Origin of the sequence: Butyricimonas sp. RTP31003st1_G1_RTP31003_210430 (assembly GCF_040920905.1) — a bacterium.
Lineage (GTDB): Bacteria > Bacteroidota > Bacteroidia > Bacteroidales > Marinifilaceae > Butyricimonas > Butyricimonas paravirosa.
Genome location: NZ_JBCOSQ010000031.1, coordinates 9,101 through 54,849 on the forward strand (window position 1 = coordinate 9,101; position 45,749 = coordinate 54,849).

32 protein-coding genes and 6 riboswitches are annotated in these 45,749 nt (G+C 44.0%); of the genes, 21 read left to right on the forward strand and 11 right to left on the reverse strand.

Annotated features, from left to right (window positions below; genetic code table 11):
• Both AB5542_RS11080 and AB5542_RS11085 read left to right on the forward strand, forming a co-directional pair.
• A partial coding sequence (locus AB5542_RS11080) for a thioredoxin family protein (protein WP_368243058.1) occupies positions 1-1,216 on the forward strand: 1,216 nt, incomplete at its 5' end.
• A gap of 71 nt (positions 1,217-1,287) precedes the next feature.
• On the forward strand, positions 1,288-1,977 hold the full coding sequence (locus AB5542_RS11085; RefSeq protein WP_087419568.1) for a DUF4163 domain-containing protein: 690 nt from the start codon (positions 1,288-1,290) through the stop codon (positions 1,975-1,977).
• Positions 1,978-2,033: 56 nt separating this feature from the next.
• Here AB5542_RS11085 and AB5542_RS11090 read toward each other — a convergent pair whose 3' ends face one another.
• Entirely contained in the window at positions 2,034-3,875 is a 1,842-nt protein-coding gene (locus AB5542_RS11090) for a vWA domain-containing protein (protein ID WP_279038359.1), read from the reverse strand.
• Between the two features lie 114 nt (positions 3,876-3,989).
• Here AB5542_RS11090 and AB5542_RS11095 point away from each other — a divergent pair, with 114 nt between their 5' ends.
• Together AB5542_RS11095 and AB5542_RS11100 are read left to right on the forward strand one after the other, a co-directional pair.
• Positions 3,990-4,568 carry an RNA polymerase sigma factor gene (locus AB5542_RS11095; protein ID WP_229782389.1) on the forward strand — a complete coding sequence of 193 codons (579 nt, stop codon included), beginning with the start codon at positions 3,990-3,992 and terminating at the stop codon, positions 4,566-4,568.
• Positions 4,555-5,823: a carboxypeptidase-like regulatory domain-containing protein gene (locus AB5542_RS11100; RefSeq protein ID WP_279038356.1), complete on the forward strand. Its 1,269-nt coding sequence runs from the start codon at positions 4,555-4,557 to the stop codon at positions 5,821-5,823. The genes AB5542_RS11095 and AB5542_RS11100 overlap by 14 nt, the downstream gene beginning before the upstream one ends.
• Here AB5542_RS11100 and AB5542_RS11105 read toward each other — a convergent pair.
• Entirely contained in the window at positions 5,820-6,776 is a 957-nt protein-coding gene (locus tag AB5542_RS11105) for a DUF4435 domain-containing protein (RefSeq protein ID WP_368243059.1), read from the reverse strand. The genes AB5542_RS11100 and AB5542_RS11105 overlap by 4 nt on opposite strands.
• A 93-nt stretch (positions 6,777-6,869) precedes the next feature.
• Positions 6,870-7,706: an AAA family ATPase gene (locus AB5542_RS11110; RefSeq protein WP_279038352.1), complete on the reverse strand. Its 837-nt coding sequence runs from the start codon at positions 7,704-7,706 to the stop codon at positions 6,870-6,872.
• A gap of 108 nt (positions 7,707-7,814) precedes the next feature.
• On the opposite strand from AB5542_RS11110, the gene AB5542_RS11115 reads away from it, so the two are divergent.
• The 3 genes from AB5542_RS11115 (at position 7,815) to AB5542_RS11125 (ending at position 10,918) form a co-directional block, all read left to right on the forward strand.
• Positions 7,815-8,183 (forward strand): DMT family protein, encoded by a 369-nt coding sequence (locus AB5542_RS11115; protein ID WP_279038350.1) that lies wholly within the window; start codon positions 7,815-7,817, stop codon positions 8,181-8,183.
• A 183-nt stretch (positions 8,184-8,366) separates the two neighbouring features.
• Positions 8,367-10,181, forward strand: a complete 1,815-nt coding sequence (locus tag AB5542_RS11120) for a TrkH family potassium uptake protein (RefSeq protein WP_279038348.1) — start codon at positions 8,367-8,369, stop codon at positions 10,179-10,181.
• A gap of 68 nt (positions 10,182-10,249) precedes the next feature.
• Positions 10,250-10,918: a potassium channel family protein gene (locus tag AB5542_RS11125; protein WP_087419573.1), complete on the forward strand. Its 669-nt coding sequence runs from the start codon at positions 10,250-10,252 to the stop codon at positions 10,916-10,918.
• An 80-nt stretch (positions 10,919-10,998) separates the two neighbouring features.
• On the opposite strand, the gene AB5542_RS11130 is transcribed toward AB5542_RS11125, so the two are convergent.
• The 7 genes from AB5542_RS11130 to AB5542_RS11160 form a co-directional block, all read right to left on the reverse strand.
• Positions 10,999-12,549, reverse strand: a complete 1,551-nt coding sequence (locus tag AB5542_RS11130) for an ATP-binding protein (RefSeq protein WP_087419574.1) — start codon at positions 12,547-12,549, stop codon at positions 10,999-11,001.
• A 91-nt stretch (positions 12,550-12,640) separates the two neighbouring features.
• Positions 12,641-14,191, reverse strand: coding sequence for an ATP-binding protein (locus tag AB5542_RS11135; protein ID WP_279038346.1), 1,551 nt, complete (start codon positions 14,189-14,191; stop codon positions 12,641-12,643).
• A 97-nt stretch (positions 14,192-14,288) separates the two neighbouring features.
• Positions 14,289-15,044 carry an ABC transporter ATP-binding protein gene (locus AB5542_RS11140; protein WP_279038344.1) on the reverse strand — a complete coding sequence of 252 codons (756 nt, stop codon included), beginning with the start codon at positions 15,042-15,044 and terminating at the stop codon, positions 14,289-14,291.
• Positions 15,041-15,994, reverse strand: coding sequence for a FecCD family ABC transporter permease (locus tag AB5542_RS11145; protein ID WP_410518806.1), 954 nt, complete (start codon positions 15,992-15,994; stop codon positions 15,041-15,043). The genes AB5542_RS11140 and AB5542_RS11145 overlap by 4 nt, the downstream gene beginning before the upstream one ends.
• Positions 15,995-16,289: 295 nt before the next feature.
• On the reverse strand, positions 16,290-17,378 hold the full coding sequence (locus tag AB5542_RS11150) for an ABC transporter substrate-binding protein (RefSeq protein ID WP_279038445.1): 1,089 nt from the start codon (positions 17,376-17,378) through the stop codon (positions 16,290-16,292).
• Between the two features lie 166 nt (positions 17,379-17,544).
• Positions 17,545-17,751, reverse strand: a riboswitch (cobalamin riboswitch).
• A gap of 78 nt (positions 17,752-17,829) precedes the next feature.
• Complete coding sequence (cobO, locus tag AB5542_RS11155; RefSeq protein WP_279038340.1) at positions 17,830-18,348, reverse strand: cob(I)yrinic acid a,c-diamide adenosyltransferase; 519 nt, start codon at positions 18,346-18,348, stop codon at positions 17,830-17,832.
• A 47-nt stretch (positions 18,349-18,395) separates the two neighbouring features.
• Complete coding sequence (locus AB5542_RS11160) at positions 18,396-19,049, reverse strand: hypothetical protein (protein WP_229782390.1); 654 nt, start codon at positions 19,047-19,049, stop codon at positions 18,396-18,398.
• A gap of 270 nt (positions 19,050-19,319) precedes the next feature.
• Here AB5542_RS11160 and AB5542_RS11165 point away from each other — a divergent pair, with 270 nt between their 5' ends.
• The 13 genes from AB5542_RS11165 (at position 19,320) to AB5542_RS11225 (ending at position 43,000) form a co-directional block, all read left to right on the forward strand.
• A complete protein-coding gene (locus tag AB5542_RS11165; RefSeq protein WP_279038338.1) occupies positions 19,320-20,006 on the forward strand; it encodes a hypothetical protein in 687 nt (228 codons plus the stop codon).
• Between the two features lie 169 nt (positions 20,007-20,175).
• Positions 20,176-20,378, forward strand: a riboswitch (cobalamin riboswitch).
• Positions 20,379-20,536: 158 nt separating this feature from the next.
• Complete coding sequence (locus AB5542_RS11170) at positions 20,537-22,255, forward strand: PKD-like domain-containing protein (RefSeq protein WP_279038336.1); 1,719 nt, start codon at positions 20,537-20,539, stop codon at positions 22,253-22,255.
• 19 nt (positions 22,256-22,274) lie between these two features.
• Positions 22,275-24,326 carry a hypothetical protein gene (locus AB5542_RS11175; protein ID WP_279038334.1) on the forward strand — a complete coding sequence of 684 codons (2,052 nt, stop codon included), beginning with the start codon at positions 22,275-22,277 and terminating at the stop codon, positions 24,324-24,326.
• A gap of 22 nt (positions 24,327-24,348) precedes the next feature.
• Entirely contained in the window at positions 24,349-26,733 is a 2,385-nt protein-coding gene (locus AB5542_RS11180) for a hypothetical protein (protein WP_279038332.1), read from the forward strand.
• Between the two features lie 183 nt (positions 26,734-26,916).
• A riboswitch (cobalamin riboswitch) is annotated at positions 26,917-27,119 on the forward strand.
• Positions 27,120-27,319: 200 nt separating this feature from the next.
• A complete protein-coding gene (locus AB5542_RS11185) occupies positions 27,320-29,002 on the forward strand; it encodes a PKD-like domain-containing protein (RefSeq protein ID WP_368243060.1) in 1,683 nt (560 codons plus the stop codon).
• Positions 29,003-29,019: 17 nt separating this feature from the next.
• Positions 29,020-31,107, forward strand: coding sequence for a hypothetical protein (locus tag AB5542_RS11190; RefSeq protein ID WP_279038330.1), 2,088 nt, complete (start codon positions 29,020-29,022; stop codon positions 31,105-31,107).
• A 22-nt stretch (positions 31,108-31,129) separates the two neighbouring features.
• Positions 31,130-33,109, forward strand: a complete 1,980-nt coding sequence (locus tag AB5542_RS11195; protein WP_279038329.1) for a leucine-rich repeat protein — start codon at positions 31,130-31,132, stop codon at positions 33,107-33,109.
• A 159-nt stretch (positions 33,110-33,268) separates the two neighbouring features.
• Positions 33,269-33,471: riboswitch (cobalamin riboswitch) on the forward strand.
• 138 nt (positions 33,472-33,609) lie between these two features.
• On the forward strand, positions 33,610-35,616 hold the full coding sequence (locus AB5542_RS11200) for a TonB-dependent receptor (protein WP_279038327.1): 2,007 nt from the start codon (positions 33,610-33,612) through the stop codon (positions 35,614-35,616).
• A 32-nt stretch (positions 35,617-35,648) separates the two neighbouring features.
• Complete coding sequence (locus tag AB5542_RS11205) at positions 35,649-36,821, forward strand: YncE family protein (protein WP_279038444.1); 1,173 nt, start codon at positions 35,649-35,651, stop codon at positions 36,819-36,821.
• A 286-nt stretch (positions 36,822-37,107) separates the two neighbouring features.
• Positions 37,108-37,309: riboswitch (cobalamin riboswitch) on the forward strand.
• A gap of 89 nt (positions 37,310-37,398) precedes the next feature.
• A complete protein-coding gene (locus AB5542_RS11210; protein WP_279038325.1) occupies positions 37,399-38,553 on the forward strand; it encodes a DUF5074 domain-containing protein in 1,155 nt (384 codons plus the stop codon).
• A gap of 10 nt (positions 38,554-38,563) precedes the next feature.
• Complete coding sequence (locus AB5542_RS11215; protein ID WP_279038323.1) at positions 38,564-40,582, forward strand: TonB-dependent receptor plug domain-containing protein; 2,019 nt, start codon at positions 38,564-38,566, stop codon at positions 40,580-40,582.
• 28 nt (positions 40,583-40,610) lie between these two features.
• Positions 40,611-41,987 carry a DUF5074 domain-containing protein gene (locus tag AB5542_RS11220; protein WP_279038321.1) on the forward strand — a complete coding sequence of 459 codons (1,377 nt, stop codon included), beginning with the start codon at positions 40,611-40,613 and terminating at the stop codon, positions 41,985-41,987.
• A gap of 8 nt (positions 41,988-41,995) precedes the next feature.
• On the forward strand, positions 41,996-43,000 hold the full coding sequence (locus AB5542_RS11225) for a PKD domain containing protein (protein ID WP_279038320.1): 1,005 nt from the start codon (positions 41,996-41,998) through the stop codon (positions 42,998-43,000).
• A gap of 70 nt (positions 43,001-43,070) precedes the next feature.
• On the opposite strand, the gene AB5542_RS11230 is transcribed toward AB5542_RS11225, so the two are convergent.
• Positions 43,071-43,889 carry a GIN domain-containing protein gene (locus tag AB5542_RS11230; RefSeq protein WP_279038318.1) on the reverse strand — a complete coding sequence of 273 codons (819 nt, stop codon included), beginning with the start codon at positions 43,887-43,889 and terminating at the stop codon, positions 43,071-43,073.
• Between the two features lie 173 nt (positions 43,890-44,062).
• Positions 44,063-44,246, forward strand: a riboswitch (cobalamin riboswitch).
• Positions 44,247-44,364: 118 nt separating this feature from the next.
• On the opposite strand from AB5542_RS11230, the gene AB5542_RS11235 reads away from it, so the two are divergent.
• Positions 44,365-45,749, forward strand: a 1,385-nt coding sequence (locus AB5542_RS11235) for an acyl-CoA carboxylase subunit beta (protein ID WP_368243061.1), incomplete at its 3' end; no start/stop codon positions are given.

Genomic DNA, 45,749 nt, shown 5'->3' on the forward strand with positions numbered 1-45,749 from the left:
CTCTTTGGATCAGGCTTTGGAAGTTGCTAAGAAAGAAGGTAAACTCGTGTTTGTTGATTTCTATGCGGACTGGTGTGGACCATGTAAACAATTAGCAAAAGAAGTATTTTCGAAAGATGAGGTCGGCGTGTACTATAATGAAAAATTCATTAGTGTTAAAGTGAATACGGAAGACGCTACCAATAAAACTTATGTTCGAAAATACAAAGTAAGTTCATTGCCAACATTGGTATTTATGCAAGCTGATGGAAAATTAATTTCCTCTGTTTCAGGTACAATGGGAGTGGACGATTTTATTGTAGCCGGTAGAGTTGCTGCGGGTGAAGAGATGAGTTTTGAAGCGTTGTATAGTAAATATAAATCTAATTCAAAAGATTTGAATTTATTACAACAGTTGTTGGAGAGAGCCCCGGGATTTGTCGGGATACAGGAGAAAGCCGTGGATAAGCAAAAGTGGATAACTAGAGTGGAGGATTTGTACAAGAAGTACATTGATAAGAAGCCTATAGAAGAAATGGTCAATAAGGATGACTTTAGAATTATTCGTACTTTTCACAAAATAGACGGGCAGGAAGATCCTTTTTTGGAAAAGATGATCGATCATCTGGCAGAATATAAGGAGAAAGTAGGCAATGCTCCGGCTGGTTATTTGTTGGAATACAATAATAAAATAATGTCACGTTTGGCTCGGGCGGGGAAAATGGAATATAAAAAATACTTGGATCGCGTGAATGGTGATCTGAAGTTGGCTTATGATTTGATGCCTGAGCGTGCTGTAAGTCCTTACGATCGAATCAGATATATGTATGAGGGAGAATATTTGATTTATTATAAGAAAGATGTTAAAGCCTATATGGATCTACAAGAGGAATATATTCATGCATTAGGAAAAGAAGCTAATGACGTGGATTATGGTAGTGCCGTACAGACTTTGTATGAAGCTACTGGAGGTAAGATTTCGAATGAATGGCATGAGAAGGCTTCCCAATGGATTGTTGAAGCGTTGAAGACTCCTAATGTTCCGTTGATGAATAAACTAAATTTGATAGTCTTGCTTGGAGATGCTTCGCGGGAGTTAGGGAAATATGATGAGGCGAAAAAGTGTTATAATCAAGCTTTTATGGAGTCTATGCAATTGGAACATCAAATGACTCAAAGGGGTATTCAGATGTCTTTGAAGAGAAAATTGGCGAAGTTGGATTTGTTGAAAAAATAATAAATAGTTCGTACAAGGTCGTGTTTAAATTTTATACATTTGTATAATACACACAAAAAACAAAACACACAATGAAAAGTACACTAATTATGGCTGTTTTTATGGCATTCGTTTTTATAGGATGCCAGCCGAAGGTTCAGGATTTAAACGTGAAGAATGAAAAGGTTACGGCGAATTCTGAGAATTGGGACATTACGGTAAATCGTTCTATGTTCTCGTCTGCTGATGCGAACGTGAATAAAAGTTGCGAGGTATTGAACAAGAAGATTGAGAAGTTCGTGAATGATTTGCAGGATAGCTTGAAGACTGATGCGAATGAATTTTTCCAAGCATGGCAGGGATCGGGAGAAGAACGTCCTGCATGGATATACGAGTTGCAGGTGGGGGATAGCGTGTTTATTGCAAACGACCAATACGTGAGTGTGCGCTTGATTGTTTACACTTTCACGGGCGGTGCGCATGGAATAACGAATTTCTATACCTTCAATTATGACGTGCAGAATCAGAAATTCTTGACGAATCAGGAGATTCTGAATTATACTAACGAGACTCAGATTAATACCCAGTTGAAAGCGAATTTCAAGAATCCGGAAGGTTGTTTCACGACAGATCCCACGTTGAAAGATGTGACGGCCGTTAACTTTAACAAAACCTCGGTTTGTTTCACTTATGGGCAATATGTTCTGGGTGCTTATGCTTGTGGGGTGGCTGAAGTTGCTGTTCCTCGGACGGCATTGAAAAACGATTTGTTGATTAAATAAAGTGATATTGCTTTATAAAAATTGGCCGGAAAGCTTTCCGGCCAATTTTGTTTTGTTCATTTTAGTAAGGCAGCACTTTCAACCAGCCGGATAAATTCTTTTCGATACCCTTCCGGATCATAGCTTGTGGCTTGTTTGGCGAGGTCGATAACGTTATCGAATGTTAAGTTGTTCTTATAATCTGAATTTTGTAATAACATCCCGAATCCGGCAACAGCTGCAGAGAAACGGAAATTCTCGGAACTCTTTTTTATAGGTGTATCTTTGTCGATAACGGCTACTTCCATTTTAGAACTTTTGTGCGAGTTCGGTTGTTTATAGCGAAGTTTTACGGTTAATAATTCCGGACAATCCGTTAGGGTTTGCTTTTCATCTTTTCCTGTTTTCTGGTATTTCAGCGGGTCAATGGTGGGAGCAAAATTACTTTTAACTCCGACCGGGATGATTTCGTACAAGGCAGTAACGCTATGTCCGGCTCCCATTTCTCCGGCATCTTTCGTGTCATCGTTGAAGTCTTTCGCTTCCAGCAGGCGGCTTTCGTAACCGATCAGGCGATAAGCTTGAACTTTAGCCGGATTGAATTCCACTTGAATTTTCACGTCTTTGGCAACCGTGAAAAGAGTTCCTCCGAATTCGTTTACTAATACTTTTTTCGCTTCCGTCAGGTTGTCAATATAAGCATGATTCCCGTTTCCTTTCTCCGCGAGAACCTGCATCCGGTTGTCTTTATAATTTCCCATTCCGAAACCTAAAACCGTCAGGTATATACCGGTAGCCCGTTTTGTTTCAATCATCTTTTCTAATTCTTTGGGTGAAGAAATGCCGATGTTAAAATCTCCGTCAGTGGCTAGGATAATGCGATTATTTCCCCCTTTAATGAAATTGTTTTCGGCAACCCGGTAGGCTCTTTGGATTCCATCCCCACCGGCAGTACCGCCACTGGCATATAATCCATCGATGGCAGCCAGAATTTTGGCTTTATTACTTCCCGGGGTAGAGGTAAGTACTTCTTTTGTTTGGTTCGCGTAAGTAACAATCGCTACTCGATCTTGTGGACGAAGTTGTTTCACGAGTAATTTCAAAGATGATTTCAACAGCGGGAGTTTGTTGGAGAAATCCATGGAACCGGATACGTCAATCAAGAATACAAGATTCGAGGCCGGAAGGTTTTCCGTGGCAATTTCTTTTGCCTTGATCCCGATATGTACCAGTTTGTGCTGCGTGTTCCATGGGGCGTAGGAAACCTCGGTGGTGATACTTACCGGGTCATTTCCTCGTGGGGCGGGGTAATCATAAGCGAAATAATTCAGGAACTCTTCCGTGCGTATGGCATCGACTGGAGGAAGTGTTCCTTGATTAATAAAACGTCGTACATTAGAATAAGCTGCGTTGTCCACATCGATCGAGAACGTGGAAAGAGGTTCATCCAATGCCAACAGGAAGCGATTGGCGGCGAATTCGTTATACTCTTCCGTGTTTTGCTCGGAAGCTAACGTTACGGGCATTCCGGAACGGAGTTTAAGCACGGCATTTGCACGATGTGTGTCACTGTATCCGGTAATAATGGTTTCGCCTACGATTGCCGTTTCGTCATCTGTATTCAGATAAACGTTTAATTTTGTCTCCTTTACCGGGATATAGAGAATTTCTAACCCGATAAAACTGAAACGTAAAGTATCTCCTATATTTGCTTGTATCGTGTAGTTGCCCTGAGAATTGGTGACTACGCCAATATTTGTGTTTTTAATGAGGACGGTTACCCCGGGTAATACTGAACTATCTGCGGCAAGCATCACCTTACCACTCACTTGAATCTTTTGGGCTGAAACGACATTGGAGAATCCAATGAATATAACTAATCCCCATGCTAATTTCTTTAAAACGCTATTTGTTTTCATAAGCTGTTATTTTTAAATTAATTTTATCCTAAGATGACAGACGAAAAGAAATTCCATAAATCTTTAGAGAGAATTTTTTTAATTCTTATATTTGTAAAAATCAATGTATAAATAGTGAAGCGGGGTCAAGAAAATATAACGGATGAGGAACTGCTGAAACGATATTGTGAAAGCGGTGACTTGGCGTATTTCGTGGAGGCTTATAAAAGATACATGCCCTTGGTATACGGGGTAGCCTTAAAGTATCTAAAGCGACCGGAAGATGCGCAGGATGCCGTTATGCAACTATTCGAAGAATTGATTGTGAAGGTAAAAGAGACGGAAATACAATCCTTCAAAGCTTGGCTATATACTTGTATTCGCAATAACTGCTTGATGGAAATTCGGAAACGGAGTAAAAATTTGTCCGTTTCTTTAGACGATTCTTTTATGGAATTTTGCGATGATTTTCATCTTACTGTTGTAAACGAGAGGGAGAATCGAGAGAAATCGTTACGGGAATGTATCGAGGGATTACCTGAAAGACAACGTGTCAGCGTGAAATATTTCTTCCTGAATGAACTTTCGTACAAGGAAGTGGAAGAACGCACGGGTTTTTCTTCGAAAATGGTAAAGAGTTTTATCCAGAATGGGAAACGGAACTTGAAATTGTGTTTGGAACGTAAAGGAATAACATCAAATGAAACGGATTGACGACATAAAAGAATACCTGCATGGCAACCGGAAAGGTAAGGCTGCTAACCGTATGGAGCGGGAGGCTTTGTCCGATCCGTTCTTGTTCGAGGCATTGGAGGGGTTGACTTCGACTCCCGGTGATCCTCTTGATGGCCTGATTCGTCTGGAACGTCAGTTGAATGAGCGCTCCCGTTCATCTCGTAAACAAAAACGGACATGGATGTATATTGCGGCCTCGTTTGCTATTTTGCTAGCTTGCGGGACATGGTGGTTTACCCGGCAAGAGAAAACTTTTGATGTACCCGTGATGGCAGTTGCTCAATTATCTGATTCTGTGAAAACCAAAGAGAGAGCGATACTGACACTTGAAAGTGGAAGCACAATAGATTTGTTTGATAAAACGGATTCTTTGACAGTGCCTCCGAGCGATAAAAAACAGTTGTTACGCTCGGATAACAGGGCGGTAAGAAAAAAGGATTCTGTACGGGAGATGGTGATGGAGGAACTTGCTGATCAGGAAATTTCTTTGGCAAGTGTTCAGATGGAAGATACTTCCTGGCTGGCAACCCGGAAAATGAAAGTAAACGATAATCACGTGTCGGGTATAATAACGGATGGAAAGGGTAATCCTTTAGCGGGAGTGACTGTACTCCTTTCCGGCTCGACGATGGGGGTAGTCTCGGATGCCAACGGCCACTTTAGTTTGGATCTTCCTACACCAGAGGGGTTACTTACCTTTTCTTTTGTCGGGATGAAATCTCAGCATATTTTGGTTAAGGCGGGAGACAAATTGCAAGTGAAGATGGAAGAAGACGCAGAAGAAATGAATGAGGTTGTTGTTACCGGTTATGGTGTTGCAAAAAAGAAAGAGGTGGAAATGTCCAATATAAAGATAAGGGGAGTTTCTGCTATAACCAGTCTACAAGATGTTGTACTTGATACGTTGGTATCTAAAGATGATATTCTCCATTTCAATCAATATATGGAAAAAGCTTTACGCTATCCGAAAGCAGACTTGGATTCGAATAAAATGGGGTCTGTAATACTTTCGTTCGAGTTAAACAAGAAGAAAGTTCCCAGCCGAATCCGCATAGAGGATGGTTTCTCGAAGGAGAGTAATAAAGAGGTTATTCGATTGTTGGCCGAGGGGCCTAAATGGGAGAACACGCCATCCGGTAAGCGAATACAAGCCAGTATTCATTTCACGATTGGACAGAATGGCGAATCCCATAAAGCCATCTTAGTGGTGTTACCTTCCGGGAGGAAACCTTAGAATAGAAGATGAACGTCTTCCTCTATCTTGCGAATGGCGGGATAAGCCCCGAAATGTAAATTCTTTTTCAATTGATCGTCAATACTGTTCCGGTAGCCGAAAAGGTTGACATGAGGCGGTTGTTGTGAACCGGAATACGAATCTTTCGCGATCCTCAGTACCTTTTTACAAACTTCCCGGTTTAGCATATAAACCATATCATAAATATTATGCCCCCGGATAAAGAGATACGTGGTGTCCGGGGTTAGCCCCATCTTTTGGTATTTTTCCTCCAGAATCGAAAGGTTCGCTTTTGGGTAATTCTTCCGGAGTTGGGCAAGTTTTTGTTCGATCCGTCCTTTCAATTTGTTTAACTCGTGGCGTCCGTTCTGGCGGATGTCCGGTCGACGTTGCCATTGAAACGAAATCAGTTCGTTGAAATCGGCGATCGAGAATCGTTTGGGATCTGCCACTAGGAAATATAGATGCCACAGGAATAATTTGTACACGATATTCGAATACTCTTTCAGAAATTGGTGAAAATCGAACACGTTGTTAGGTAGGGTCGTGATCCGGTAGCATAACTCGTTCAACCCCTTGTCATAGCAATGATGGTTCTCGAAAGAGTAGGTATAGGTCTGGAAAATGTAATGTTTTACATCAATCCCTTGTTCTTGCAACAAATAGCGATAGTCACTGTCTATGCAGATAAAAAACTTCGGATTCAAATATTTGACATATTTCAGGCATTGCGTCACGCCTCTGGTTTCATGGCCCCGTTCGTTCCGGGAACCCGCGATAAAATGAAACCGGTCATTCGGGCGGAAATGTTTGAAAATATTGCTCCAGAAAATAATATCGTCTTTATCTTCCACGTGAATAGCTGCCCTACAACGCAAGAGCTGGGCGTCCATCATAAAACGTTTAGCTGCGTGATAATAATATTTTTCTTTAGATACGGGAGGAGAAAACATAACAATTGAGAATTGAAAATGTAAAAAGACCATCAATCTACGATTAAAAAAGCTGGATTGGAATCTAAAATCATAAATTTAAAATTGATCAGGTTAGTGAATCAATAGGTCTTCGATGAATACTAACTTGTCTCCCCAGCCATCACCGAACAGGCTCGGGGAGTGGGTAGAGGTAATGATTTGGCAATGCGGGTTTAGTTTTTGGATTTCTTCAAAAAGGCGGTATTGCCACTCGATATGTAACGAGATTTCCGGTTCATCCATAAGCAGGATGTAAGGTTGCTCGTCCATCAGGAACACGCGGAGTAGAATAATTAATAATTGTTTCTCCCCCGACGATAGCTTGTAAAGATGGATAATTTCATTGCCATCCCGGAAGACCAGTTGATTCGTCATCGGGTCAATCTCGATGGTCTTCCCTGTTCCGGCAAACAGGTGGTTCACCGTGTCGTAAAATTTGCGAATCCTGCGATTGATCTTTTCCGCCTGATCCGGGAAATTCGTGGCCCGAAGGCGGTAATCAGAAAACGAATTGTTATTCTCGCCCACGCTGTACACGATTTCTTTTAACTCGCTGAGCAGGGGACTGTCTTCTTTACCCATTTTTCGACGATCACGGATAGGTACGTCAAATGTACTTATCTTTAAATAGTTCACCCCGGCTAACTTTTGTCTTATAGATGCTAGGGTACTATCTTTCCGGAAACTGATCAAGATGTCATCAATAGTGACCTCTGCCTCGATGTTGTACAATTTCAAGCGTTTAATATCCGCCGAAAGCAAGGCGTCAATAATATTGAAGAATGTGGTTTTCCCGCTTCCGTTGATACCTGTCAGGATATTCACGTCGGGATTGAGATTCTCCCACCGGAAATTATATTTTCCCCATATATTGCGGATCTCTATTTTCTGAATCTTGTTCGGTTTCATGCTACTGCTACTTGATAAAGTTTATCCAAATCGTTATCAACAAAGGTAATAAAATTTATACTTTTGTGTCGGTTTTAAGAATCATTTCATGAATTAATATAAAAGAGTATGCAAGGACTTTACGCGATATTATTACTGATTGTTTCGAACGTGTTCATGACTTTTGCCTGGTACGGCCATCTGAAATTGCAGGAAATGAAATGGATAGATAACTGGCCTCTCTTCGGGGTAATCCTGTTTTCGTGGTGTATTGCCTTGTTTGAATATTGTGCCCAAGTTCCGGCTAACCGCTTGGGATTCATTGGGAACGGGGGACCTTTTTCCATGATGCAGTTGAAAGTGGTTCAGGAAGTAATCACGCTGACCATTTTTATTATCTTCTCCATGCTTTTCTTCAAAGGCGTGACTTTCCAATGGAATCACTTGGCTGCTTGTGTTTGTTTGGTACTGGCAGTTTACTTTGTATTCATGAAATAGTAAATTTGTAAAAATAATCTTTTGGGATATTGGGAATACACGGCGTGTTCCCTGTATCTCCCGTAGCTGAAAATATTGTCAGAAATAAATAGTAAGGTTAGGCGGGAAACGATAAAAAATGTCGGTGATTTATGTAACTTGCGGTAACTGCTTAACGTTATTTATTAAAAAAAAGTTGGTGTTATGTTTTCAGTGGAATTCCGCTATCGGGCGAGAAAGATTTATAAGTCTGTAAAACAGATTGTTGAACTGGTGAGTAATGTGCTATTATTCCTAGCCTCTTTTCTTGCGCTTGTTCTAGTCATTTATCGTTTCGGCTTTGATATGCCGGCTGATTATTCTCATGAGATATACTACACCTATCGAGCGATAGTTCGTCTTTTCGTAGTTCTTGGCTTGTTACGGTTCCTGTTTAATTTCAAGTTGCTGCGGGCGGAAAAAGGATTTTGGATAGAAGTGTTGGTGTTACTTTTCCTGTTTGCCTTGACCTTGTTCTCCAAACATTTTGACCGACCGGATTTCGAGGCAACCAATCCCTTCCTTTTCAAAGTCGAACGGATTCTGACGTATGGTGTCGTCTTGCTATTGAGTATCATACAACTCTCGAAACAGATATTTGTTGTTTTGCGAAGTCGGGTAAAAGCGGAAGTTCTTTTTGCCGCAAGTTTTTTATTTATTATCTTATTCGGGGCTGTCTTATTAGGTTTGCCTAATGCCACGTACGAGGGAATCAGTTTCACAGACGCTTTGTTTACCTCGACAAGTGCCGTGTGTGTGACCGGGTTGACGGTCGTTGACACCGGTACCACTTTCACGTTGACCGGGCAGGTCGTGCTGCTCATGCTGATTCAGGTCGGGGGAATCGGGGTGATGACCTTTACCAGCTTTTTTGCCATGTCATTTTTGAGTGGGACCTCCTTTCACGATCAGTTCATGATGAAAAACCTGTTGAACGAGGCATCTTTGAGCGATATTTTCCGGACGGTCGTGTATATCATTCTGACCACGTTTATCATCGAGGGAATTGGTGTTTATCTCGTCTACATGCAAGTGCAGGATGTTGCGAGAATTGACAATAAACTCTTTTTCGCCTTGTTTCATGGTGTTTCGGCTTTCTGTAATGCCGGGTTCTCCACGTTGCCGGGCAATCTCTATGATCCTTTGATCAGGCATTTGTATGGCTTGCAGGTCATTTTGGCTTTTTTGATTATATTTGGTGGTATCGGATTCCCGATTTTGTTCAATTACGGGCGACTCCTGCATTATGGTATTCGGAATAAGATCAAATGTCTGTTGGGTATGAATTACAAGGTGATCCACGAACCTCGTATCGTGAGTACGACAACGCGAATCGTGTTACCGACCACTTTAATCCTGCTTGTTGTGGGTACAGCCTTGTTCTGGATATTTGAAAATCATAACGTGTTGGACGGAATGTCATTCACTGGAAAATTTGCTACTTCGTTTATGGGAGCTGTAACCCCTCGTACGGCAGGTTTTAACAACGTGGATATGTCCATGTTGCACGTTCCGACAATCTTCCTCACGATTGTCTTGATGTGGATCGGTGCGGCTCCGATGTCCACGGGGGGTGGTATCAAGGTGACAACCTTCGTGATTGCTTTAAAAAATATATGGGCGAATCTCGTGGGGAACGATCGGGTTGTTATCGCACATCGTCAATTGACTCGGGAGAACGTGAACCGGGCGCATTCGATCATCATACTCTCCATCCTGTGGATCATCCTGGCAGTTTTTGTCATCGTGATTCTGGAACCGAAGGCAACACTGACTCAAGCAGTTTTTGAGATCGTTTCAGCCTTGGGGACGGTGGGACTGACTTTGGATTTGACCCCTCATTTATGCGTGGCAAGTAAAATGATCGTGGCCCTCACCATGTTTGTCGGTCGTGTCGGTTTAATCACCCTTTTGGCTTGTTTCATCCGTCATCAGGAAGTGAAACTTTACACGTACCCGGATGAAACTGTAATCGTTTAATCAATTGAAAATCGAAAACTAGGCTCCGTCTCACATTTTCAATTTTCAATTCTCAATTTTCAATTATTATGAAGTGTATCGTATTTGGATTAGGTAATTTTGGGCTTGCATTATCGCAACGTCTGACTAAACGGGGAAACGAGGTGTTGGGAGTGGATTCCGACATCAGTAAGATTAATTTATACAAGGATTCCATCACGAATACCGTGGCATTGGATGTGAAAAATGAACAGGCATTACAAACATTGCCTTTGACCGAAGTGGACGTGGTGTTTGTGGTGTTCGGGAAAGACTTCGGGACCTCCCTGTTCGTGATTGCGCTATTGAAACAATTTGGCGTGAAACGTATCGTTGCCCGGGCTATTTCGCCGGTGCATAAGGTGATTTTAAAGTCTATGGGAATCACGGAGACCATCAATCCGGAATGGGAGTATGCCGATTTCTTCGCGACAAAAGTGGAGTTGGGGACAACTATAGATTCCTATGTCGTTGATGACGATCATTTGATTATCGAGTGGGAAATTCCACCCCGTTTTATCGGGCGAAAATTAGGTGATGCGAAATTCGAGGAAGAATTCGGGTTAAAATTGATAGCCTTAAAACGCTATGATGCCAAAATCGATAAATCATTGGTGATGAATAACCCGTCCGATGATACCGTTTTTATCGAAAAGGACGTGTTTGTACTTTTCGGTCACCCGAAGAGCTTCCGAAAACTTGGAATCCAGATTGCTTGATTCAAGCGAGTCATAGCCAAGAGACAATTTGTGGAATAGATCTATTTTCGAATTGTCTCTTGTCGGGATGAATCCGAGCGTTATGACTCCACGATCCATTTCTCGATATTCCTTGTTTTCGAACTGAAGTTCACGCCAATTTTAAATATCTTGCGCTTGTCTGATTGGAATGGTTGAGCGTAATGCTTGTCATGGATTTGTTGCAAGGCCTCTTCGGCACTGCCATTCAGTTTAAATTCCATGATGTAAATGTAATCGTTGGTTTTCAACACGAGATCCACGCGTCCCTCGGAAGTGTGATACTCGACTTCCGTGTAAAAACCTACCAGTTTGAAGATGATGAAAAGCACGTTTTGATAATGACGTTCCTGTTCGCTGATCAGTTCGTAAGGAGTGTCAGCCAGAAAGCTTTTCAATCTATTGAAAAAGGCATCCAGTTGCCCTGTCTCGATCTCGTGGACAAATTTTTGAATTTCAAATGGAGCCTCAATTTTGTTGAATCGGGTGTAAAAAGGCATCAGAAAATTGATAAAACCCTCTTCCACCTCTTTGTTTGGGAATCCAAGGCGATAAAGTCCAAAACGTTTATCATAGCTTTTTATCGTGAGGTACCCGCTTTGGAAAATCACGGGGATGGGCTGTTCGTCACCGTAAATGCTATTCAATACGTCTGAGTTGGTTTCTTCGGTTGCCATCCGTTCCAGATCATAATGATTGCGTTTCAGTAGCTCCACGAGATAGGTGGGTGTACCCGTTTCAAACCAGTAACTACCGAATTTCATCTTGAAAAATGTATTCAGCACGCTGAATGGATTGTATATACCTTCAGAATTTTCGACAAAATGGTAACCATCGTAATACTTCTTCAATTCAGCTCCCACTTCCTCGTAGGTCATCTTTTGTGCAGCGGCTAACTCGTGCAAATCTTCTTCAAAATTGTCATGAATTTCTTGCTCTGTCATTCCGCACAAGGAAATGAAAGGTTCATCCATCGAAATGTCTATCAGGTTATTCAAATCACTGAACACGCTGACTTTCCCGAATTTGGTTACCCCGGTTAAGATGGCGAATTGGATGCAACCATCCATTGTTTTGAGCACTCCGTAGAAAGGTTTCAACGTGTTACGGTATTCTCGTTGAAGATTCTCGTTTCCAATAGCTTGTAACAAGGGTTTGTCGTACTCGTCAACGAGAATGGCTACTCGTTGGCCGGATTGCTGGCAGGCTCGTTCCACGATTCCTTTGAAACGTAGGGCTAGGGTAGACTCTCCGACTCCGGTGCCGTAAAGTACTTCCCATTTTGATATGGCCTCTTCGAGTATTTTATCCAAGCTATCCGGGGCATCATATTTTCCAATATTGAGATCCAGGTGTAGCACGGGCCGCCGAATCCAATCCTTTTCTAATTTTTCCATGGCCAACCCGTTAAACAACTCCTTTTTTCCGAGAAAATAGGCATCGAGCGTGGAGATTAACAGGCTCTTTCCAAAACGACGCGGGCGACTGAGAAAGTAATAACTTCCTTTTTTCACCAGTCGGTAAATCAAGGCGGTTTTGTCAACGTAAGCATAACCTTCTTTCCGGATTTTCTCGAAATTCTGGATACCTATAGGATAAATTTTCTCACTCATGTGCGTTCGTTTATGGATAATAATAGAACAAAGATATTCAATTTTATATGATTATCGAAGATAGCTATGTTTTAAAAATTAAAGATACTGGTTATGACTCCACGATCCATTTCTCGATATTCCTTGTTTTCGAACTGAAGTTCACGCCAATTTTAAATATCTTGCGTTTATCTGATTGGAATGGTTGAGCGTAATGCTTGTCATGGATTTGTTGCAAGGCCTCTTCTGCACTGCCATTCAGTTTAAATTCCATGATGTAAATGTAATCGTTGGTTTTCAACACGAGATCCACACGTCCCTCGGAAGTGTGATACTCGACTTCCGTGTAAAAACCTACCAGCTTGAAGATGATAAAAAGCACGTTTTGATAATGACGTTCTTGTTCGCTGATCAGCTCGTAAGGAGTATCGGCCAGAAAACTTTTCAATCTATTGAAAAAGGCATCCAGTTGCCCTGTACGTATTTCACGAACGAATTTTTGTATTTCAAATGGAGCCTCAATTTTGTTGAACCGGGTGTAAAAAGGCATCAGGAAATTGATAAAACCTTCCTCCACTTCTTTGTTTGGAAATCCTAGGCGATATAATCCGAATTCTTTGTCATAGCCTTTTATCGTGAGGTACCCGCTCTGGAAGATCACGGGGATAGGCTGTTCGTCCCCGTAAATACTATTCAATACGTCTGAGCTGGTTTCTTCGGATGCCATGCGTTCCAGGTCATAATGATTGCGTTTCAGCAACTCCACGAGATAGGTGGGTGTACCCGTTTCGAACCAGTAATTGCCAAAATCTTTCCGCTTGAATGCGCTTAGCAGACTAAACGGATTGTACATGCCGATAGAATTATGCGTGAAGTGATACCCGTCATACCATTTTTCCAGTTCCGCGTTGACTTCATCGTATGTCATGCTTTGAACTTTGGCAAATTCATGTAATTCTTCTTCTAAATTTTCATGTATTTCTTGATTGCTGACACCGCAAAGAGTGACATATTCGTTCCACATGGAAAGATCTTCCAGGTTGTTCAGGTCACTGAACACGCTTACCTTTCCGAATTTAGTCACGCCCGTGAGCATGGCAAATTGGATACACCCGTCCATGGTTTTAAGTACACCATAGAAAGGCTTTAGGGTGTTACGGTATTCCCGTTGAAGCTCCTCGTCGCCGATAGCTTGTAACAAGGGTTTGTCGTATTCGTCAACAAGGATGGCAACCCGTTGTCCGGATTGCTTGTAGGCTCGTTCCACGACACCTTTGAAACGTAAAGCCAGGGTACTTTCCCCGGCACCCGTGCCAAACACCGTTTCCCACTTCACGAGAGCCTCGTTCAATATCTTGTCCAAGCTGTCGGGGGCATCATATTTCCCGATATTCAGGTCTATATGCAATACCGGGCGTTTCACCCAATCTTTTTCCAGTTTTTCTATTGCCAACCCTTCAAACAAATCCCTTTCTCCCCGGAAATAGGCATCGAGCGTGGAAATCAACAGGCTCTTCCCAAAACGACGCGGGCGACTGAGAAAGTAATAACTACCCGTTTTTACCAGTCGGTAAATCAAGGCAGTCTTGTCAATATAGAAATAACCTTCTTTTCGGATTTTCTCGAAATTCTGGATACCTATGGGATAAATTTTCTCACTCATACGCGTTCGTTTATGGATAATAATAGAACAAAGATACTCAATTTTCTATGATTATCGAAAATGAACGACAAGTTTAACGCCTCTCTTAAGCAGCCTTTCATCGGACACGGATACGCAATTCTTTCGGGTCGAACGTGATGGTTTCGTTCCGGAACAAGCGTTCGATATGACCGCTGTTGATCATCTGTCGCGTGGGCAGGTAATGCAAATGCGGGCGATCGATCAAGGCGATGGAATCGCAGAGCGTGAGGGCAATATCCAGTTCGTGGGTTGAAAAAAGGATACATTTGTTTTGCTCGTGTGCCAGCCTTTGCAATAAAACTCCCAACTCGTAACGGTTCGGTAGGTCCAGAAAAGAGGTGGGTTCATCAAGCAGGATGATGGGGGTGTCTTGTGCGAGAGCTCGGGCGATCATGATTCGCTGGCATTCCCCGTCCGACATCTGGTCCATTGTTCGTTCGGCATAGGCCGACATATCGAGTAATGCCAGGGATTTATCAACGATTTCCCGGTCGCGTGGTTGCAGTCGTCCTACCCAGTTCGTGTAGGGAGCCCGCCCGAGGGCAACTACATCCCGGCATTTCAGGTTAGGAATCCGTACCTTTTCGGTAGTCACGAAACTGACGGTACGAGCCAGTTCCTCCGGTCGCAACCCGGCAAGGTCTTTCCCGGCCAGCAATATTCGCCCGGACTTGATTTTCCCTAACCCCGCCGTGGCCCGTAGCAAGGTACTTTTCCCGCTACCATTACGTCCCAACAAGGCGATCAGCCCGCCCCCGTCCAAGTTGGCCGACACCCGTTCAAGTAGGATTTGTTGCCCGTATCCCAGTGTTAAAGATTCCAGTTCTATCATGCCGGTCGAAGGTTTTTATACACCACCCAAATAATTACCGGGATCCCCAGCAGGGCGGTAATACAATTCACGGGTAGCACGAGTGTTTTAGCAATAATATCACATATCAACATGGCCACGACTCCCAGTAATATACTTCCCGGCAAAAGCGTCCGGTGGTCCGCGTCATTAAACAACATACGGGCCACGTGAGGCACGGCAAGTCCGAGAAAGCCTACCGGGCCGCAAAATGCCGTCACGGTTCCGGTCAACAACGTTGTCGATACGAAAATAAGCGTTCTGGCGCGCCGTATATTCAGTCCCATTGTCTGGGCATAACTCTCCCCGAGTAAAAGAAGATTTAATGCCTTGATACAATAAATCGAGAGAATGACGCCCACGCAAATCACGGGAATCATGATAAATAGTTTCGTGGTCGTGACGTGTCCCAGGGAGCCCATCGACCATAGGAAAAACATTTTCAATTGCTCGGCAGAACTCAAGTACTGTAAAATCTGTATGATAGCTCCCGCGATGTAACCGATCATCACTCCCATGATCAACACCCCAAGGATATTTTTCACGTAACGGCTGATGATGGCAATCAGTAACAGGACCATGACGGCCCCGCCCCATCCGGCCCCGACAATACCTACCGACTGCCAGAAACCGGAATGTGCCAGTCCTAACAGGGGAGCTCCTAGGATAAAGAAAGCAACGCCTAATCCCGATCCGGAACTTACTCCCAGCAGGTAGGGGTCTGCCAGCGGGTTCCGGAAAACGGTCTGCATCTGCAAGCCGCTTATCGAAAGCACCACGCCGATCAGAACGGCCACGATCACCCTCACCAATCGAATCGACAGCACGATATTCCGGGTTGTCATATCCGTCTCGTTACCCGTGAACACGTTCCACACCTGCCCGACGGAAAGTGCCGAATCTCCCGACACCAAATCGAGTGCGAACAGCACGAATACCAGCAGGCTCAGGAAAAGGAATATGATCGAATTGCGTTTCACGATATAATTGAAAATTGAAAATGGACAATTGAAAATGACATCACTGTTGTTAATTTCTTGAGTTATGATTTTAGATTCCAGCCGTACGGGGTGACGCATTAACTACCCCCTCTAACTCCCCCTTACACAGGGGGAGGATACGCTACATTGTAATATCGTAGCGCCTTCTCGCGTTCGTCTCTCCCTCTGTGTAAGGGGGAGCTGGTGGGGGTAGATGCTTTTTTCATTCTAAACTCTAAATTTTAAACTATTCCAAGTGCCTGTAATAATACAAATCCTCCGTCACCAGTTCCGGGTGCAGGATTTTGATCAGGTCCCGGAGTACGATGTCCGGGCGTACAACAGCCGATTCCCAGTAATCATTTCCCCCTTCGGGCGTTAAGCGCAAGTTATTATTATAGACCTTGTTTTCTTGGATGGCTTTCGCGTCCTTGAATTTCGGATTCATGATCTTTAACTCGTCGAGAGTCGTTGCCATACCTACATTCAACCACACGTCAGCCTCGCGAATCAACCCGTAGGCTGTTTCCAGTCCGATGGGTTCGGCCCCGTTAGAGGTGTTTTTCTTGTAAATATAATCCCCTCCCGCGTCCGTGATTAATTGTGCCACGTAGCTTTTCGCGGAAGGCATGGCCCAACTGTCATTCCACGGTGTGTTCAGCATGACGGTAGGACGTTTTTCCACGTTTGCCGTTAACTGTTTCATGTTGTTATAACGTTCGGGAATCTCTCTAAATACTTTTGTACCTGCTTCCCGGCTGTCCGTCAATTCGGAAATGGCAACCAGCCATTCGGCCTTGCCCAGCGGAGATTCTTCCAGGTATTCTCCCACGTACATATAAGGAACATTCAATTCTTTTAGTTTGTCCGTCACGGTTGATTGTGCGTCCCCGATGCCGTATAGTAATACAAGATCCGGGGCCAACCCGACAAGAAGTTCATAATTTATTTCCGCCCCCATGTCTTTTATGGTTTCTTTGTGTGCAAGGACATACGGGTTGGAAACATAATTCATTCCGGAAACTCCTACTACCCGATCCACTTGGTTAATGGCATCCAGCATGGCGATGTAAGTGGATGACATACATACAATTCGTTTCGCTCCTGCGGGAATAATCACACCGTCAAAATCTTTCGGTGCCTGCTCCCCGTTCCGAGCCACGAAGTAGGACATTTCAACGCCTTCCGCTCCCTGCCAGGGGTTACGCACGTGAATAATCGTGCTTTCCGTGTTATCAGCTCCCATGATGTCGAATCCCGTGGCGTATTCCGGTGTGTAAACTTCCTTCGTGAAGGCGCTTGTGGACTTTGTTTTCGTCTGACAACCGGATAGCATCAGAAAAACGATAAACGTGAATAATAATAGTACTTGTTTCATATGTAATAGTTTTTATAAAACTTCGAGAGAGATATTTACGCGAGTGGGAAAAAACTGAAACGGTAAATCAAAAACAGAATGACCTTGCCATCTATACCTGATTACCATCTGAATCCCGCAGATGCAAATCTGTCCCGATCATAGCAGGTCTTCTGACTTATCCCTTTTATCGTGCCTTCCCAGCATTCTAACCAGTGGCAAACGTACGATAAACTTTTCCTTTAAAAGGGGGAAATACAGCAACGGGTATTGTTCCGGATTTCCACCGGATTCCCTTTTTCATTCAACACAACACGAAGTGGTGTATGAAACTATGACGGTGCGAAAATAGGTTGTAATTTTTAATTAGGCAATAAATTGTATAGAAGATTTTTATTTCATTGGTATGAACCGCTGTTAGGCGAGGTTTTCAATGATCAATCCCGTTACGGGACAGGACGCCAAGCGAATAATAGTGTTTCACTTCTTGCATATTTGTTACGAGGTCTGCTATATCGATTAATTCCTGGGGTGCATAACGTCCGGTAATTACGATTTCCGTGTGAGGGGAGCGTTGGCGGAGAACATTTAACACTTCTTCCAGGGAAAGCATGGAGTAATACAGGGCAATTGTCAGTTCGTCCAAGATAACCATATCGAATTTACCTTCCATAAGATGTTGGCGACATATTTCCAGCCCTTCGTGAGCTGCTTGTATATCTGCCGGGGTGGGTTCTTTTTCAATGAAGCAGCCTTCTCCGAATTGCTGGATAACAAGGTGGTCGAACAAGGGTTCTATGGCTGTTTCGTTATATTTCATGCTCTTGACGAATTGCCCGATGAAAACACTTTTCCCGGCACATAAAGCCCGGACGGCCAGTCCGAAGGCTGCGGTTGTTTTCCCTTTCCCGTTTCCCGTGTAGATATGGATGTATCCTCTAAGTGTCATATCCTTTTGATTTTAAGTTTTTTGAGGGTAGGAGAGTTGCATGGACATTACACTCCCGCGTACACGCTTGGAGAGAAACGGGTGGTATCTTTATTGCCGAAAAACAAGTAGAGATGCAGGGGTGTCCCTTCCGGTTGTTTCGCTGCCGGGATGTCCACGGTCACTTTGCCGTCGCCCCGGAACGAGTTAAGGCACGTGATCATTTGCGGGGCGCGGGGTAAGGTCCCGTAAAAATATCCCACGTACACTTGATCTGACACGCTCGCTTTCGGGCAGTCAATGTCATTTTCCCAGTTTAGGGTCACGGACCATCCTTCCCTTGTGACACTCGTGATTACCGGTGCGTCCAGTGTGCCTGTCGAGAATCGGAATGTCGGGAAAGCCCATACCCCTTCTCCCGGGCGAAAACATCCCCCGTTTTGAGAATGGAATAAGGAATCGCTTTTATTTATTCCCATCTCCTTGGCCATGAGTTTCCATATCGGCAAATCCCCGATGGCACGACGGTAGATTCTCCACATTTTACGGGCTTCCGTGAAACGGCTGGAGGATTCCTCTTCCCCCTCGGTTCTTGTTTTTTTAGGACTCCGTCGTGATTTACAGGCCCGAACTTTGTTGCCGTGTCGGTAATAGGTTATCCCGTCAATCCGGATAGAGCCTTGTGCCAGAAGAGCTACAGGAATAGATAATGTGTTTTCCATGATAATAATTATTTGATAATCAATCGTGTATTAATTCATGAGCAAAAGTAGATAGAATATTTTTAATACGCAAATAAAACTCTTTTAAAACGCTATTATATATAGCGCTTTAATAGGGATTTAATAGCGTTCTAATAGCGCTTTATATGAAAGTGATCACTTATATCTCATGAATAATACATGTAATAATTGATTTATTTAGCTTGAAAATGTAACTACATTGGTTTATTTATGTATCTTTGCTGGCGAGGAACATAAAAATAACAGGATATGGCGGAATTTGTAAATCCACTTGGAAAGATTCGGGGTAAGTTCGGTAACGTGATCACTTACGGGGGACCAAACGGGAAAAATTATTGCCGGGGAACAAGCATCTCGCGTAAACCGAGTCAGGAACCGCAAAAACGACAGTCCGCGGCTTTCGGGGCGATAACGGAACGGAAAGTATGGATGAGAAATGCCGTCCAGTTGGGATTTCCCGGAGGGAATGGTTACCCGAAAGGTTTTCGGGGATTTACTAGTGCGAACGTGATGGATGCGGTGACCGTGGAGAAAGCAAATCCGGAAAAACCTTTCAATAGCCGTAAGAAGGCAGTCAAGGAATTTAACGGGGTGATCAACTACGAGAAATTACGCATGGCAGCGGGGGCGTTGGTGATCCCAGAAATTCGAACCGAGGTTGATATGGAAAATCGGAGAATCTTTTTCACTCACGAGAAGGAAGAAATCGAGTCCGTTGATTGCTTTCTGGATGATAAGATTTATGCCGTGCTTCTTTGTAAGACAAAATATATTTGTCGTGTCGAGGAGTTGGGACTTCGGGGAGAGACGATAGAAAAAAGCGTGAACTTTTCAGAAAAAATAGCCGGGGGAGGCCTTGTCATTTATGCCTTTGCTAAAAATGCCGACGGGAAGGATGTTTCCGATTCGGTATGCTTGTGGGAGGCTGAATCGTAAATGAGCGATAGGAGATACGAAATATGGTGGAATTTCGTTTTATGAAAACGATAAGTCATAACGGGTTGTGTTATAATCATTCACAGTCATGTTAGGTCTCTATGAATGATAAATTTTGTAAAAATCTAGAATTATAACTTTAAAATCCGAATAATATTTGTTTTTTATATATTTTTGCGACGATTTTGGTGTCACACCCTGTTTCAGGCGTGTGGTGAAAAGGGAATCAGGTGAGAATCCTGAACAGACCCGCTGCTGTAAGCTCCGCCAAAGTCCATGAACACGACTCACATCCACTGTTTCGACACGAAATGGGAAGGGCGTTCAAGGACGGAGCAAGTCAGAAGACCTGCCAAAGTCACGAATCTAAAGCTTTCTGGGACTAGAGCTTGGATGAGGTAATTATATTCACTATTGTTAATGATAGGCGAGTACTGACTGTATCTGTTTTGGATACAGCGGTTTTGTCGTTTTTAGCTACAGCTTGAAACGGAAATAGCAATATTGGAAAATTGTTTAAATATATGATTATGAAAAAAGATGTTCAATTGAAGTTTGCGTTATTGCTGATGCTTTTTGTTGCGAGTTTTGCGGCTTGCGATGATGATGACGAAAAGATCGATGCGGGTAGTCCTGATTTCACGTTCAATTCTGAAACAGGGGAGTATAACGTGAGGATCGGGAAAGAGGTGGCTCTTTGCGCTCGCGTGAAAGATGCTGTGAATCCGGTGTATACCTGGAAACGGGAGGGGAAAATCGTGGCGGACGATACGGTGTATTATTTCAAGGGAGAGATTTTGGGGGAGAGTTTCGTGAATTTTCGCTTGGATGCAGACAATGGTAGCGTGGAAAAACAGGTGAAGGTGACGGTCGTTGATCGTTTAGCCCCGCAAATTAAGCTGGAATCAGCCGCGGTGGCTTATTGCGGGATCAAGAAAGAGTTTGCCGCGGAAACGGAGTACACGGATGAGACAACCACGTTTGAGTGGAGTTATGGAGGGCAGGTCGTGTCGCATGATTCGATCATGTCGTTTGAAGAGGAGGATATAAACGTGTACACTCTTGCCTTGAAGGTGACGAACGCGGATGGAGTTGATGTGAAGAATATCAACGTGTCAGTTATTCCCGAGGAGAAACCACTTTTGTTTTTCGACAACGCTCGCTACGTGTTGCCTTCCATGTTAGACAAGGCGATCACGATGACTTGTCCGATCGGTAAAAATGTGGTGTTGGCTCCTATAAAATTTGCTATTAGTGATCAGGCTGTTTACGAGTGGAAAGTTGACGGGGCGGTACAGAGCGGGCAAACTTCCGTTTGTTTTGATTTTAAGCCTTCCGTGGAGGGGAAAACGTACGAAATCGATGTGACAGCGACAGATAACGGCAAGACGGCTTCCGCAAAAGTTTACGTGGAATGTACCCCGAAAGAGGGAACGTATTTTCGGGATGTGACTCCAAAGAGTAGCTATATTTCCAATTATTGTTATGAATTTATTCCCGCACCCGGGCAATTCATTAATTTCCCGGAAGGTAAGACGGCGGAAGACGCCCGGATGGCTATCCAGTCTTCATTAGATGCCGGAAGAGGAGAAGGGGGGTATCTTGCATCTTTGGGTGCGTGGGGAGGATATTTCATCTTGAAATTTGATCACAGCGTGGAGAATGGTGGTGACGGGGAACCTGATTTTGATATGACGGGTAATCCTTTAGGCAAGTACTGGTGTGAGTGTGGTGTCGTGTGGGTGAGCCAGGATGAGAATGGTGACGGGGTGCCTAATGATACTTGGTACGAGTTGAAAGGTAGCGAGACGGGTAAGCCGGGAATCACGCAACGGTATGCGTTAAAATACTATCGCCCGACGGCAACCAAGCAGGATGTGTTGTCCATAGATAATGACGGGAATCTATCTTTCCTGAGAAGGAACGCTTATCACCCGAACTCGGGTTACTTCCCTTGGTTTATGGAAGAGGAGTATTATATTTTGACGGGAACTTGTCTCGGTAATCAGTTCTTGACGGAAGGAATTGAAACGAACTGGGGATTTGACTGGGGATACGTGGATAATATTAATGATCCTGTGGGATTCCGCATAGACAACGCCATCCAGCAGGATGGGACCCCGGCTAAATTGAAGTATATCGACTTCGTGAAAGTACACACGGCACAGATGGGACAAGGTGCGGCTGTCGGAGAGGTTTCAACGGAATCTTCTGCCGCGATCGATTTGCGTTTAAAAGCGAAAAAATAGTATCTAAAAATTATAGGTTATGAATAAAAATATACTTTGGGGAGTTCTTTTTTTCACCTTGGCTTTTATTGCCGGCTGTGAAGATGATGATGATCCTTTTGTCGGGAGTGATAATTTCATCACGTCTTTTATTTTGCAATCGGGAGAGACGTCTTACGTGGCCTCGTTCCGGGGGGATACCATACTGATGGAGACTCCCGAGAATGTTGCCTTGGGCGAGGTTACCCCGAATATCGTGTGCAGTGAGAATAGTACGATAAAACCGGAACCCTCCGCGATAACCAATTGGGAGGAGCAGATTTATTTCGTGGTAACTTCGCATAGCGGGAAGGAACGGAAATATATTTATATACCGGAAAAGAAGGGAATAGCATTTGAAGGGGTTGTCGTTTTGAACACGCAGGAAGAGGTGGATGCTTTCGGGGCCAAGGGAGTGAGCCATCTTGATGGTTCTTTGGTCATTGGCCGGCAGGGAGGGACGGACACCATTCGTTCTTTGGCCGCTTTAGTTTCTTTGAAGAGTGTGACTAATGACGTGACGATTAATCGTTTGTTTGCGGGATATGAATTGACCGGGCTGGATAATTTGGAAGAGGTTGGTGGAAAATTGTATGTAAATTCTGCGGATAGCCTGTGGGGGGTGACGTTCAACAAGTTGACACGTGTCGGGGGAGATTTGAACATTACCAGTAATGCGGTCAGCGAGATTCTTTGTCCTCGCTTGGAGACCGTGGGGGGAGCCGTGACATTGGCAGCATCTTTTGTAACATTGGATTTCTCTTCTTTGAGGCAAATAAGCGGGGATTTGAATTTGAACGGGAAATCGGGAATGACAGGTATCGTGTTCCAGAGATTGGAACAAGTGGGCGGCACGATTGCGACGGGCATGACTTCTCTCAAGAAACTGGAATTTCCGGTGTTGCGGCACTGTGATAAATTAACCGTGGGTAGGGGAGCTTTATTATTGCTTTATATGCCGCAACTAGAGGAGGTTGCCACGGAATTGTCGATTGCGTCTAATCCCTTGTACGAGGTTTCCTTTCCCGTGTTGACTCATGCCGGGGTTATTACGTTGGATTGTTCTCAGGTAAACCAGTTTAATGCTCCTCTTTTGAAAAACGTGGACGGTAATCTTAGTCTTACGCTTGCCGGGTTGAATCCTGAACAGTTGGGAGAATTGGAGCGTGTCGGGGGAACTTTGGCGTTGAATTTCGTTAGTGAAGACTTTAAATTTCCGGCTAAATTGGAGAATCTGGGAACTTTAGTAATTTCTTCCGGGATCAAAAGATTGGATGTGCGAGGAATTGAGATTGACGAGATTCAATTTAACGGTACCGGTTTGGAGAACACGACCGTAGTCGGGAATGACGTTTTTAACGGGAATTTTAATCTACAAAATCTTGGCGGGTATTTCCCGAAATTAGAGGGCTTTAAAGAAATTAACGCTCTCACGATCGGTTACCTGGGAATGAGTGGCGATGCGGTTGAAATAGCGAGTGTGCGTAAGGTTAACGGGAATTTTTCTTATTGGGCAAATTCAAACGTAACGGGAATATCATTCCCTGATTTGGAAGAAGTTAGCGGAAATTTTGAACTTTATTCCAATATTAAAGAGTTTCATTTCCCAAAATTGAAAACGGTCGGGGGAAGTGCCATGATGTCTATTAATAATTACGATGATGAGACGTTCCCCTTGTTGGAGTCCGTGGGAGGCGATATGACGTTCCAGACCGGTTATGTTAGCTGGAATAATTTTTATGGACCGGACAAGATTCTTTATCCGTCGTTGCGAATCGTGGGTGGGGTGTTGGATATACGTCCTAGGACTCCGGACCCTTGGTCGTCAGATCCTTCGGAGTTGAATAATACATTGACGAATTTGGATTTCCTTTCAGAAGTTGAAAGTATTGGAGGATTCCGGATCGAGAATCACGAGGCTTTGGTTTCTTACGAGGGGTTGAAGAAAGCTATCTCAACTTGTCCCTCGTCGAAATGGGCAGTGGAGAATAATGGATATAACCCGACTTACGAGCAATTGACGAAAGAACAACAATGGACCAAGCCGGAATAATTCATGAATAAAAATAAAGGATATGAAAATAAATAATTTAATATATGTGTTGTTGTTCGCCCTCGTATGTTTTATTACCGGTTGCGAGGATGATGACAGTTTGTTCTCGGGAGATGAGAATTATATTACTTCCTTCCGCTTGATAGAAGGAGAACATGTTTATGCCGGTTGTATCGTTGGTGATTCATTGGTTCTTTCCATTCCTGAAAGTGTGTCGCTTGAAAATGTTGAGGTGGAGTTTACTGCGAGCGAGAATGCCACGTTGAGTCCGGATCCGGCTTCGATTGATGATTGGGGGAAGGAACGGACATTTACGGTGACTTCTTATAATCAGGCTTCACGTTCGTATAAATATATTGTGATTCGGACGCTTGTTGCTCAGGCCGGAGATGTTGTGTTGACGACGCCCGAGGAGATTGAAACGTTTGCCGCTCGCGGTATTAATAAGATCGAGGGGAACTTGGTTATCGGAAAACCGCTTGGAACGGTAAAGGAGGATTCTTTGGTTTCTCTTGCTCCGCTTTCTTCTTTGAAAGAGGTTGCCGGAAGAGTTACAATTAATCCCACTTTTGCAGGAGTTTCACTTGATGGGTTGCAAAACTTGGAAAGTGTGGGTGGTTTTACGATGCTCGCTCGTGCTAGCGAGTACGGGGCTTACGGGCTACGGGATTTGAAAGAGATGGTTTTACCTAACTTGAGGAAGGTTGGTTCTGATCTTGTCATTTCTGCCGATACGCTTTATTCGGTAGATTTGAGAGCATTGGAGAGCGTTGGCGGAAGTTTCACGATTGAAACGCGTGATATCAGGAGCATGGATTTATCCGCTTTACAGGTTATTGCTGGAAAATTCTCTTTCTCCGGGCGTAATGGTAATATGCTTTTTCCCGAACGGTTGGAATTGCCCAAGTTGGGTATGGTCGGGGATAAAGTGGAAATAAATAATCCCATTCGAATGAAGGAGCTTTTGTTTCCCGCTTTGACTTCAGCTGCGGGTATTACTTTGCAACAAACCGGGGTGCTGGAGAAAGTGGATTTCAGTCAGTTGAGAGAGGTGGCGGAGACGTTGACATTGCAATGGACCCATCGGGTGAAAGAATATGACTTGTCACAACTTCAATCGGTAGGAGGCTTCCGGGTATATTATATTGAAGATTTGGAAAAGATTAATTTGCACCAGTTGAGCCGGGTCGGAACAGGAGGATTTACTATTGAGGTGTGTAATAAATTGAATGATTTGGATCTTGCTGCCTTGACAGAGGTGCAGGGAAATTTTGTGTTATCTGCCCCCGCGGATCTGAACGCTTTGAAAGAGGTTGGAGGAAATTTAACCTTTTCGGCGAATACGGAAAATTTTGATGGGTTTAATAGTTTGACTTCGGTAGGGGGAAATTTCGCTTTGAGCGGAACGGCAAAAGAGGTGAATGGTTTCAAAGCTTTGACAACCATCAAGGGGTCAATGACATTGAATAATATGAACAATGTGACATGCGTGAATGGATTTGATGCTCTGAGGTCGATAGGTTCCGGTTTATCCATATCAAACATGGAAAAAGTGGAAGAATTCCCTTTCTTGGCTAATTTGCAGGGAGCGCAGTTCGCACAATGCTCGTTTTCTCGACTTCCGGCATTACAAGGATTGGATATTTCGGTTTTTTCTACTTCTAAATTGACGATTGATAATGTTGGGGCTGATTTTGTTTTGCGGGGGAACTCGGAACTTGATGGAGAAGTTACGTTGAATTCCAGTCGCGGTGTTCGTTTTGACGGCATCGAAAAAGTGCAAACACTTACTGTTACAGGCTTTACACAAAAGGAATCTGCCGTATTTAATTTTACGGGATTGAAACAAGTTGATAAATTGACGGTTAATTTGGGATATGTGACGGAGAATGCTGCAGCCTTGTGTTTCCCTGATTTGGAAGAGGTAACGGGGTTGTTGACTTTGTCGGAAGGTTCTTATGGTAATTTTAAACAAATAGAACCTGTTCAACTTCCGGTTTTGCGAAAGGTTGGGGCATTGACTTATACGGGAGTTATTCCGGTGCTGGAATTACCCGCATTGGAAAGCGTGGAAGGCGAATTCCGTGTTAGCACGAGTTATCAGAATGGTCCGGTTCGGATGTTGGAGGAGATTCGTATGCCTAATTTGAAAAATGTGGGAGGGCTTGTCTTGACGTCGAATGCTTATAGTGCAGATAATTATAACAATCTGATCACTGATCTGAGTTGTTTTAGTGCATTGGAGAGTGCAGGCTATGTTAATATTCAGAAACAGGCCGCTTTAGTCTCTTTCGAGGGCTTGGAAAAAGTAATCAATAAACTTGAAGGAGAGGATTCTTGGACGGTATCTGAGAATGCTTATAATCCGACGTTTGAGCAGGTGAAGGCAGGAGAACTTGTGAAATAAGAATAGTTTAAGTTTTTTTAGAGAGAGGAGTTTGGTATTGTGCCGGACTCCTCTCTTTTGTTTTATCCTGAAGCGAACTTTTCTGCGTGTATATGGCTAGTAAGTGATGTAAAATCAATGTATTATTATTTGTGAATAATTGAATTTTTCGTTTCAAAATCCAAATAGTATTTGTTTTTTATATATTTTCGTAACGATTTTGGTGTCACACCTTGTTTCAGGCGTGTGGTGAAAAGGGAATCAGGTGCGAATCCTGAACAGACCCGCTGCTGTAAGCTCCACTAAAGTCCGTGAACAAGACTCACATCCACTGTTTCGACACGAAATGGGAAGGGCGTTCAAGGACGGGGTAAGTCAGAAGACCTGCCAGTGTCATGTATCTAAAGCTTTCTGGGAGTAGAGTTTGGATGCCTATGTTGTATTTTATCCAACTATTGTTGTAATGGACGAGTGTTGCTATGAGTTAGCAAGCTGGGAGGGGTGTATGTGTGCAATTTCTCGTTGTTGGGAGTGTTTTTCTTGGAGAAAATGGTCGTTTGGTAAACGGTCGTTGGACTCGATAATTATAAATTAAACAGATGATGTTATGAGAAAGGATGTTCTATTGAAATTAGTATTACTGGTGATGCTTTTTATCGGTATGTTCACGGCCTGTGACGACGATGAGAAGGTCAAAGTTGGTAATCCCGATGTCGCTTTCAACACAGAAACGGGGGAGTATAGGGTGAAGATCGGAAAAGAGGTGTTGTTGCAGGCAACGGTGTCGGATGCCATGAATCCCCTGTGTTCTTGGAAATTGAACGGGAAAATAGTTTCTACGGATACCACCTATTTGTTCCGGGGGGAGCAGGTGGGTGATTATTTCGTGAATTTTAAGATTGATGCGGAGAACGGTTCGATTGAAAAACAGGTAAAGGTGTCGGTTCTCGATAAATTACCTCCTGAGGTGACCTTGGATGATGCTGCCGTGGTGATGTCCGGTCGAGATCGGAGTTTTGGGGCCGAAGTGTCGAATCCCGAGGGAGCTACTTATATGTGGGTATTGAATGGTGAGATTGTCTGTCAAGATAGTCTTTTCGTTTTCAACCGGGAGGATGTACGGATGTATGATCTTTCTCTCGTGGTTAAGAACGAGGATGGCGCAACGGCTAAATCCATGACCGTGACGGTTGTGCCGCTGGCTCCCCCAAAATTGATTTTTAATGATGGACGCTATCGTACGGTTTCTGACAACCGGATTACGAATTTCAGTGTACCTTTGGGACGGGAGCTTGTACTCTCTCCTTATCCTATTGACATCACGGAAAAAGCCGTGTATGAATGGCAAGTGGATGGGGTAAAGCAAAGCGAGACGACCTCTTACTTCAAATTTGCTCCCACCGCGCAAGGACGTTACCATATCACCGTGACCGCAACCGAAGGTGGACAAACCGCCTCCACGGAGACTTACGTGGAATGTGTTGATCCGGAGGGTACTCACCGTAATTGGCCGACGGACGGTAGTTCTGCCCGTTTCACGGAAGTCTTTGAGTACATTCCGGCTCCGGGACAATTCGTGAACTTTCCGGTCGGGTCCACGGAAGCCGATGCTTTGGTAAAAGGAAAAACTATTCTTGATCCCTCTACCCCTTATCTCTCGTTGGGAGCTTATGGCGGGTATGTGGTTATTGGTTTTGACCATAGCGTGGAGAACGTGCCGGGTGAATACGATCTGATTTTGGAGGGAAACGCTTTTGCCGGAAGTTCTGAGCCGGGTATTGTTTGGGTGATGCAGGACGAGAATGGAAATGGTTTACCCGATGACACTTGGTACGAGCTGAAAGGAAGTGCCTCCGCGGAAGAAATGTCACGAAAGTACGTGATCACTTATTATCGTCCCACGCAAGAGAGAGGGAACTCTATTTGGTCCGATAATTACGGGAATGCCGGTAGCGTGGATGCTAACGGTTATCACGGGCAGACGTTCTTTTTTCCCATGTTTATCGAGGAAGATTTTATGCATTTCGGAACCCGCTTGGCCTCTAAGGTGGAAATACGGGGTGGATTGTGGTACAACGGAGAATACGATTGGGGATATGTTGATAATTATGGAACGGATAAAAGTTGTTTCAAAATTGATAACGCAATCCAAATTGATGGTTCCCCGGTCAAACTGGAATACATTGATTTCGTGATGATCCAGACCAGTGTTAACCAGAAGGCGGGCGTGTTGGGAGAGTCCTCCACGGAGTTCCTTGACGGGTATGATTATCATTTGAAGAATAAATAATTTAAGGAGAAAACGAAATGAAGAAACAAAATATATTGACCATCTATGCCCTCCTTTTAGCTTGTTTTTTAGGAGTGTGGGGCTGTGACGATGATAATGATCCGTTTACGGGTACGGATAACTACGTGGTGTCTTTTCGGTTGACACAGAACGGGGAGGTTTTGAAAGCCGCTTTGACGGGTGATAGTATTATCCTGCAAGCTCCCGTGGGTGTTTCCCTTGCCGGGGCCTCGGCAGAAGTGATATTGAGCGAGAATGCTCGCATCATGCCTTCCCCTGACTCCATTGCCAACTGGAACGAGGAGGCACTTTTTGAAGTGACTTCGGCAAGTGGGGTAGGGAGAGTGTACCATTATTTTGTAGTCCGGGAAAGTGTTCCCGTGGAGGGCAGCGTGACTTTGGCGACACAGGAGGAAGTTGATGCTTTCGGGGAGAGTGGGGTTACCGAGGTAGGTGGTAATCTGATTATCGGACGCTCCGGTTCCGAGGAGGTGATTACTTCCCTTTTGCCGTTGAATAAATTGGTGCGTGTGGGGCATGACTTGAAAATCACCGAGGCTTACACGGGAATAGATTTGATGGGATTGGAGAATTTGGAAGAGGTTGGTTCTTTGTTGATTACCGCCAAGGGGAATATTGACCAAATTTATCTGCCCGCCTTGAAGAAAGTCGGTCTGGATTTGACCGTGCAGAACAATCTGGCACAGGAATTTGTTTGTCCTTTGTTGGAAGAAGTGGGGCGTAACTTCACGTTGGCGGGTACGGTCAGGAAATTGGATGTCGGTTCGTTGAATACGGTGGATGGTGATATGGCTATTTCCGGTTTTGCGATGGAGCGAGTGAGTTTTCCACGTATTACCCGTGTGGGAGGAACCCTTACCGTGGGGCTTGCTGATTCGTACACGGTTGACTTCCCGGCTCTCGAAAAGTGTAATGCACTTAACGTGAAACCGACGACCGGGAGCGCCGTGTTCTCCGTGATGAATGCCTTGAATATGCCGTTGTTGAAAGAGATTCCCGGAGCCTTGAGTATCGGTAGCTGCAAATTGGTAGAGACTAATTTTCCGGTTTTGGAATCCGTGGGAAGTCTTGCTCTTGACGGATCGGACATACGTGTTATTCGTTTTCCGGCACTGAAAACTATCGTAGGTAATTGTACCTTGAATGAATTACAATACGTTAATAACTTGGACGGATTCGAGGTGTTGGCTACGGTGGGTGGTTCTTTTACCATCACTAATTTGGCCACATTGAAAAACGTGAGGCTCCCGGCTACTTTGGGAGAGTTTTCTGAATTGAAATTGACTAATTTAGAAGGATTGGAGACGTTGGATGTCTCTGCCGTCAAGGCACAAACATTGACTCTCGAAGGTTCTACATTGACGAAAGTGTCGCTTGTTGGGGGAGAGGTCTTCCCCGGAATTTTGAAACTTGTCTGTTCTTCCACCAAGGTGGTGACTCGTTTCCCTCCCGTGTCCGGGATTAAGGAAGTGGGTGGAATCGACTTGTCGGGAGCGAAAACTCTCGCAGAATGTGAGATTACAAGTATCCGCAAGGTGAATGGTGATTTTACCACGGGAACGAGTATGGCTTATTTAAACAGTTGTAAGAAATTTGTCCTGGCGGATTTGGAAGAGGTGACCGGGAATTTCACGCTGTCAAAGATGCCTGCGGTGGAGGAGGTGAATATACCGAAATTGCAGAAAGTCGGGGGTAACGTGGAGATTTTCCCTTTTTCTACTACTTGTACGGTCTTGAATATTCCCGCCTTGGAAAGCGTGGGTGGAAAGATGACCATTTATTCTTGGGCAAGTTACGTTCCTTTCACAGATCTTTCTTTCGGGTCGATCAAGAGTATCGGGAGTACCTTGACGATCATGGTTACCCCTCCTCTACCCATGTACGCTAATAATGACATCACGAATATGGATGGTTTTGCCACTCTGGAAAGCGTGAAGGAGGTGGTGATAAATTTCCAATCGGCTTTGACTTCGTATGCCGGGTTTGAGAAAGCGATCGACACGATCGAGAAGTTTACCACGAGGAGTAATGGTTACACGGTGACTTTGGATGACTTGAAAGCGGGTAAATGGACAAAAGAATAGTTACACTTGAAAAATATAGAATATGCGATTAATAAATATAAAAGCGGCCCTTTTTCTTCTCTGCGGGTTGGTGTTTGCGGTGGGCTGTGACGATGATGACAGCGACTTCAAGGGGAGAGACAATTACATCACTTCATTCTGCTTGGTTAAGGGGGAGACAACCTTGACGGCTTCTATCCTCGATGATTCTTTGAAGATTGTTGTGCCGGAGGATTTTTCGTTCGACGGTATGCGACTGGAGTTCAGCGTGAGCGAGAACGCCACGATCTCTCCCGATCCCTCGACGATCACGGATTGGGACGGGGAACACCGTTTCACGGTGACCTCCTACGCGGGGAAACATGACCGGGAATACGTTTATTCGGTGGAAAAATCTGCTGTTGTCCGGGTGGGTAATGTTACTTTACTCACGCAAGCGGACGTGGATGCCTTCGGGGAGGCTATGATTAGCGAGATTGATGGTAATTTGACGATCGGTCAGACCGATGGGGAAGATGTTATCGAGACGTTGGAGCCCCTGAATCATTTGCGGAAAATCAAGCACAATCTTACGATTAACCCGACGTACGAGAGCGAGGAGATCATCGGCTTGGAGAATCTTGAGGAGGTGAGCGCTATCGTCGTGGATGCGAATACCCCGTTGAAAAAACTTTGCTTGCCAAAGTTGAAACGGATATATTTGGATTTCAAATTTTCCGGAATCGGTCAGTTGGAGGAGATTGATTTCCCGGAATTGGAATCTATTGAAGGGGGAATGGACGTGTCTTCCATGTTCGCATTGATCTCCGTGAAACTGCCTAAATTGCAGAGTGTATCTTCTTTAACGATCAATTATTGCACGTCCTTGGAAAGTATCTCTGTCCCGGTTTTGGAAGAGGTTACGACATTGACGGTCACGAACAACAACGTCCTGCAGGCTATTGATTTCACCTCCTTGCAGACCGTGACCGGGAGATTTACCTTGTCCAAAGGTGTGTTTGAAAATTTAGAAGGGTTTAAATCTCTGGCAACTATCGGTTCAACTCTTGAAATACAAGATCTGAGTAACCTGACGAGCCTCGACGGGTTGGAAGCTTTAACTACCGTGGGCGAGAGTGCTAACTTCCGCAGCATGAGTTCTCTTGCGGATTTATCTGCTCTTGGTTCGCTTACGAAGGTTTCCAGCCTTTATTTCTCGGAAATCCTTGCCGAAGATTACTCTTTCTTGGAGCATTCCCTATCTGTCGGTTCGCTCTCTTTTAGTCAATCAAATGTTTCGGAATTGGATATCCGGGAGATTGACGGCTTGACTTATCTTGAGGTTCGTAATAACAATGTGCCTCTCACCTTGATCGGTGACGAAGCTATCTCCATGCAACGTTTATCTCTTTATGCCCCGAATATTGTTATCAAGGGCATCAAGGAAGTCACGACGACAGATTTCTTTGAATTCTGGATATCCGGTAGTCGTACGGAGACGGTTCAGTTGAATGTGGAAAAAGTGACCGGGAAATTCAGCCTCACGGTTGTGGCTGCCGTGGATGATTTGAATTTACCCAATTTGAAAGAGGTTGACGGGGAGTTCGGTTTTTACATTCAAGGACGCTCCCGGGTAAATCTACCGAAACTGACAAAAATCGGTTCGTTAAATGCCGGACATTGCTGTAACATAGAGTTACTATCACTGCCTGCGTTGGAAACGGTGAAAGGTGATTTCAATATTAGGACGAATGACTCTTATGGAGGTCATTTGGATGGTGTCTATGCACCGGCATTGATGTCTATCGGGGGAAAGTTGACGTTGAACGCATGGACGACGAGAACAGCCTCTTTGGAATACGTCAATTTTCCGGTACTCGTGTCGGCGTCTGCTGTGGAGATTAAGACGAATGTGGGGTTATTCGACTTCTCCGGCTTGAAAAGCGTGATCCCGGTACTGACTTCCGACAAGTGGATCGTGTCGGGTAACGGGTATAATCCCCAATATCAAGATATGGTGGATGGAAACTGGAAAAAGGAGTAGTTTATTTCCGTGAGATGGTAAACGTGCTGGGTCTGCAAGTCAAAATATGTGCTTTGCAGACCTAGTTGTATGTTTATGTAGTAGATTATCAGTATTTTGTTTTGTGAAATAAAGAGTGAAAAATAGTGTCATAAACTTCTACTGTCTTTATATTTTATATATTTTTGCAACGATTTTGGTGTCACACCTCGTTTCGGGCGTGTGGTGAAAAGGGAATCAGGTGTGAATCCTGAACAGACCCGCTGCTGTAAGCTCCGCCAAAGTCCGTGAACAAGACTCACATCCACTGTTTCGACACGAAATGGGAAGGGCGTTCAAGGACGGAGCAAGTCAGAAGACCTGCCAAGATCATGAGTTCGTAACTCTCTGGGACTAGAGTTCGCGAGGTGCAAGAAAAATAAATCTTTCTTGAATTAATGATTGGGTCCAAGGTGATTGCAAATGAAGGCGATCGCCGGAAATGGAATGATCGGATTTGTTATCGTTTAATGGCAGAGTAAATGAAATTAATCGTTTTTGGTGTAATTTTATGGTGTTCCTTGTTTGGGAATTATTTGTGGGCACAAAAAGTGGACACGACAAAGGTGTACAATATTGATGAGGTTGTTGTTTCCGCCAAGCGGGTTCAGAAGGAGGTGATTCCGGTTCAAACGATGGAAGGTCCGGTGTTGCAAAGGTTGACAGTACATTCCGTTGCGGATGCTTTGCGTTATTTTTCGGGGGTGCAGATCAAGGATTACGGGGGAATCGGGGGCTTGAAGACCGTGAATATCCGGGCGATGGGGACCCAACACGTGGGGGTGTTTTATGATGGTATCGAGTTGGGAAACGCACAGAACGGGACCGTGGATCTGGGACGTTTTTCACTGGATAACATGGAGGCGATCTCTTTGTATAACGGGCAGCGGAGTGCCATATTCCAGTCTGCCAAAGATTTTGGCTCGGCCGGGTCTATTTATATGACAAGCCGTACACCTAGATTTACAGACGGGAAGAAATATAATGCGAAGGTTACTTTTAAAACGGGATCTTTCGGGGTGGCGAATCCATCAGTGTTGTTTGAACATCGGTTGGGGGAACACGTGAGCGGGGCTTTTAGTTCGGAGTATATGTACACGACAGGAAAGTATAAGTTTAGCTACAAAAAAAAGAATGGTTACGATACGACGGAGGTTCGTAAGAACGGGGATGTTCGTGCTTTGCGGGCAGAGTATGGTGTGTTTGGCCGGATGAATGACGGAGAGTGGAAGGCTAAGGCATATTTTTATGATTCCGAAAGAGGTTATCCCGGCGCATCGGTACGGGAAGAGCCGGGAAAGTTCAAGCATCAGGATCGTCAATGGGATTCTAATTTTTTCCTTCAAGGTTCTTTTTTGAGGCATTTTAGTGGTTATAGTTTACAGATGAACGCGAAGTATGCCTATGATTATTTGCATTATCTTTCCGATCCCCGGTTGGACGTGAGTACGATGTACGTGAATAATCATTTCCGGCAACACGAAATTTATGTTTCGTCAGCCAATATGTTTGCCATTTTGCCTTTTTGGAACGTGGATGTGTCCGTGGATTTTCAGTGGAACAAGCTGAATGCAGATTTGGTGGATTTTGTCTATCCGACCCGTTACACGACTTTAGGGGCCGTGGCGACGGCCTTGCATTTTGACCGTTTTAAATTTCAGGCAAGCGTGTTGGGGACTTTCGTGCATGAGCGGACGAAGGTGGCGAATGGGGCAGCGGATGATATGCAGGAATATACACCCACGGTCGTGATGGCGTGGCAACCGTTCCGTGTGGCGGATTTTAACGTGAGGGCTTTTTATAAGCGAGTGTTCCGAATGCCGACGTTGAATGATTTGTATTATACTTTTATCGGGAATATAAATCTGGAACCGGAGTACACGAACCAGTATAACGTGGGAGTGACTTATAATCGCAACTTTGATAAAGGGGTGTTGCAGGGGCTGGACGTACAGATGGATGCCTACTATAACGAGGTGTCGGATAAGATTATTGCCATGCCGACTTCCAATCAGTTTCGCTGGACGATGGTGAATCTGGGAGAGGTAGAAATTCGAGGTATTGATGTTGCCTTGCAGAGTAATTGGAGGTTCTGTCAACATTGGTTGTTGGATGCCCGGGTGAATTACACATACCAGAAGGCTCAGGATTTCACGAAGAAGGAGAGTACGTATTACGGGGACCAGATTCCGTATATCCCTTGGCATAGCGGTTCGTTGATTCTGAACGGGACGTACAAGAGCTGGTTTTTGAATTATAGTTTTATATACACGGGGAAGCGTTACGAGGCGAGCGCGAATATCCCGGAGAATAGGGCTAAAGAGTGGTACACGAGTGATTTCTCGTTATCCAAGAATTTCTCGTGGCGAAAGACTGCAATTCGACTGACGGCGGAGGTGAATAATATTTTTAACCAGCAGTACGAGGTGGTACAGTGTTACCCGATGCCGGGGACGAACGTGAAGTTTATTATCAACATAGAAATTTAGATAAAGATCGAATGATGTATTGTGAAAATCGAATGAAATTAGGTATGTTAATGTTCCTCGCGTTGGGAATGTTATTGTTTTTTTCTTGCCGGAATGATGATGATGAAATTATTCCGTCCGTAATAACGAAGGTTACCCCGAGCGATTCGGTGCCGGGGCCTGTAAAAGGTTTTTTCCTGTTGAACGAGGGGAATATGGGAAGTAATAAGGCCACGTTGGATTATTTTGATTATGCTTCCGGAGAGTATCATAAGAATATATTCGCAGAGCGGAACCCGAGCGTGGTAAAGGAGCTGGGAGACGTGGGGAATGATATTCAGATTTACGGGAATAAGTTGTATGCGGTGATTAATTGTTCTCACTTGCTCGAGGTGATGGATGTGAACACGGCTAAGGAAATTACGAAAATCACGGTAACGAATTGTCGTTATATTGTTTTTCATGAGGGATTCGCTTATGTCAGTTCGTATGCCGGACCGGTACAGATAGATCCGAATGCCCGTTTGGGTGAGGTGGTGAAGATTGACACGGCCACGCTGAAAGTCGTGGGGAGTTGTACCGTGGGGTACCAACCGGAAGAGATGGTGATTGTCGGGAATAAGTTGTATGTTGCAAACTCTGGGGGGTACCGTGTGCCTAACTACGATAATACGGTGTCCGTGATAGATTTGGAAACATTTAAGGAGACGAAGAAAATCACGGTGGCGATTAATCTACATCGTATGCGTGTTGACAAAAATGGACTGATTTACGTGACTTCCCGCGGGGATTATTATAACGTACATTCAAATACTTACGTGATAAATGCGAAGAATGATCTCGTGGAAGGATCTTTGAATTTTCCGGCGAGCGAACTTTATTTGTGTGGCGATTCGCTTTATTCTTACAGCACGGAGTATAGTAAGATTACGAGTAAGTGGACGGTCAATTACACGATTTATGACACGAAGGCGAAACGTATTGTCTCTCGGAATTTTATCAAGGACGGAACCGAGAAGTCTATCGTGACTCCTTACGCTTTGGCGGTAAATCCGGAAACAGGCGAGATATTTGTGGGCGATGCCGGGGATTATGTTACCCCGGGGAGGTTGTACTGTTTCGGGCCTGACGGGAAGAAGAAATGGGATGTGCAAACGGGAGATATTCCTGCTCACATTGTGTTTACGACAAGGCCTTTACAGGAGAAAGACGGGAAGGAAGGATAAGTATTAAAGTGATCCTATAAAGAGCTTCCTTGCAAATGTGTACTTGATCATATAAAATAAACCCTAAAAGTTAGACCGAAAACTTTTAGGGTTCATTTCAATTATAGGGCAACCTCTCTTTATTCATGTGTTTTTGAACGAAACCTTAATATATCTGGAATCAATTCGGTGTAAAATGACGAATTTTAGATGATATTGAATTACGGTGTTATTTGTTTGTGAATAATAAATATTGTGAATAATCCAAATGATGGTTCTTAAATCCAAATGGTATTCGTTTTTTATATATTTTTGCAACGATTTTGGTGCCACTCTCTGTTTCAGATAGGTGGTGAAAAGGGAATCAGGTGCGAATCCTGAACAGACCCGCTGCTGTAAGCTCCACTAAAGTCCATGGACATAACTCTCTCCACTGTTTCAATTTGAAATGGGAAGGACGTCCGAGGATGGGGTAAGTCAGAAGACCTGCCAATCAATCATATTGTTTAACGTTCAAGGGAAGGAAGAACGTGGACACCGATAGTTTAATAATTGTCGACTGGATACGCCAAATCTTTTTTTGATTAAAAGGGGATTTATGTTTGCGAAGAGGTTATTTTATATTGTTACTATTATATGGATAGGTATAACGTTTACATCGTGTGATAAGCCGGGAGTACCTTATCCTGGAGGAATAATAGGAGGTGGGGATATTGAAGCTCTTGTATTGAATGAGGGAAAACTTAACACGAATACCGGAACGATTTCGGTGATTTATAAGGACGGTCGTGTTGTGGCAGATGCTTTTCAAGATGTAAATCACCGTCCTATGGGAGACGTGGCGCAATCTATCACGTTGGTAAATGGGAAGTATTTCGTGGCGATGAATAATTCAAAAAAGATAGAGATTGTTGATCCGGTAACTTTTAAATCCGTGGGAACAATTCTTTACACGCAGGCGGGGTATCCTCGGCAAGTGGTGCCAATTTCTTCCACGGAGGCAATTGTGTCCGATCTTGACCGACAATTAGTACGTATCCGGACGGTTGAGCCTTACGGGAAACCATTGGAATATATTTCTATCCCTCGGGCCGTAGAGTATCTGACTGTGGCGGAAAATAAAGTGTTTGGAATAACTCAGGGTGGTTTATATGTATTTGATGCTGATAATATAAAGAAGGAACAAGCTCGAGTTGTTAAGGAGGTATATAATGAGGAGGATACGAAAACTTGTCAGTTACTTGTGGATAAGGAGGGGATGATTTGGGGATTGATGAACGAGCAGGAAGGTGGACAGGTAACAGGTGTTACGTTGAAATGCGTGGATCCCAAGCGGGAGAAGGTGGTGAAATCGTACACGTTATCTTTCGGGGATTCGAATTCACAGACTCCGGGCGAGATTATCGGTTATATTAATTATAACCGTACGGATATTGATCCCACGGGTACTTGGATTTATTTCAGCGTGAAAACTCGTTCGGCTGAAGAAAATAAGGAGGGAGTGAAGGAACAGCAAAGCGTGTACCGGATGAACGTGGAAACGGGAGAATTCAGTCATTATTATGACTTGCCGGAAGTGGGAATGATGTACGGTTTTGCCGTCAGTCCGGAGGGAGATATTTACTTGTGTGATTGTTTGGATTACACGGCGCAAAGAGGTTATGTCCGACATTATTTGAAAGATGGGACGAAGATCAGTCATAAGGTTGGGATTTATCCCGGTCAGGTTTATTTTCCGGGAAATCAACGTTAAAGAGTAAATGATGTTTAAAAGGATAGCAATAGGATGGTGTGTTTGTTTCATCTTGTGTGGAATGGGGGCGGAGGCACAGAAGAAAGATCCCGTGGCGATGTATGGTGTGATAGATACGGTACAGGTAGTCAGTCAGCGTGTTCGTCATGCTAACGAGGCAAGTGCGGGGGCAAAAGTAAGCCGTATAGACCCGGAGATTATGCGGGCAAATAAAACCCGTTCGTTGGCGGAGTTATTAACGGACTACACGGCTATTTATATCAAAAGTTTGGGAATGGGAGCCTTGTCAACGGCATCTTTCCGGGGTGCCAGTCCTTCACAGACCCGGGTGAATTGGAACGGGATTAATATTACCCCACCGATGTCGGGAACGTTTGATTTTTCACAGATACCGGTATTCTTCACGGATAATGTTAGCCTGTATTACGGGAGTAGTCATGTGAAGAACGGGACCGGGGCTATCGGGGGGAGCGTGAACTTATTTACAGATCCAGATTGGAACACTGGTGTTAGTGGAAAGGTCTTAGGAGAATATGGTTCTTACGGGACTTATACTACGGGGGCTCAGGTAAATACTGGTGGACAGAAGTCAAGTTTTAAGACTCGGTTGTATTATCAACATTCTGATAACAATTATACTTATTTGAATAAAATCTTGACGAACGAGCCTTTCCGAGAGAAACGGCAGGATGCTGATTACACGCAATGGGCAGCGATGCAGGAGGGATATTTTCGTTTGTCTCCTTATACCCGGTTGACAGCGGTTGCTTGGTATCAGGAAGGGAAACGGATGTTACCACCCGCACTTGGAGTGGTGAACCAGTCACACGAGCAACAAAGAGAAGTGAATGTGCGGGCGTACACGGGATTGGATTTTACGAAAGGGTTGCATGCTTTACGGGCAAAAGCGGCATGGCTTTATTATCGACAGGAGTATGATAAGTGGTATGCCGGAGGATTATTCGATCCCGAAGGAAATAAGAATCAATCGCACACGTGGCAAGGAATTGCCGATTATACGTTTACCCCGAGAGAGAATCTTGTACTGGGTACGAGCTTGACTTATTCGCATGATTTGATTCGGGTGAGTAGTTATATAGATGTCGATTCTTCGAAGTATACGTTAGGAGACGTGGATTATGATATTCCGGAGGTGGAACCACCGTTCCGGCATAACCGTGACGTGTTCTCCTGGCAGGCTTCGGCATTATGGACTCCTGTGGAGTGGATGATGTTGAATGGGCAGTATATGTTTGAACAAAATGATAGTCGGGGGGTATCTACATGGTCTGCCGGTATGGTGTTTAATTTGTGGGAGAAGGAGTTGCAGGTGAAAGGAAATGTGGCTTATAATTACCGGTTCCCGAGTATGAATGATCTCTACTGGAGACCGGGAGGAAATCCGGACGTGAAGCCGGAAGACGGGTATTCGTATGATGCGTCTGTAGCTTATCGGAAGCAGTTGTATCGTGGTTTATTTTTAGATGCGGAGGTTTCCGGTTATTTGATGTATATAGATAATTGGATTTTATGGTTGCCGAAAGACGGGAATCAATGGGTTTGGACACCACAGAATCATCGTAATGTGAGATCGGAGGGTGTGGAGTTGTACGGGAAATTGACATATGCGATTGGTGATTTGAGGGCAAATGTGTCGGGTAATTATAGTTGGTCGCAGTCCCGTACTCGTAAAAAACAGCACGTGGATGATGGTTCCTACATGAAACAAATCCCTTACGTGCCTCGGTTCAAGTGGAATGTACGGGTAGCTGCCGATTACCGGGGTGCCTTTTTCTCGTGGCAGGTGACTTATATCGGGCGACGTTTTATCACGACGGATCAAGAGTATGCTACGGATCCCTATTCGGTACATAATATTTTGGCGGGATACCGCTACACGTTCCGTAACGGGATGAGTCTGACACCGCAAGTACGGGTAGATAACCTATTAGACACGTATTACGAGTCCACGCAGTATTACCCGATGCCCTTGAGGAATTGCCTAGTGTCGTTGATGTGGGAATTTTAGGAAAATGAATAAATAGTTATATTATACAATGAAGATTAAGATTATGAAAAAGTTTTATTTAGTGCTTTTGGTTTTAGGAATGTTTGTGGGATTTCTGAGTTCTTGTGATGATGATGATAAGTACAAACCCGATGCTTTGGAGTTAGAAATTGTGAGTAAAAGTGGGGTGTTTACCGTTGCAAAAGAAGATACCTTGTTTTTAAAGGCGAAACTGAACAATCCGCAAGAAGTGAAATTCACCTGGACACTGGATGGACAAGAAGTCTCCACGGATTCAGTCTATATGTTTATTGCCGCAAATATGGGGAACTACAAAATTGATGTAAAGGCTACTGATGGCGGAGAAGAGACAACCGTAAGTGTATCTATTGAAGTTTACGGGAAATATAAATATGGAACATTTATATTGAATGAAGGTCAAGTTTGGAAAGGACATTACGGGACTCTTGTCTTTATTAGTCCCAAAGGAATCGTTACCGATAGTGTCTATTTTAAAGAGAACGGGGGATCACTCGGTGGGGGTACACAAGATTTGTACATTAGAAACAACAAGTTATATATCATATCTCAAAACGGTGGGAATGACGGAGGTTTTTTAACCATAGCGAATGCGGAAACATTGAAAAAGGAAAGTAGTTACGAAGATGAATTGGGAAGTACACTGTCAATGCCATCTCATATTGCTGTTCTTGATGATAATGATATTTACATTCGCGATAACAATGGTGTATATCGTTTTAATCCATCATCCAAGGTCCTAACATTTATTGAAGGTTCTGCTGGAGCGAACAAAACGACTATGGCCGTTGCAAACGGTAAAATTTTTGCGGCACAAAGCAATAAACTTATCGTTATTGAATCAAACAAGTCTTCCATTTCAAAAGAAATACCTGTTAGCGGTAACATTTCTGGTGTTATCCCATCTTCCGACGGTAATATATGGCTTGCTTGTAGAGCCAGTGGGGAAGAGCCAGCAAAGATTATAAAGCTTGATGCACAGAGCTATTCCATGCAAGAGAATTCTATTGAAGACGAAACGGCAGGCAAGATATTGAACGGCGGTTGGAATGCAACTCCTTATATTACAGCCAAAGGCGATACATTATACATGGGTAGTGGCAGTACTCCGATGCCTGTTTATCGTCATGTTTTCAGCCAGAAGAAGACTGAGTTCATGGGAGATATGACTGAGAGACTGGATCATGTTCTAACTTTATATAATTGCATCGCTGTACATCCTATTACAGGAGAGGTTTACGCTAATATTATTTCGAGCTATAGTTTGGATCCTGAAAATAAAATCTGTGTTTTTGATTTTAATAATGATAAATTGGCATTGAAGGCCAATTATAAAGGATATACAGAATGTCCTGCTGGTGTATTTTTTACTTATAATTTTGAATGATAACATTCATGAAGAAGAATTTACGTTATATTTTAGCTATTCTGTGTTTTGCGGGAATGTGGATTTCCTGTAGTGATGATGGAGGGAATGATGGGGAAGAGCCGCTTACGGCTCCGGAAGTGTCTGTTCAGAATTTGAGTTTGAAGGATGCTATCCTTCCGGGAAGAACTGTGAGATTGAGAGCGAATATCATTAATACAACAGAGGCAGGCTTGCAGTGGTTCGTGGATGGGAAAGAAGTATCTACTGATACTATTTTCGAGTTCTCATCAGTGAAGGAAGGGGCCTTTCGGATCAAGGTGACTGCTTTTAATAGACTTGGTACTGCATCCGATAGTTTGGACATTCAGGTGATGGATGGGTTCAAAATATCGGATATTACGAACTGGACTGGGAGTGGTGAGAATCAATCGATGTTGGCCATACAATGGATTACCGGAGAAGTGGAGAATTGGTCAAATCCTGAAGATCGTGATGTTTTCTTTCGTGCTTGGGGATATAGATGGGAAAAAGCAAATCCCCCTACGGGACATGATATGATCGTGGATATTGCTAAAAAAGATCCGCGTTTGTTTATTATCGTGGCATCTGATGGTAATCTTGGAATGACAATAAGGGGTTTCGGTTACGATATTGATGGTGATGGAATTGAAATTCAAAGTGAAGATCTTGAATATGGGGATAGAACGTTGAAAGGAATACATTTGACAGAGGCAGATTTCAAGGATGGTATTTATGAACAGAAAGAGGCTGATGTCAATATGGATGGTTTTAACGTAATTTCAGGAGGAGATTATTGGATTGGTGGATGGTATGTAGTTTATCCTTCTTATTGGCTAGGGAGTGGAGAGGCTGTATTAGAATCGAAAGAATATGAATATTCTGGTCTTTATGCAGGTAATCGCTTGCTGGAAAATGAGGAATGGCATACTTGGACATTCTCTCCGATTAATAATGCAGAGAAAAATATATTACCAATACCTCGTTTGTTAAAGGCTGCGCCAAACAATTAGTAAAGGTATTTTGTTGATACAAATGGGGAAAACAATTTTTCGTTTTCCCCATTTTATATTAGACTAATAACTATTTCTCGTATTCTTTCTTGTTCTCCAAGAGTTTTGAGGAGATCTTGTTAATGTTCGAAGCTCCTGATGAGTGCAGGGAGAGGATGATCGGATCGCCGGAGTATGTAGCTTTTGCGGCACCGGAGGTGTGTAGACTGATTTTTTCTTTGACTTGAAAATGAGCTTTTGCAGCTCCCGATACTTCTGCTTTCAGTTCGTTTATCGGAAAGTCTTCCAAGTTTGCTTTTGAGGCTCCCGATACTTCCATTTTGCAGTGTATGGTGTTACCTTTAAGGGAGAGGTTTGATGCCCCGCTAATGTCGAAGGTTGATTCGGGGCTGGTCATTTGTCCTTTGAGGTTTGAGGCACCACTTAGTTCTATGTCAAGTTTTTCTTTTGCTAGGAAGTCTCCACCTACAAGCATTTTGCTGGCTCCAGAGAGGTCCACCTTTAGCTTGGCTGTCGTGAAATCCCCGATTGTTTCCAATTTGCAGACTCCGGTTAACTCCACGTTATCAAGGCTGGTAACGGTAACTTCTGCCGTGAAATGGTCGTCGTCATTATTTCTTTTATTTTTAGTGGTAATTTTTCCTTCGATATAGATTTGTAATTTTCCATCGGAATCCAGTTTCAGAACGAGTTGTTTTTCGAGTCGGGCCGGAATGTTTACGGTGACTCCGGTGGTGTTACCTTGTTTCGTTGTGATACTGAAGATTCCGTGAGCCTTGATTCCGGTGATTTTTTGTCCCTGGAATCGGGAAACGGTGATTTGCTCTTGTGCGAAAGCTCCGACTATCGAGAGGCAGAGAACGAAAATGACAAACAATATTTTTTTCATAATAATCTGTTTTTATGATGGGACGCTTAAAGGTAATGAAAAGTTACAGGTATGGGTGTTATTTTCTAAAAAAAGGGAGAATGAGGAGAAGCATGGAAAGAACTTTTCTGATGATAAATTGAATCAAACCAATTATATTTTATACATTTGTTCCCATTAAAGTTCTTTACAACACGTAATCAGACTGCTCAGGTGCCTCGTTTTGACGAGGAGAATAGGGAACCGTGTGAGAATCACGGACTGTCGCGCAACTGTAATCACCAGAAGGGTTTTGCCACTAATGTCCACTGTCCAGGGGATGGGAAGGACGGCAAAATGGTGAAAGTCAGGATACCTGCCTTTGCGGATTGACAATGCTTTCGCGGAATGAAGCTAAGGTCAGACTTATCAACCCGGTTGAGATACTTGGGGCGTATTTTTCTTATTTCTTTCCTTTATTTCGTGTGGAGCTAAATAGTGTATAAACTAATTTAGTATGAGAAAATCGTTTGAAAAATTTCTGGAAAGACAAGATGCCTTAGCCCGGCAATACGGTAAGGAGTATGAGGACAAACAACACAACCGGGGAAAACTTACCGCTCGGGAACGGATTACATTTCTTTTCGATGAGGGGACATTTGAAGAGGTGGATGCTTACTCACCTTCTGCGGCGACTTCTTTTGGTAAAGCAGTACGTTCATACGGGGATGGGGTGATTGCCGGATTCGGCACGGTGAACGGGCGTCAGGTTTTTGCTTATTCGCAAGATTTTAACGTGCAGGGTGGTTCGTTGGGTTCCGTGCATGCGGCCAAGATTATAAAAGTACAGGATATGGCTCTGAAAACGGGATCGCCTGTCGTGGGATTGATTGATTCGGGAGGAGCCCGGATTCAAGAGGGGGTGGCTAGTTTGGCCGGGTATGCGGGAATATTCCGACGGAATGTACTCTCTTCCGGAGTAATCCCTCAGATTTCAGTTATTATGGGGCCGGCTGCCGGAGGGGCTGTTTATTCTCCAGCCTTGACTGATTTTATTTTTATGACGGCAGCAACCAGTTATATGTTCGTGACCGGACCTAACGTGGTGAAACAGGTACTGAATGAAACAATATCTCCCGAAGAACTTGGAGGTGCATCTGTACATGCCGTGAAATCAGGTGTGGCGGATTTTGTTTTTAATGATGATGAAAATACGTTATTGGGGGTAAAGATGTTATTATCTTACCTGCCTTCCAATAATATCGAGAACGCTCCTTTTCTGGTGACGGATGATCCGGTTGACCGGATAGAAGAGAGTTTGCGGGATATTGTTCCTGAAGATCCGGATAAGCCTTATGATGTGAGGGATGTTATCCGTTTGATTACAGATAAAGGAAAATTTTTGGAGATTGCGGAGAGTTACGCTCCCAATATCATTATTGGGTTGGCCCGATTCGGGGGATTCGTGACCGGGATTATTGCGAATCAACCCAAAGTTATGGCGGGTACTTTGGATATGAATTCATCGGTGAAAGCTGCTCGTTTTATTAATTTCTGTGATAGTTTTAATATTCCGGTTGTTACTTTGGAGGACGTTCCCGGTTTCCTTCCGGGGGCCGATCAGGAACATGCCGGAATTATCCGGCACGGAGCCAAGCTCCTATATGCTTACACGCGGGCGACGGTTCCCAAGATTACCGTGGTCTTGCGTAAATCATACGGGGGTGCTTATATCGTGATGAACAGTAAGGGAATTGGCGGAGATTATAATTTTGCATGGCCGACAGCCGAGATTGCTGTTATGGGACCGGAAGGGGCTATTGCTATTCTTTATCATAAGGAATTTGCCGCTGCTGATGATCCGGTAGCTTTGAAAAAAGATTTGTTGGCGCAGTATAGGGA

Excerpts from the sequence above, each read along its gene's own strand:
- AB5542_RS11085 (WP_087419568.1), top strand. The coding sequence starts at position 1,288 with ATGAAAAGTACACTAATTATGGCTGTTTTTATGGCATTCGTTTTTATA.
- AB5542_RS11090 (WP_279038359.1), bottom strand. The coding sequence starts at position 3,875 with ATGAAAACAAATAGCGTTTTAAAGAAATTAGCATGGGGATTAGTTATA.
- AB5542_RS11100 (WP_279038356.1), top strand. The coding sequence starts at position 4,555 with ATGAAACGGATTGACGACATAAAAGAATACCTGCATGGCAACCGGAAA.
- AB5542_RS11105 (WP_368243059.1), bottom strand. The coding sequence starts at position 6,776 with ATGTTTTCTCCTCCCGTATCTAAAGAAAAATATTATTATCACGCAGCT.
- AB5542_RS11110 (WP_279038352.1), bottom strand. The coding sequence starts at position 7,706 with ATGAAACCGAACAAGATTCAGAAAATAGAGATCCGCAATATATGGGGA.
- AB5542_RS11115 (WP_279038350.1), top strand. The coding sequence starts at position 7,815 with ATGCAAGGACTTTACGCGATATTATTACTGATTGTTTCGAACGTGTTC.
- AB5542_RS11120 (WP_279038348.1), top strand. The coding sequence starts at position 8,367 with ATGTTTTCAGTGGAATTCCGCTATCGGGCGAGAAAGATTTATAAGTCT.
- AB5542_RS11125 (WP_087419573.1), top strand. The coding sequence starts at position 10,250 with ATGAAGTGTATCGTATTTGGATTAGGTAATTTTGGGCTTGCATTATCG.
- AB5542_RS11130 (WP_087419574.1), bottom strand. The coding sequence starts at position 12,549 with ATGAGTGAGAAAATTTATCCTATAGGTATCCAGAATTTCGAGAAAATC.
- AB5542_RS11135 (WP_279038346.1), bottom strand. The coding sequence starts at position 14,191 with ATGAGTGAGAAAATTTATCCCATAGGTATCCAGAATTTCGAGAAAATC.
- AB5542_RS11140 (WP_279038344.1), bottom strand. The coding sequence starts at position 15,044 with ATGATAGAACTGGAATCTTTAACACTGGGATACGGGCAACAAATCCTA.
- AB5542_RS11150 (WP_279038445.1), bottom strand. The coding sequence starts at position 17,378 with ATGCTATCCGGTTGTCAGACGAAAACAAAGTCCACAAGCGCCTTCACG.
- cobO (WP_279038340.1), bottom strand. The coding sequence starts at position 18,348 with ATGACACTTAGAGGATACATCCATATCTACACGGGAAACGGGAAAGGG.
- AB5542_RS11160 (WP_229782390.1), bottom strand. The coding sequence starts at position 19,049 with ATGGAAAACACATTATCTATTCCTGTAGCTCTTCTGGCACAAGGCTCT.
- AB5542_RS11165 (WP_279038338.1), top strand. The coding sequence starts at position 19,320 with ATGGCGGAATTTGTAAATCCACTTGGAAAGATTCGGGGTAAGTTCGGT.
- AB5542_RS11170 (WP_279038336.1), top strand. The coding sequence starts at position 20,537 with ATGAAAAAAGATGTTCAATTGAAGTTTGCGTTATTGCTGATGCTTTTT.
- AB5542_RS11175 (WP_279038334.1), top strand. The coding sequence starts at position 22,275 with ATGAATAAAAATATACTTTGGGGAGTTCTTTTTTTCACCTTGGCTTTT.
- AB5542_RS11180 (WP_279038332.1), top strand. The coding sequence starts at position 24,349 with ATGAAAATAAATAATTTAATATATGTGTTGTTGTTCGCCCTCGTATGT.
- AB5542_RS11185 (WP_368243060.1), top strand. The coding sequence starts at position 27,320 with ATGAGAAAGGATGTTCTATTGAAATTAGTATTACTGGTGATGCTTTTT.
- AB5542_RS11190 (WP_279038330.1), top strand. The coding sequence starts at position 29,020 with ATGAAGAAACAAAATATATTGACCATCTATGCCCTCCTTTTAGCTTGT.
- AB5542_RS11195 (WP_279038329.1), top strand. The coding sequence starts at position 31,130 with ATGCGATTAATAAATATAAAAGCGGCCCTTTTTCTTCTCTGCGGGTTG.
- AB5542_RS11200 (WP_279038327.1), top strand. The coding sequence starts at position 33,610 with ATGAAATTAATCGTTTTTGGTGTAATTTTATGGTGTTCCTTGTTTGGG.
- AB5542_RS11205 (WP_279038444.1), top strand. The coding sequence starts at position 35,649 with ATGAAATTAGGTATGTTAATGTTCCTCGCGTTGGGAATGTTATTGTTT.
- AB5542_RS11210 (WP_279038325.1), top strand. The coding sequence starts at position 37,399 with ATGTTTGCGAAGAGGTTATTTTATATTGTTACTATTATATGGATAGGT.
- AB5542_RS11215 (WP_279038323.1), top strand. The coding sequence starts at position 38,564 with ATGTTTAAAAGGATAGCAATAGGATGGTGTGTTTGTTTCATCTTGTGT.
- AB5542_RS11220 (WP_279038321.1), top strand. The coding sequence starts at position 40,611 with ATGAAGATTAAGATTATGAAAAAGTTTTATTTAGTGCTTTTGGTTTTA.
- AB5542_RS11225 (WP_279038320.1), top strand. The coding sequence starts at position 41,996 with ATGAAGAAGAATTTACGTTATATTTTAGCTATTCTGTGTTTTGCGGGA.
- AB5542_RS11230 (WP_279038318.1), bottom strand. The coding sequence starts at position 43,889 with ATGAAAAAAATATTGTTTGTCATTTTCGTTCTCTGCCTCTCGATAGTC.